The 56513-nt window shown below is 64.0% G+C and carries 55 protein-coding genes (1 of these 55 only partly in view); 29 read left to right on the forward strand and 26 right to left on the reverse strand.

Annotated features, from left to right (window positions below):
• From D1409_RS16480 to D1409_RS16490, 3 genes are all read right to left on the reverse strand, one after another.
• Positions 1–465, reverse strand: partial view of a GDSL-type esterase/lipase family protein gene (locus D1409_RS16480; protein WP_123538084.1) — the start only. It extends 549 nt beyond the left edge of the window; 465 of the gene's 1014 nt are visible here — the first part of the coding sequence; the start codon lies at positions 463–465; its stop codon lies off the left edge, out of view.
• Positions 466–525: 60 nt separating this feature from the next.
• A complete protein-coding gene (locus tag D1409_RS16485; RefSeq protein ID WP_123538085.1) occupies positions 526–1908 on the reverse strand; it encodes a tRNA pseudouridine(54/55) synthase Pus10 in 1383 nt (460 codons plus the stop codon).
• 90 nt (positions 1909–1998) lie between these two features.
• Positions 1999–3108 (reverse strand): mechanosensitive ion channel family protein, encoded by a 1110-nt coding sequence (locus D1409_RS16490; protein WP_123538086.1) that lies wholly within the window; start codon positions 3106–3108, stop codon positions 1999–2001.
• 162 nt (positions 3109–3270) lie between these two features.
• Here D1409_RS16490 and D1409_RS16495 point away from each other — a divergent pair, with 162 nt between their 5' ends.
• On the forward strand, positions 3271–4107 hold the full coding sequence (locus tag D1409_RS16495) for an undecaprenyl-diphosphate phosphatase (RefSeq protein ID WP_123538140.1): 837 nt from the start codon (positions 3271–3273) through the stop codon (positions 4105–4107).
• A gap of 24 nt (positions 4108–4131) precedes the next feature.
• On the opposite strand, the gene D1409_RS16500 is transcribed toward D1409_RS16495, so the two are convergent.
• The 3 genes from D1409_RS16500 to D1409_RS16510 form a co-directional block, all read right to left on the reverse strand.
• Entirely contained in the window at positions 4132–4539 is a 408-nt protein-coding gene (locus tag D1409_RS16500; protein ID WP_123538087.1) for a PIN domain-containing protein, read from the reverse strand.
• A 1-nt stretch (position 4540) separates the two neighbouring features.
• Positions 4541–4801 carry an AbrB/MazE/SpoVT family DNA-binding domain-containing protein gene (locus D1409_RS16505; RefSeq protein WP_123538088.1) on the reverse strand — a complete coding sequence of 87 codons (261 nt, stop codon included), beginning with the start codon at positions 4799–4801 and terminating at the stop codon, positions 4541–4543.
• A gap of 148 nt (positions 4802–4949) precedes the next feature.
• Positions 4950–5201: a hypothetical protein gene (locus D1409_RS16510; protein WP_123538089.1), complete on the reverse strand. Its 252-nt coding sequence runs from the start codon at positions 5199–5201 to the stop codon at positions 4950–4952.
• 206 nt (positions 5202–5407) lie between these two features.
• Between D1409_RS16510 and D1409_RS16515 the strand changes: the two genes are divergently transcribed.
• Entirely contained in the window at positions 5408–6277 is an 870-nt protein-coding gene (locus D1409_RS16515) for a CheF family chemotaxis protein (protein WP_123538090.1), read from the forward strand.
• A 20-nt stretch (positions 6278–6297) separates the two neighbouring features.
• Positions 6298–6483: a hypothetical protein gene (locus tag D1409_RS16520; RefSeq protein WP_164471730.1), complete on the forward strand. Its 186-nt coding sequence runs from the start codon at positions 6298–6300 to the stop codon at positions 6481–6483.
• 20 nt (positions 6484–6503) lie between these two features.
• Here the strand turns inward: D1409_RS16520 and D1409_RS16525 are convergent, their stop codons facing one another.
• The 3 genes from D1409_RS16525 to D1409_RS16535 all read right to left on the reverse strand — a co-directional run bounded on the left by D1409_RS16525 (position 6504) and on the right by D1409_RS16535 (position 8156).
• Entirely contained in the window at positions 6504–6797 is a 294-nt protein-coding gene (locus D1409_RS16525) for a type II toxin-antitoxin system RelE family toxin (protein WP_123538092.1), read from the reverse strand.
• Positions 6790–6984: a hypothetical protein gene (locus D1409_RS16530; protein WP_123538093.1), complete on the reverse strand. Its 195-nt coding sequence runs from the start codon at positions 6982–6984 to the stop codon at positions 6790–6792. The genes D1409_RS16525 and D1409_RS16530 overlap by 8 nt, the downstream gene beginning before the upstream one ends.
• Before the next feature lie 86 nt (positions 6985–7070).
• The gene (locus tag D1409_RS16535) at positions 7071–8156 is read right to left on the reverse strand and encodes a Gfo/Idh/MocA family protein (RefSeq protein ID WP_123538141.1); all 1086 of its coding nucleotides are present in this window, start codon (positions 8154–8156) and stop codon (positions 7071–7073) included.
• 148 nt (positions 8157–8304) lie between these two features.
• Between D1409_RS16535 and D1409_RS16540 the strand changes: the two genes are divergently transcribed.
• Genes D1409_RS16540 through D1409_RS16550 form a run of 3 tightly spaced genes read left to right on the forward strand, consistent with a single transcriptional unit; the run spans position 8305 to position 9768 of the window.
• Positions 8305–9165 (forward strand): CheF family chemotaxis protein, encoded by an 861-nt coding sequence (locus D1409_RS16540; protein WP_123538094.1) that lies wholly within the window; start codon positions 8305–8307, stop codon positions 9163–9165.
• Positions 9166–9218: 53 nt separating this feature from the next.
• Positions 9219–9494, forward strand: coding sequence for a ribbon-helix-helix domain-containing protein (locus tag D1409_RS16545; RefSeq protein ID WP_123538095.1), 276 nt, complete (start codon positions 9219–9221; stop codon positions 9492–9494).
• Entirely contained in the window at positions 9475–9768 is a 294-nt protein-coding gene (locus D1409_RS16550; RefSeq protein ID WP_123538096.1) for a type II toxin-antitoxin system RelE family toxin, read from the forward strand. The genes D1409_RS16545 and D1409_RS16550 overlap by 20 nt, the downstream gene beginning before the upstream one ends.
• A gap of 127 nt (positions 9769–9895) precedes the next feature.
• Here D1409_RS16550 and D1409_RS16555 read toward each other — a convergent pair whose 3' ends face one another.
• The gene (locus D1409_RS16555; RefSeq protein WP_123538097.1) at positions 9896–10378 is read right to left on the reverse strand and encodes a hypothetical protein; all 483 of its coding nucleotides are present in this window, start codon (positions 10376–10378) and stop codon (positions 9896–9898) included.
• A complete protein-coding gene (locus D1409_RS16560; RefSeq protein WP_206425097.1) occupies positions 10375–10974 on the reverse strand; it encodes a winged helix-turn-helix domain-containing protein in 600 nt (199 codons plus the stop codon). Before D1409_RS16560 ends, D1409_RS16555 begins: the two co-directional genes overlap by 4 nt.
• A 386-nt stretch (positions 10975–11360) precedes the next feature.
• Here D1409_RS16560 and glmU point away from each other — a divergent pair, with 386 nt between their 5' ends.
• The 9 genes from glmU to D1409_RS16605 all read left to right on the forward strand — a co-directional run bounded on the left by glmU (position 11361) and on the right by D1409_RS16605 (position 22125).
• A complete protein-coding gene (gene glmU / locus D1409_RS16565) occupies positions 11361–12551 on the forward strand; it encodes a bifunctional sugar-1-phosphate nucleotidylyltransferase/acetyltransferase (RefSeq protein WP_123538098.1) in 1191 nt (396 codons plus the stop codon).
• Between the two features lie 64 nt (positions 12552–12615).
• Positions 12616–14406 (forward strand): glutamine--fructose-6-phosphate transaminase (isomerizing), encoded by a 1791-nt coding sequence (glmS, locus tag D1409_RS16570; RefSeq protein WP_123538099.1) that lies wholly within the window; start codon positions 12616–12618, stop codon positions 14404–14406.
• A gap of 131 nt (positions 14407–14537) precedes the next feature.
• Positions 14538–16325 carry an ABC transporter ATP-binding protein gene (locus tag D1409_RS16575; RefSeq protein ID WP_123538100.1) on the forward strand — a complete coding sequence of 596 codons (1788 nt, stop codon included), beginning with the start codon at positions 14538–14540 and terminating at the stop codon, positions 16323–16325.
• A 91-nt stretch (positions 16326–16416) separates the two neighbouring features.
• The gene (locus tag D1409_RS16580; protein WP_123538101.1) at positions 16417–17406 is read left to right on the forward strand and encodes a hypothetical protein; all 990 of its coding nucleotides are present in this window, start codon (positions 16417–16419) and stop codon (positions 17404–17406) included.
• Positions 17397–18476: a hypothetical protein gene (locus D1409_RS16585; RefSeq protein WP_123538102.1), complete on the forward strand. Its 1080-nt coding sequence runs from the start codon at positions 17397–17399 to the stop codon at positions 18474–18476. Before D1409_RS16580 ends, D1409_RS16585 begins: the two co-directional genes overlap by 10 nt.
• Entirely contained in the window at positions 18473–19174 is a 702-nt protein-coding gene (locus tag D1409_RS16590; protein ID WP_123538103.1) for a cytidylyltransferase domain-containing protein, read from the forward strand. Before D1409_RS16585 ends, D1409_RS16590 begins: the two co-directional genes overlap by 4 nt.
• A 2-nt stretch (positions 19175–19176) precedes the next feature.
• Complete coding sequence (locus tag D1409_RS16595; protein WP_123538104.1) at positions 19177–20202, forward strand: N-acetylneuraminate synthase family protein; 1026 nt, start codon at positions 19177–19179, stop codon at positions 20200–20202.
• Positions 20203–20207: 5 nt separating this feature from the next.
• Positions 20208–21254 carry a hypothetical protein gene (locus D1409_RS24665; protein WP_164471732.1) on the forward strand — a complete coding sequence of 349 codons (1047 nt, stop codon included), beginning with the start codon at positions 20208–20210 and terminating at the stop codon, positions 21252–21254.
• A 346-nt stretch (positions 21255–21600) separates the two neighbouring features.
• Positions 21601–22125, forward strand: coding sequence for a CatB-related O-acetyltransferase (locus tag D1409_RS16605; protein ID WP_164471733.1), 525 nt, complete (start codon positions 21601–21603; stop codon positions 22123–22125).
• Positions 22126–22129: 4 nt separating this feature from the next.
• On the opposite strand, the gene D1409_RS16610 is transcribed toward D1409_RS16605, so the two are convergent.
• Complete coding sequence (locus D1409_RS16610; RefSeq protein WP_123538106.1) at positions 22130–23728, reverse strand: capsular polysaccharide export protein, LipB/KpsS family; 1599 nt, start codon at positions 23726–23728, stop codon at positions 22130–22132.
• 407 nt (positions 23729–24135) lie between these two features.
• On the opposite strand from D1409_RS16610, the gene D1409_RS24670 reads away from it, so the two are divergent.
• Complete coding sequence (locus tag D1409_RS24670; protein WP_164471734.1) at positions 24136–24780, forward strand: FkbM family methyltransferase; 645 nt, start codon at positions 24136–24138, stop codon at positions 24778–24780.
• A gap of 81 nt (positions 24781–24861) precedes the next feature.
• Here D1409_RS24670 and D1409_RS16620 read toward each other — a convergent pair whose 3' ends face one another.
• The 5 genes from D1409_RS16620 to D1409_RS16640 form a co-directional block, all read right to left on the reverse strand.
• Entirely contained in the window at positions 24862–26172 is a 1311-nt protein-coding gene (locus tag D1409_RS16620) for a sulfatase-like hydrolase/transferase (protein ID WP_164471735.1), read from the reverse strand.
• Between the two features lie 96 nt (positions 26173–26268).
• Positions 26269–27234 (reverse strand): glycosyltransferase, encoded by a 966-nt coding sequence (locus D1409_RS16625; RefSeq protein ID WP_164471736.1) that lies wholly within the window; start codon positions 27232–27234, stop codon positions 26269–26271.
• 148 nt (positions 27235–27382) lie between these two features.
• Positions 27383–28324: an NAD-dependent epimerase/dehydratase family protein gene (locus D1409_RS16630; RefSeq protein WP_123538109.1), complete on the reverse strand. Its 942-nt coding sequence runs from the start codon at positions 28322–28324 to the stop codon at positions 27383–27385.
• Between the two features lie 23 nt (positions 28325–28347).
• Positions 28348–29541 carry a glycosyltransferase family 4 protein gene (locus D1409_RS16635; RefSeq protein WP_123538110.1) on the reverse strand — a complete coding sequence of 398 codons (1194 nt, stop codon included), beginning with the start codon at positions 29539–29541 and terminating at the stop codon, positions 28348–28350.
• On the reverse strand, positions 29538–30461 hold the full coding sequence (locus D1409_RS16640; RefSeq protein WP_123538111.1) for a type 2 periplasmic-binding domain-containing protein: 924 nt from the start codon (positions 30459–30461) through the stop codon (positions 29538–29540). Before D1409_RS16640 ends, D1409_RS16635 begins: the two co-directional genes overlap by 4 nt.
• A gap of 59 nt (positions 30462–30520) precedes the next feature.
• On the opposite strand from D1409_RS16640, the gene D1409_RS16645 reads away from it, so the two are divergent.
• The 3 genes from D1409_RS16645 (at position 30521) to D1409_RS16655 (ending at position 34477) form a co-directional block, all read left to right on the forward strand.
• Positions 30521–31630, forward strand: coding sequence for a glycosyltransferase (locus D1409_RS16645; protein ID WP_235853591.1), 1110 nt, complete (start codon positions 30521–30523; stop codon positions 31628–31630).
• A gap of 76 nt (positions 31631–31706) precedes the next feature.
• Positions 31707–32849, forward strand: coding sequence for a glycosyltransferase family 39 protein (locus D1409_RS16650; RefSeq protein ID WP_123538112.1), 1143 nt, complete (start codon positions 31707–31709; stop codon positions 32847–32849).
• 167 nt (positions 32850–33016) lie between these two features.
• A complete protein-coding gene (locus D1409_RS16655) occupies positions 33017–34477 on the forward strand; it encodes a sulfatase (protein WP_268895828.1) in 1461 nt (486 codons plus the stop codon).
• Between the two features lie 2 nt (positions 34478–34479).
• On the opposite strand, the gene D1409_RS16660 is transcribed toward D1409_RS16655, so the two are convergent.
• Positions 34480–35613 (reverse strand): glycosyltransferase family 4 protein, encoded by a 1134-nt coding sequence (locus D1409_RS16660; protein WP_123538113.1) that lies wholly within the window; start codon positions 35611–35613, stop codon positions 34480–34482.
• Between the two features lie 105 nt (positions 35614–35718).
• Between D1409_RS16660 and D1409_RS16665 the strand changes: the two genes are divergently transcribed.
• Genes D1409_RS16665 through D1409_RS16675 form a run of 3 tightly spaced genes read left to right on the forward strand, consistent with a single transcriptional unit; the run spans position 35719 to position 38821 of the window.
• Positions 35719–36903 (forward strand): NAD-dependent epimerase/dehydratase family protein, encoded by a 1185-nt coding sequence (locus D1409_RS16665; RefSeq protein ID WP_123538114.1) that lies wholly within the window; start codon positions 35719–35721, stop codon positions 36901–36903.
• A gap of 3 nt (positions 36904–36906) precedes the next feature.
• On the forward strand, positions 36907–37836 hold the full coding sequence (locus tag D1409_RS16670; RefSeq protein WP_123538115.1) for an NAD-dependent epimerase/dehydratase family protein: 930 nt from the start codon (positions 36907–36909) through the stop codon (positions 37834–37836).
• A complete protein-coding gene (locus D1409_RS16675; protein WP_123538116.1) occupies positions 37829–38821 on the forward strand; it encodes an NAD-dependent epimerase/dehydratase family protein in 993 nt (330 codons plus the stop codon). Before D1409_RS16670 ends, D1409_RS16675 begins: the two co-directional genes overlap by 8 nt.
• Before the next feature lie 42 nt (positions 38822–38863).
• Here D1409_RS16675 and D1409_RS16680 read toward each other — a convergent pair whose 3' ends face one another.
• From D1409_RS16680 to D1409_RS16700, 5 genes are all read right to left on the reverse strand, one after another.
• Entirely contained in the window at positions 38864–39286 is a 423-nt protein-coding gene (locus D1409_RS16680; protein WP_123538117.1) for a winged helix-turn-helix domain-containing protein, read from the reverse strand.
• Positions 39287–39666: 380 nt separating this feature from the next.
• The gene (locus tag D1409_RS16685; protein WP_123538118.1) at positions 39667–41112 is read right to left on the reverse strand and encodes a sugar transferase; all 1446 of its coding nucleotides are present in this window, start codon (positions 41110–41112) and stop codon (positions 39667–39669) included.
• Between the two features lie 122 nt (positions 41113–41234).
• Positions 41235–42245: an AAA family ATPase gene (locus D1409_RS16690; protein WP_123538146.1), complete on the reverse strand. Its 1011-nt coding sequence runs from the start codon at positions 42243–42245 to the stop codon at positions 41235–41237.
• Positions 42238–43329, reverse strand: a complete 1092-nt coding sequence (locus D1409_RS16695; protein WP_123538119.1) for a DUF4350 domain-containing protein — start codon at positions 43327–43329, stop codon at positions 42238–42240. Before D1409_RS16695 ends, D1409_RS16690 begins: the two co-directional genes overlap by 8 nt.
• Before the next feature lie 3 nt (positions 43330–43332).
• The gene (locus D1409_RS16700) at positions 43333–45513 is read right to left on the reverse strand and encodes a hypothetical protein (RefSeq protein WP_123538120.1); all 2181 of its coding nucleotides are present in this window, start codon (positions 45511–45513) and stop codon (positions 43333–43335) included.
• Between the two features lie 126 nt (positions 45514–45639).
• Here D1409_RS16700 and D1409_RS16705 point away from each other — a divergent pair, with 126 nt between their 5' ends.
• The 7 genes from D1409_RS16705 (at position 45640) to wecB (ending at position 52434) form a co-directional block, all read left to right on the forward strand.
• Entirely contained in the window at positions 45640–47061 is a 1422-nt protein-coding gene (locus D1409_RS16705) for a DUF58 domain-containing protein (RefSeq protein WP_123538121.1), read from the forward strand.
• Between the two features lie 46 nt (positions 47062–47107).
• A complete protein-coding gene (locus D1409_RS16710) occupies positions 47108–47512 on the forward strand; it encodes a hypothetical protein (protein ID WP_164471737.1) in 405 nt (134 codons plus the stop codon).
• A complete protein-coding gene (locus D1409_RS16715) occupies positions 47499–48404 on the forward strand; it encodes a hypothetical protein (RefSeq protein WP_123538123.1) in 906 nt (301 codons plus the stop codon). Before D1409_RS16710 ends, D1409_RS16715 begins: the two co-directional genes overlap by 14 nt.
• Positions 48405–48501: 97 nt before the next feature.
• A complete protein-coding gene (locus D1409_RS16720; RefSeq protein ID WP_123538124.1) occupies positions 48502–48777 on the forward strand; it encodes a hypothetical protein in 276 nt (91 codons plus the stop codon).
• 113 nt (positions 48778–48890) lie between these two features.
• On the forward strand, positions 48891–49934 hold the full coding sequence (locus D1409_RS16725; RefSeq protein ID WP_123538125.1) for a DUF1616 domain-containing protein: 1044 nt from the start codon (positions 48891–48893) through the stop codon (positions 49932–49934).
• Between the two features lie 88 nt (positions 49935–50022).
• A complete protein-coding gene (locus D1409_RS16730; protein WP_235853593.1) occupies positions 50023–51309 on the forward strand; it encodes a glycosyltransferase family 2 protein in 1287 nt (428 codons plus the stop codon).
• Positions 51310–51336: 27 nt separating this feature from the next.
• Positions 51337–52434 carry a non-hydrolyzing UDP-N-acetylglucosamine 2-epimerase gene (gene wecB, locus D1409_RS16735; protein WP_123538127.1) on the forward strand — a complete coding sequence of 366 codons (1098 nt, stop codon included), beginning with the start codon at positions 51337–51339 and terminating at the stop codon, positions 52432–52434.
• Between the two features lie 40 nt (positions 52435–52474).
• Here the strand turns inward: wecB and D1409_RS16740 are convergent, their stop codons facing one another.
• From D1409_RS16740 to D1409_RS16750, 3 genes are read right to left on the reverse strand one after another with little or no spacing between them, the layout of a single operon-like run.
• On the reverse strand, positions 52475–53395 hold the full coding sequence (locus D1409_RS16740; protein ID WP_123538128.1) for an NAD-dependent epimerase/dehydratase family protein: 921 nt from the start codon (positions 53393–53395) through the stop codon (positions 52475–52477).
• Between the two features lie 38 nt (positions 53396–53433).
• Positions 53434–54663: a glycosyltransferase gene (locus D1409_RS16745; RefSeq protein WP_123538129.1), complete on the reverse strand. Its 1230-nt coding sequence runs from the start codon at positions 54661–54663 to the stop codon at positions 53434–53436.
• The gene (locus tag D1409_RS16750; protein ID WP_123538130.1) at positions 54660–55682 is read right to left on the reverse strand and encodes an NAD-dependent epimerase/dehydratase family protein; all 1023 of its coding nucleotides are present in this window, start codon (positions 55680–55682) and stop codon (positions 54660–54662) included. Before D1409_RS16750 ends, D1409_RS16745 begins: the two co-directional genes overlap by 4 nt.
• Positions 55683–56513 lie beyond the last annotated feature (831 nt).

Consider the following 56513-nt stretch of genomic DNA (forward strand, 5'->3'; position numbering starts at 1 on the left):
GGTGTCGGGCAGTTCCTCGTCGGTCGGTGGCCGGCAGTCACCGGTCACGTCGTGGACGGCGACCGCGGGGACGCGCTCGAAGCAGATCCGACAGACGCGCGGGTCGAAACGACCCTCGACCTCCGTGTCGAGCTTCCGCAGTCGCTCGGGCAGCGAGAGCGTGAGTGTCGTCGGCTCCGGCCCGATGTCCGTCGGCTTCCAGGGCTGGAACCCGCCCCAGAACACGTGGAGCTCGCCCGGTTCGTCGGCCGAGAGCGTGACCTCGATCTCGGCGTCGTCGGTCTCCGGCACGAACCGGAGTTCGCTCCCCGTGGGGTGGCGCACGCGGTCGTCCGCCATCTCGTTCAGCTGCGAGGCCACGTCGGCGGGGAGTCGATGGAGCCGGTCGCCGTCGTCCGTCCAGTCGGCGGGCACCGTCTCCGCGACGTTGTGCAGCGAGACCGAAGGGTACTCGTCTAGCTTCATTCGCCCGTATTACTCGAACCATCCCCCTTGGGTTCGTCGGTGTCGGCGGCTCCGGCCGCTTCACTCGGCGTCGCCGTCGGTTGCGGTCGAGTCGCCGTCGCCGTCTGCTTCCTCTTGCCCGTCTCCGTCGGCTGAATCGTCCGGACTGTCTCGGAAGAACGCCTCGTCCGCGAACGGTTCGTCCTCGCCCTGCACGTCGAGCACGTCCAGCGCCGTCACTTCGGCGCCGACGCCGAGCAGACCGGCCAGACTCGGCTCGGTGCGCCCCTCGTCGCTGGAGACGAGTTCCTTCACGTAGAGGCCGCCCTCGCCGTGGAGTTCGACGGTCGCGTGGCGCTCGTCTTCGAGGTCGCCCTCGATGTCGTACACGTCGCGGGTCCGCTCGATGTCCGCGCGCCGGTGGTCGACGCGCTGGGGCGTCCGCTGTTCGACGGTCGTCCCCTGCAGTTCGTCGAGCGCGTCGGCGAAGGCGTCCTCCTCGACCGCCTCCGCGAACTCGACGTCCATGCGGTAGGTCTTGCTCGCGTCGAGTTCCTTGACGCGCTCGACCATCTCGTAGGTGGCCTGGCGCAGGTCGAGCACCTCGACCTTGCCGTCGGCGTACTCGTTGACCTCGGGCTGGAGCGCCCCGGCGTCGACGGTTCGCTGGCGTGGCTCGTCGATCTCGATGACGAACGGGCGCCCGCCCTCCAGCATGAGGGCGTCCACGTCCTCGCGGCCGGCGCCGTGGAAGGTCGCCGACTCCCCGTCCATCGCGTCCTCGACGACGGGCGCGGTGAGTTGCTCGACGCTCTCGTCGTAGCGATACCCCGACCCGTCACAGCCGTCGCAGATCTCCCCGCGGTTCAGGCCGGTGCCGTTGCAGTCCGAGCAGGGCCACTTCGTCTGGGGGATGTCGCGTTCGAGCTTCCGGTAGCGGCCGTAGACGAACGCGGAGTTGACCTGCGCGTCGATGGTGTCGTCCGCGAGATTGAGCGTGACCTGCACGTCCGGGCGCTGGAAGTCGACCTCCGAATCGGTCTCGCGGCCGAACCGCTTCCCCACTTCTCGGTTGAGTTCGGTCTTGAGCGCCTCGCCGGCGTCGTCGTCGAGGTCCAGGTCCTCGCGCAGGAGCCTGTCGTTCTCCTCGAACAGCGGCGGGACGCGCGTCCCGACCTGGAAGGTCTCGAAGTCGTACTCCCGGACGGCGTAGGCGGCCCGCTCGGCCCACTCCTGAGTGCGCTCCTCGGTCGATTCGCCCTCGCAGACCCAGCAGGATTCCTCTGACTGGAGGTCGGCGACGGGGCGGTCGTCGGCGAGCGCGACGGCGACCCGGAGGCTCCGGCCGCGCTCGCGGTTGGTGAGGCCGAAACTCCGGTCGGCGACGAGGCGGCCCAGACAGGGGTCACAGAGCGGCCCCGTCTCGACGGCCCGTCGGGCCAGATCGAGAACGTCGTCGGTCATTGGGCGTGAGTGGACGGCGAACGCGTAATTCCCTTTCGACACGCCGCGGGCGGTACGCGAGACGGAGCGGACGTGGTCGTCACCGCGGGATCAGTCGACAGACCCGGGGACGTCTCCGCCCGAGGCGTGCGTGCCGAGTTCCGCGCCGCTCGCGCCCGCTCCGTTCATCGTCACGACGCGCTGGGGGAACGGGATCTCGACCCCTTCCTCGACGAACGCCTTGTAGACGGCCTTGTTCAGGCGATGGGTCGCCCGGCCGCGCAGGACGGGCGCGGGGATCCAGCAGAGCAGGTCCACGTCGAGGGCGGAGTCGCCGAACCCCCGGAAGCGAACGCGCGGTTCGGGTTCCTCCAGCACCACGTCCTCGGCCTCGGCGACCGCGAGCAGGGTCTCCTCGACGTGGTCGACGTCGCTGCCGTAGGCGACGCCGACGCTGACCTCGACGCGGCGCTCTCGCTCGGGCGAGGACTCGTTCGTGATCGTCGCGGTGTTGAGCACGGAGTTGGGGACAGTGACGAGGAGGTCGTCGCGCGTCCGCAGGACCGTCGAGCGGATCGAGATGTCCTCGACGCGGCCACGCTGGCCCGACTCGAGGACGACGAAGTCGCCGACGGCGTAGGTCCCGTCGACGTACAGCGCGACCGACCCGAAGAAGTTCGCGATGGTGTCTCGTGCCGCCAGCCCGATGACGATGCCGAGGACCCCGGCCGACGCGAGCAGCGGGGTGACGTTGACCTCCCAGAACGAGAGCACGAGAAAGGCCGAGGCGCCCAGCAGGAACGCGGACCAGACGTTCTGGAAGATAGGAGCCATCTGGTTGCCGACCGTGTCGTCGCTGGTCAACTCGTCGGAGACGCCGCGACCCATCCGCGCCAGCTGGACGGCCCAGAGGACGGTCACGAGCGTCAGCGTCGCCGCGTGCGAGGGCTCGATCCACGCCGGCACGTCGACGAGGAGCCGGATCCCGAGATACGCCCCGACGAGGACGACCGTCACGTACAGCGCCGGGTGGACGCTCCGGAAGATGACCGCGTCGACGTCGCCGGGGATCCGCCGAGTGAGCCTGCGTATCGCGACGTCGCCGACGACCTGGATCAGCCACGCCGTGACCAGGGACGCGCCGACGACCAGGAGGACGCCCTGCCAGCGCGGGAGCGCCTGCAGCCCCTCCCAGAGGTCGATCGCGAGTTGCGTTTGCATGCGGATACTACCCGGTCAGTAGCGATAACCTTGCCGTCACTCCCGTTCGCACGGTGGGTCGGCCGCGACGGCGCGGACGGGGGCGCCGCGGGCGGTCGGCTTCGCCGGTGCGTTTCGGACCCGAACGCCTTTACCCGCGAAGCACACGCTCCCGCTATGGATCTGCAGGCGGTAGTGCTGGCGTTGCTGGTCGGACTCGTCCAGGGGGTACTGGAGTGGCTCCCCGTCTCTAGCGAGGGCGGCGTCGCGCTCGTCGTCGCGCTCGCTGCCGACGAATCGGCCTTCGACGCCACGCGCTTCGCGCTCTTTCTCCACGCCGGGACCGCCGTCGCCGCACTCGCCTTCTATCGCGCCGAGGCGGTCGCGCTCGCCGCCGACGTGCCCGCCTGGCGGCCCCGCGACGCGTTCGGCGTCGACCGCGCGGACCTCACCTTCTACGGCGTCGCGTCGCTCGTCTCGGGCGTCGTCGGGCTCTCCCTCTACGCGGCGCTCTCGGAGGCGGCCTCGGAACTCGCAGGGGGCGCGTTCGTCGCCGCCGTCGGCGTCCTGCTCGTCGGAACTGGACTGATCCAGCGCGCCGCCGACCGCTGGGGGCTGGGCGCGCGCTCGACGCCTGACGCCCCGGACGCGGTGCTGGTCGGCGTCTGCCAGGGACTCGCGCTCCTCCCCGGGGTTTCCCGGTCGGGGACGACCGTCAGCGCGCTCCTCCTGCGCGGCCACGAGGGCGAGCGCGCGCTGCAACTGTCCTTCCTCCTCTCCATCCCGGCGTCGCTGGGCGCGGGGCTACTCGTCGTCCTCGACGACGGCGTGCCGACGATTCCCCTCGCCGAGGCGCTCCTCGCGCTCGCGGTCAGCGCCGTCGTTGGGTACGTCACCGTCGGCGCGCTGGTCGCGCTCGTCCGCCGGGTCGCATTCTGGGGCGTCTGCGTCGGCTTCGGCGCGCTGGCGATTTTCGGGGGCGGGCTGCTCGTCGTCGTGGAGCAGGGGCTGGTCGGGTAGGGAGTACCGCGTAGCCCAGTCGTCTCAGTCCCAGAGGGTGTCGAAGTCCGTCCCTCGGATCACACCGTCGGATGTGAGGATCGCTTCGCTCTCCGAGGAACAGTGACTCGCGACGACCAGCGCGTCGTGAATACTGAACTCGGCGATCAAGTCCGCGTATTCGGCCAGCTCCTCGTCGCCGATGGGCGCGACCGAAACAGGCCCGTCTGTCAAGAGCGCCTGTTTCGCGTCTGCCGGCGTCCCGGTCAGCGTGACTCCGCGGACGTTTTTGTCCCGAGACACAGCGTAGAGCACTTCTGCTAGCGCAGTACTGGGCGCCTCTATGGTTGTTTCTCCGGCTTCTGCCTCCGCGAACACGCGGTCCGCATCCTCTGGAAGCGCGTCGACGAGATACGATAGGAGAGCGACCGCGTCAGCAGTGTACGGCGTCACGCTACTGCTCCTCGTAGTTCCGTTCACGACGGTCGCGAACGCGCCGACCGAGTTCGGCCGCGACCTCCTCACGCTTCTCGTCCGACACGTCGTCGGGAACGAGCATCCCACGACCGCCGGTACGGGTCCGCTTTTTGACGACGATTCCCTCGTCCGTGTCGATCCAGACGACTTCGTCACCGGGTTCGAGACCGTACTTCTCTCGCAGGTCTTTCGGTATCGTTGCCTGCCCTTTCTCCGTGACACGCGTAGACTCGCTCATGGTGGGTAATACTCGCTGTAATACTATAGTGATTACGCGGTTGTTCGAGGACGGACTCCTGCACATCTGGCCGCTGCAAAGCGTGGGGAGTCCGGGCAACGTCACCCGGACGGAGAGCCGAATCGGGGGACCGTTTCGTTCGCTCGCGTCACTCGACAGCGGGTCGTCGCTCGACGGTCAGCCGTCGGTGGGCACGCACGACCGGAACCGTGACGACGCGGCGCGCTCGAACGGCCAGCGCGACGACCGCGACGGCGACAAGCAGCGCGGGCTGAGCGACGACCGCGACCAGACCGACCGTCACCAGCACCGCGACCAGCGCCGCGACGACGACCTGACCGAGCGTGTAGGACGCGAGGGGAGCCGATACCGCAGCCGAACCGCGCGAATACTCTCTCATCTCTATCTGATCGTAGGAGCGGTTCCACCATAAGTATAATCTGAAATACATTTCTGTAACTCGGAATACTGAAACGCAGTCCGGTAACTGGGTTGTCAGGATCGGGCGGGATCCGCCGAACCCATTCGGTGACGAGGTCGGTGCCGCGCGTTCGGCCCCAGTGGAAGTTATATACCGCGGAGGCACAATTCCCCGACAGTACGGACATGAGCGGGGACGAAGCGAAACTCGTGGACGCGTCCGGGGACTACGCGTTCGTCGTCAGGGACGGCGAGCCGGTCGCCGAGCCGCGCTGGCGCTCCTCGCGGCTGGTGCTCACCAGCGAGCGCCTCGTCCTCGCGGACACGGACGGGAACAAGTCCTTCCCCCACAGCGCGCTCGAACTCGTTGACGACACCGAGAGCGTCGTCCCAGAAGGGTTCCCCGCGGAGGGGGCGACGGCACTCCGCGCGGGGAACCACGTCCTCCTCGTCGACGCGCCCGAGGTGGACGCCTTCGACCGGGAGTACTGCCGCGCCGCGCTCGACGCGGAGGTCATCCTCGTCAAACACCCGGCCGTCGTCGGCGGCGTGGTCCAGGACACCGAGTGGTCGAAGGCGCGCTTCCGATTCGCCGAGGACACGGTCAAACTCGCGCTCCCCGGCGGCCGGACGACCTCCTTCGCCGTCGCCGACGTCGGTACCGTCGAGACGGGCACCCAGGGCGTCATGGGGACCGAGCGCCGCGTCGTCCAGCTCGAACACACCGACGAGGACGGCCGCAGCGTCGAGACCCACTTCTCTGGGACGGAGTCGCACTGCCGCGCGCTCTCACACCTGTTCGAGGCCGTCGTCTCCGACCGCCAGAGCGAGGAGTACGAGCTCACCGACGTCGAGAACCAGGTGCTGATGGCGCTGTACTCGGGCGTCTCGCCGTTCGAGATGGCCGAATTCGTCGGCATCGACGTCGACGAGGTCGAGGAGATTTACCAGAAGCTGCTGGAGATGGACGCCGTCGACGAGGTCCGCGTGCGCACCGAGGTGTCGCTCAACGCGCACGGACGGAATCTGGCGAGCGAAGCGATGAGCGAGCAGTGAGAACGATCGCGACGGACGACATGGCTGCACGCGATCTCGCGAGAACGCAACGTATCCCCGTTACCGGATCGATCGGGGTGCTGGTCGTCGGTGTCGAACGCGGAGAAATCGAACCGAGCACGGCAAACGAGTGGCTCGCGGTCTGGCAAGCGGAGAGAGGGTACTTTGCGCCCGTGGACCGGATCGAAGACGTGCTCGACGGGTAGGTCCTGGGTGAACAGGTAGTTCAGAATCCGTATCGCTTGTGCGCCTCGTCGATCGGGATGATCTCGAGAACGCGAACCTCTGCGTCGTCTTCTAACACCGTATAAATCGCCGTGTACGTCCGCGAGATATGCAGCCGAAATCTATCGCGGTTGGCGTCGATCGGGAGTTTCTCCTTGTCTCCGCGGCCTCGTCCGGGATACGGATTCTCGGCCAGATAGCCGAGTTTCTCTCTGCAGACGCGCGTCGTCTTCTCGTCGGCGACCTCGAGGAATTCGCGGGCTTCGTCGCCGAGAAGGACCTTGTATTCAGACATCCTCGAGGGGCGTCAGCTCGTCACGATCCGCTTCTTCGAGGTCCTGAAAACGCTGCTCTAGCTCCTCTCGCCGTCGTTGCTGTGCGAGCTCCTGCAGGAGGTCGTCGTACGTCTGTCCCGGCTCTTTCAGCTCGTGGAGCTCCTTTCGCGTCTCCTCCGTCACTGGGATCCGCTTGTCAGCCGACATGGCTATACACGCCCGTACAGTGCTGTCAGTCTTAACAGTTTCTCCGCGAACGCCGTGTCGGCTGTCCGAGAGTCGAAACGCCGTTCTCACTCCTCGTCGACGCTCACGCACGTCCCGGCCTCGGCCGACCGGTAGATCCCGTCCATGACGCGCTGGACGGTCAGCGCTCGCTCGACCGTGTTGCCCGCGGGCGGTTCGCCGCTCCCGACCGCGTCGAGGAACCGCCTGTCGCTCCCCTTCCAGCCCGTTTCGTCGAGCGACCCATCCGTGAGTTCGGCCTCCATGACGTGGTCGGTGCCCTGCCGACCGGACTCGATCAGCGACAGTTCCTCGCCGCCCAGGTCGAGGCGCGCGCCGGCGTCGGTCCCGCGGACGACGAACTCCTGTGTCTCCGTCTGATTGGCCGCCCACGCGACTTCGAGCGATATCGTCCGATCGTCCGCACAGCGGATCATCGCCGTCGCGGAGTCCTCCACGTCGAAGACGGCTTCGTCCATTTCGTCGTACCAGTCGCCGGGGTCGGCGTAGTCCTCGCGGTTCCCGAACTCCGTCCGGGTCACCGCAAACACCTCCTCGACGGGCGGGAAGTCCATGAGGTAGAGCGCGAAGTCGATGGCGTGGACGCCGATGTCGACCACACAGCCCCCGCCCGAGAGCTCCTCGTTCGTGAACCACGAGCCCACGCCGGGAATCCCCCGGGAACGGACGTAGTTTGCCTGGACGTGGGTCACGTCGCCGAAGCGTCCCTCCTCGCGGTAGCCCGTGAACACCTCCGCGGCCGTCGAGATCCGGTTGTGGAAGTTCACCGCGCAGAACCCTTCGGAATCACGGGCGGCCGCCGCGATGCGTTCGGCGGCCGCGAGGCTGTCGGCGAGCGGTTTCTCACAGAGGACGTCGTAGCCGCGTTCGAGCGCGCCGACGACCGCGTCCTCGTGGAAGGCGTTGGGCGTCGACACGACGACCGCGTCGAGGGCCTCGGTGTCGTACATTTCGTCGAACGCCTCGTAGGTCGTCGCGCCGTACGAGCGTGCGAACTCGTCGCGACTGTCGGCGACGACGTCGGTGCCCGCGACCACGTCGTGGCCGAGCTCCACCGCGTTCGTCGCGTGCGTCTGTCCCATGAATCCGAGTCCGACGACGCCGAGGCGTACCGGTTCGTGTCCGTTCGACATGGTCCGTGTTCGCTCCTCCGGCGGGTGAGTCTTGGGGAACGGGCGCATCGTTCCGGTGGAGTCGGCCGATTTCCGCAACCGATAATCGGCCCGCAAGCCCTATTGTGGCCCGCTGGGTAGCCCCGACAGCACGGTCGATCCCCGAGCAATGAGCAACTCTGAGAAGAAGATAACCGACGTACAGGGCCGGTACATGCAGGCCGTGGCGTCGGGCCACCACCGCGACGACGCGACCTGGGAGTCGTGTCGGATCGTCCTCACCACGGAGCGACTGGTGCTCGTCTCGGAGGAGAAGCTCACGATCCCGCTCGGGGAGATCGACGAGGTCGGCGGCCGCTACGACGTCAACCAGCGCGCCGCGAGCGTCGCCAGCTACATCGGGCTCTCGGTCGGCGACGACGCCGTCCTCGTCTCGGCGGCCGAACACGACGAGTTCGAGACGGACTTCTACCACGCCTGTCTCAACGGCGAGGTCGTCTACGCCGACCACCCCGCCGTCGAGGGGGGCGTCGTCCAGGGCACCGACTGGACGAAGGCCCGCATCCGGATCACCGACGAGGAGATCCGACTGGCGCTGGCCAACGGCGAGCAGGTCGTCATCGAGCGCGACGACATCGGCGAGGTCGAGGAGGACGAACGCCAGGCCGCGGGGGAGGAACGCCCCGTCATCGAGGTCGAGCACAGCCAGGGCGAGATCAGCGTCGAGACCCACCTCACCGGCGACGAGTACGACCTCTCGGTCCTCCGGCAGGTGCTCGAGGAAGGCGTCGAGCGCAACCGGGCGGACCTCGATCTCGGCCCCGTCGAGAAACAGGTCGTTATGGCGCTGCACTCGGGCGTCTCGCCGTTCGAGATCCCGGACTTCGTCGACAGCGAGGTGGCCGAGATCGAGGCGATCTACGACCGACTGATCGAACTCGACGTGATCGAGGTGGTCCGCGAACGTACCGAGGTCGAGATGACTGCCCGCGGCCGCTCGGTCGCCGGCGACACGATGGGCGAGCAGTAAGACTCCGAGAGTGGCAGTACTGTTTTGTGTGTGCGTGGCCGACGTACACGCGTATGTCGAAAGCCGGTTCGGACGAGAACGATCCCGAGATCGACCGGATTAATCTCCGGATCTCTCGGGCGTTTCTCGATGTGGTCGACGAGACGTGGCGCGAGCGTGGATTCAATAGCCGAAGCGAATTCATCAGATACGCACTGCGTGATTCAGTGAACCACCCCGAAGGCGCAGGTGTCTGGAAAGATCTGGCGATCAGTGAAGCGCAGTTCGAGGATAGCGAGGGGATTTCGAGCGACGAGATGCGGGAGAAGTATGGGACAGACGCCGAGTGACGATGTGTGGGACTGGAAGTTCTCCCCGCGCGGAGAATCGCAGTTCGCACAGCTAGATCCAGATACGCAGGATAGGATCATGGAGAAACTCGACGAGGTTGTCGCGTCCGAGTGGCGCGAACCGAGCGACTTTCTCGAACCACTGACGGGCTCACCGTACCAGAAACTTCGTGTCGGTGGCTATCGAATCGGATGTCGTCTTCACCAAGAATCGAAGACACTCCGTGTCGAGAGCGTCCGAAAACGGGAGGGTGCGTACAAAGGCGACGACTGAATGGGTCTCACTGAACGACTTTTCAGGTTGCCGCAGGATCCGGTCGTTCGTCATCGATACCGAGGTCGAGATGACCGCCCGCGGCCGCTCGGTCGCCGGCGACACGATGGGGGAGCAGTGACGAGTTTCAGGGCGGATTCTCGGCGTCGTTGATCCCGTCGAACGTCCCGCTCTCGTAGGCGTCACGCCATCGCTGGAGTACTGCCCGGGTGACGAGCGGCGCTTCGGTGACAGTGATACACGACGGCTCGACGGCGTGACTCGGCGCGTCCGGTGGTGGATGGAAGTGTCGGGTCGGCGCGTCGGGTTTGGGGTGGCAGTCGAACCGAAAATCACGGTCGAGGTTGTCTGTGTAGTGGACGGCGTAGTTTCCCGACAGGCTCCACCGGATATCGAACCGAGCGGTCGGCGCATCCCCGATCCCGTCAGCGAACTCGACCGAGAGCGTCTGCGGGTTCAGCGGGTTGTCGAGCGACGCGGTCTCGACGAGTGGTTCCAACTCGACGAACAGGTCCCTGATCTCCCGCAACGCACCCGGATCGATGGGACCGAACGCCTCGAAGTCGGTCTCGGCGTTCTCCCGACGTGACGAATTCCCGCCGTCGGTCATACAGTGAGAGAGCTACCGTCGTCGCCGTCTCGGTCCGTGCCGGTGAGGTGCCCGCTCCGACTCGCTTCGGCGATCGCGAGTGCCGCCTGTGCGAGCGCGACGTTCCGTCGAGTCGTCTGCCACTCCCGCAGGAGTGCGCTGTGTTCGTCGTCTGCGTCGACGACGTTCAGTTCGCGGGCGAACTCCTCTGGCGACTCGACGCCGTATTCCTCGCGCCACTCCTGCATCGTCGCCTTCATGTCCGCGATCCCGGTCGCGATTTCCTCGGGCGTCCGCTCCGCCAGGAGTGACTGGGCGTGTTCGGTGACGATGGCCGTCTCCGACCGCCGATAGCGCGTCGTCCGCCCCTCCTGTGTCGTCGTGACTTCGCCGGCGTCGGCGAGTGTTCGGAGATGTTTTCTCGCCGTCGTCGGTGAGACGCGGGCGCGGTCGGCCACCTCGTCCGCGGGCTCGGCCTCGTACGTCCGCTTGACCACGTCGTGTACTCGTTCGAACGGTGTCGTCTCCTCGATCCACTCCGCTTCCACTGCCTCGTTCACATCCCGAGGCTCGGTGCCGCCGTCCGCTCGACTCGGTGAGATGGGCTCTTCGGTCATACACTGTGCCGTAGTTTTGCTAAGTATAATAATCTCTGTATCAGTATAATGATCTGGACTCGAACGAAGCTCACTCTATCCGGGACGAACGTGCAATCGGGCGTCTCGAACTCACTCGGACCTGTCGTACAGGACTTCGTCGACGCTCTCCGATACCGCCGACTCTCCGGACGCGCCCGGCTGGACCGTCCAGATCAGGTCGTCTGGGTCTACCTACAGAGACGGTGGTACTGTTCCAGTAAAGATCTTCTCTGTGGCGTGCCGGACGCGGGATCGACACAGCCGAACGAACCTCGTTCCATTTCGGACGAAAGCCGACGGTTCGTTCGGCGCGCGTCAGATCCGCCGCCCAGAAAGTTGAAAGTGGCTCGCCGTGTCCATCTATTATGAGCATCGACACTGCGGTGGTCCTCGCGGCCGGTGAGGGGACGCGGCTGCGTCCGCTGACCCGCAACCGGCCCAAGCCGATGTTGCCGGCGGCCAACCGGCCCATCATGGAGTACGTCTTCGACGCGCTCGTCGCGGCCGACGTGCGACGGATCGTGGTCGTCGTCGGCTACAAGCGCGACCGCGTCCAGGACCACTTCGGTCCGACCTACGACGGCGTCGACCTGAAGTACGTCACCCAGCACAAGCAACTCGGCAGCGGCCACGCCCTCCTCCAGGCCCGTCACGCCGTCGACGGGCCGGCGCTCGTCGTCAACGGCGACCGCGTCATCGACGCCAACATCGTCCGCGACGTCTGTGACGAGTTCGAGCGCAGCGGCGAACCCACGATGGCCGTCCTCGAACGGCCCGAGACGAGCCAGTACGGCGCCGTCGTCCTCCACGAGGGCGACGTGTCCCAGCTCGTCGAGAAACCCGACACCGACGAGTACCGACTGATCAACGCCGGCGTCTACGCCTTCGAGCCCTCTATCTTCGCCGCGATCGACGACACCGAGCGCGCCGACGGGGAACTCGCGCTCACCGACACCATCGGCGACCTGATGGACGCGGGGCGGGTGCGAGGGGTTCGGACCGAGGGGATGTGGGTCGACGCGACCTACCCCTGGGACCTGCTGACCGTGGCCGACGAGGTGCTCGCCCGCGGCCACGTCGACGAACCCCAGCGCGAGGGCCAGGTCTGGGTCGACCCCGCCGCGAACGTCCACGAGACGGCAATCTTACAGGGCCCGGTCGTCGTCGGCCCCGACTGCGAGGTCGGGCCCGGTGCGGTCGTCGGCGCGAACACGGCGCTCGGCCAGAACGTCACCGTCGGCGCGAACGCGACGGTGCGGAACTCGGTGCTCGACACCGACACGCGAGTCGAGTCCGGGTCGACGCTCATCGACGCCGTCACCGGGCAGGACGTGACCCTCGGCGCGGGGACGGTCGTTCCGGGTGGTCCGGCCGACGTGCGCATCGGCCAGACAGTGTTCGAGGACCGACGCCTCGGCGCGGTCGTCGCCGACCGCGTCGTCGCCGAGGGCGACGCGAGTTTCTCGCCCGGGACGCTCGTCGGCCCCGGCGCCCACATCGGGACGAGCGTCCGCGCGAGCGGCACCGTCGTCGGCGGCGCGGAGGTGGTTCGATGAACGAATCGAGCAGCGGTTCGACGGACGGATTCGGAGCGAGCGACCGAAGCGAGGTGACTCACTGATGTGTGGAATCATCGGCTGTGTGGGTCGTGACGGCGAGACGCTCGACGTGCTCGTCCACGGCCTCTCGAAACTGGAGTATCGCGGCTACGACTCGGCCGGCGTCGCTCTCTCGGGCGACCGCGTCGAGATCTGCAAGCAATCCGGCAAGATCGAGGAGTTGCGCGACGCGCTCGAATCGCGCACCCTCGGTGGCGCGGCCGGCATCGGTCACACTCGCTGGAGCACGCACGGCCCGCCCACCGACGAGAACGCCCATCCGCACCTCGACTGCACGGGCGGCGTGGCCGTCGTCCACAACGGCATCATCGAGAACTACCAGGCGCTCCGCGACGAACTCGTCTCCGCGGGCCACACGTTCAAGAGCGACACCGACACCGAAGTCGTCCCGCACCTGATCGAGGACGCACTCGCCGACGGCGCGGACAACGAGGCCGCCGTCCGCGAGGCCATCGCGCGACTGGAGGGGAGCTACGCCGTCGCCGTCGTCCTCTCGGGCGACGACACCATCTACGCCGCGCGCAACGACTCGCCGCTGGTGCTGGGGTTAGATGACGACGCCTACTACCTCGCCAGCGACGTCCCCGCCTTCCGCGATTTCACCGATCAGGTGATCTACCTCGCGGACGGCGAGTTCGCGACGCTCCGCGCCGACGGCTGGACCGTCTCCGACGTGGACGGCGAGGTCGTCGACAAGGACGTCGACACCGTCGACTGGGACCCCGAGGACACCGGGAAAAGTGGGTACGACCACTTCATGCTCAAGGAGATCCACGAGCAACCCCGTGCCATCCGCCAGTGTCTCCGCGGCCGCGTCGACGAGATGAGCGCGCAGGTCGACATCGGCGACCTCGGGGGTCTTTCGCCGACCGGCGTCCAGTTCGTCGCCTGCGGGACGAGCTATCACGCGGCGCTGTACGGCGCACAACTCCTGCGTAATGCGGGGATCCCCGCCCAGACGTTTTTGGGCAGCGAGTACGCCACCTCGCCGCCGCCGATCGGCGACGCGCTCGTCGTCGGGGTCACCCAGAGCGGCGAGACGGCCGACACCCTCTCGGCGCTCCGGGAGGCCCGCAAGCGCGGTGCGCGGACGCTGGCCGTGACCAACACTGTGGGATCGACTGCTGCTCGGGAGTGCGACCACGCGCTGTACATCCGCGCGGGGCCGGAGATCGGCGTCGCCGCCTCGAAGACCTTCGCCTCCCAGCTGGCCGCGCTCAACCTCTTCGCGCTCGGGACGACCCGCGTCGATGGCAAGCGAGACATCATCAGCGCGCTCCGCGACTTGCCGAGTAACATTCAGGCGATCCTCGACGAGTCGAAGGCGGAGGCGGTCGCCGAGGAGTACGTCGACAGCGATGCCTACTTCTTCATCGGCCGCGGCCACCAGTACCCCGTCGCGCTCGAGGGCGCGCTGAAGATGAAGGAGATCACCTACAAGCACGCCGAAGGGTTCGCGGCCGGCGAGTTGAAACACGGACCGCTCGCGCTGGTGACCCAGGACACGCCCGTCTTCGCCGTGGTCACCGGCGACGGCGAGATGGCGCGCAAGACCATCGGGAACGTCAAAGAGGTTGAGGCCCGCGACGCACCCGTCGTGGCCGTTACGGACGGCCAGAGCGACGTCGAACGGTACGCCGATGCGGTGCTGGAGGTGCCCGAGACGCACCCGCAGGCCGCGGCCGTGCTGGCGAACGTGCAGTTGCAGTTGGTGTCCTACCACGTCGCCGACAAGCTGGGACGGTCTATCGACAAGCCGCGGAACCTCGCGAAGAGCGTGACTGTGGAGTAGCGAGCAGGTGACCGCGGAGTAGACCGTCGGTTTTAGCGGCGATAATTCGACCGGACTCGTTTTATATCGGCGTCTTCGATAGCGGGACAGGAGCCGCGCAGCGCGCGCAGGCCGACCGAACTGGTCCATCGATGAGCGAGGAGATCACCACCGAAGAGAAAGTCCGAGCGCTCTACGGCGTCGCTCGATACCGACCGCTGTTTACTGTCGGCGTCGTCGGGCTGAGCATCTTCGCCGCGATGCTCGAGGGCATCGGGCTCAGCTTTCTACTGCCGATCATCGAGCTCGCCCGCGGCGATATCGATCCCGCGACTGCCGACGGAGCGCTCGGGCTGTTCGTGACTGCCTACGAGTTCCTCGGGATCAGCTTCACGCTCGAGGCCGTCGTCGTCGGCGTTACAGTCGTTATGACGGCCCGATACACGTCGAGCTTCCTCGTCGCGTGGCTCAGGGCCGCACTGAAGACGACGTACGTCCGTCACCTCCAGGTCGAGGCGTTCGACCACGCGCTCGACGCGCGGGTCGAGTACTTCGACGCGGAAGGATCGGACGACATTCTCAACGCCATCGTCACACAGGCGACGCTGGCCGGGCGCGTCATCGAACGGGTCGTCCAGTTCATCGAACAGGCGTTTCTGACCGCGATGTACGGCGCAGTCGCGCTGTACTTCGCCCCGCGACTGACACTCGGGTCGGTGCTGCTCCTCGGGATATTCGCACTGCTGTCGCGGACTGTCCTCGAGTCCGGTTACTCCGTCGGTGACCGCGTTGCCGACGCCAACGAGGAGATCCAGACCGCAGCGCAAGCGGGTACACAGGGGATCAGGGACGTCAAACTGTTCGGACTCGGCGAGGAACTGTTCGAGCGGTTTCGGACGGCTGCCGACCAGTACACGAACGCACAGATCAGACTCAGCCGAAACGAGGCGGCGCTGAGCAACTTCTACGAACTTGGTGCGGCGGTCATCGTCTTCCTGTTGCTGTACGTCGCGCTGGCACTGCTGGAGTTGCCCCTCGCCAGTCTCGGCGTCTTCCTGTTCGCGATGTTCCGCCTCGCCCCGCGGGCGAGCACGCTGAACAACTACCTCTACAAGATCGAGAGCGACCTTCCACATCTGGTTCGGACACAGCACTTCGTCGAGGAACTTGCCGCACGGGCCGAACCGGACGGGGCTACCGAACCGGTCCCGGACCCGATAGAACGGATCGCGTTCGAGGACGTCTCGTTTAGCTACGAGAGCGACGACCACACGATTCGGGATCTGACGCTTTCGGTCGACAGCGGTGAGTTCGTCGCCTTCGTCGGTCCCTCCGGCGCCGGCAAGTCGACGATCGTCTCGCTGCTCGCCGGGCTGTACGAACCCGACGACGGGGAGATCACGGCGGACGGGACGCCGATCACCGCGTTCGACCTCCGTGAGTGGCGTGAGAACGTCGCCGTCGTCCGCCAGCAGCCGTTCGTCTTCAACGACACGCTCCGGTACAACGTCACCGTCGGTAACCGGGAGGCGAGTCAGGCGGAGATCGAACGTGCGTGTGAGACCGCACAGGTGACCGAATTCCTCGACGGCCTCCCGAACGGTTACGACACGGTACTCGGCGACGACGGCGTTCGACTGTCCGGCGGACAGCGCCAGCGCATCGCCATCGCGCGAGCGCTGTTGAAAGACGCCGACGTACTCGTCCTTGACGAGGCCACTAGCGACCTCGATACGTCCCTGGAGGAAGCGGTTCACGCCGGCATCGAGTCGATGGAGCGCGACTGTTCCATGTTCGTGGTCGCTCATCGGCTCTCGACAGTTCGCAACGCCGACCGGATCTACGCGATGGAGGACGGGTCGGTCGTCGAATCCGGGTTCCACACCGCCCTGTTGGAAGCGGACGGCGTCTACGCGAAACTGTACGGGGCACAGCAATGACCGCTCGACTCCCTCGGAGCACGGTGGCCGCTCACCATTCCAGTCGCGGCAGAGCGGGAGCGATCGTAGATGAATCCAACCAACCACACAGATGAAAGACAACGAACTTCACCTGAACGTACACGGTCTCGACGTCCGTTTTCGAACAACTTTGAGCGATTTTCGAGCATTCATCGACGAGAACTACGCCCTTTTCGGGTCGTACCGGACAGGGGAAGTCGACGTTTCCGTTCAGTTCGACCCGCAATCGGGAGCGGACGCACGGGACCGGGCTAAGTCCTTTCGGCAGGTCGGCGACGGGATCCGGTATGGCGATTCCGCGGTTTATTGGGAGAACAACTTCGGTTTCAATATCCTCGTAGAGCGGACGACAGACGCGCTACGGGTCCGTGCGTTCCACCGGGAGCTTGCCGAGGACCAGTCGGCTGAGGAGCGGTACAAGAATTTCCAGCGGTCGATGCGATGGGTCGTTCACTTCCCGGTGTTCACCCTGTTGCAGTACCGGCGGGAATGGAGACTGGTGCACGGCGCCGCGGTAACGGACGGCGATCGTACGTTCGCGTTCTGTGGGCTGAACAAGATCGGAAAATCGACGCTGGCAACTTACCTCTGTCGGGAGGAGGGGTATTCACTCATCACGGACAACTACCTCCTGGTCGGCTCGGAGCGAGTCTACGCGTTCCCGGAGGTCGTCCGATTGGATCCGGCGTCGGCGGATCGGTTCGGTCTGGAGGGGATCTGGTCGCATCTTGTGTATGGAAAAGAGCACGTTTCCCCGACAGCTATCGGAACGGCCTCGGAGGCTGTCCCGGACGCGTTCTTCCTACTGTCCCGAGGGGGCGAAGTCTCATCGGCTGAAATCGAACCGCAAACTGCTTGGCAGTCAATGCAAAACCTGCATGCAATGCTCGGAGAGTTCCCACAACACGGCTTCATGTCGGTCTGGCCCGTCGCCACTGGGGAGACGAGACCGGTTTCTAGCGCGGAGACGATACTATTCGATACGCCGTGGTACTCGCTGAGCTACGACCCCAACTGGGAGTTTCGAGCGGTCACGGAGGAGGTACACGGATGTATTTAGACATCTTCGGAGACGTGGTACTGCGGTTCCATGGGAAGAACACGGACACCGTCCAGCACGTCAGGAAGGACTACCAGCCGTTTGAAGTGGACGGGGAGTCGGTCGACCACATCGACATCGACGTCCAGTTCGTCGAGGAGACCTCCAGCGAGGAGGAGAGCGTCCACATCCGGGACCCGGTCGCCTACGACGGCCAGGGCGTTTTCTTCCATCCCAGCGGGTCGTGGAGCGTCATGCGGATCGATTTCGACGCTATCGGGAACGGGACGTGCCGAGTCACCTGCGACGTCAACTTCAACCGGTACCTGATGGCGAAACTGGTCGACCACCTCATCCACCTGTCCCTCCTCAAGGAGGGCGCTGCCTTCTGTCACAGTGCCGCGTTCGAACACGAGGGCGATGTCGTCGTCTGTCCGGCGTGGCGCGACGTTGGGAAGACGAACCTGTTGCTGTCGGTACTGGACGACGGCGCCGATTACATCGCCGACGACCTGTGTATCGTCCGCCGGGACGGAACCGTCCACTCGCTGCCGAAGCGGCTGAACCTCCTCCACTACAACTTCAAAGAATACCCGCACCTGCTGAACGAGACCTCACAGGAGTTTCAGGGGCTCTGGGACTTCGTCGAGCGCGCACGGTCGGGGGAGTTCGGACTCGACGACGATGAGATCGCCACGCTGACGAGTCAGGCCAGGATGCGCGTCTCCCCCTACGAGGCGTTCGATCTCGAACCGAACGTCGAACCCCGTCCGATCGACAGGCTCTGCCTCCTGCGCCGGGTGAACCCCGACGACTGCCCGGTGACCCACGCGCCTGTCGATGGGCAGGAACTGGCCCACCGGATGTACGCCACGATGGAGTTCGAGATGTCGTACTTGCTGCTCGGGTACAGGGCACACAAAGCGCAGGTCGGATCCGTGAATGAGTATCTCGAGCGGGCGAAGCAGCGCCACCTTGAGGTGTACGAGGAGGCGATCGATTCCGTGTCCGACCTCCTCAAATTGAACGTTCCGTCGCAGAACCACGCGAAGGACGTCCAGCGCGAGATCGAGACGCTGATCCGGACATGACGGTCGTCGCTCTCATCCCCGCTCGGTTGGACTCGACGCGGTTGCCGCGCAAACAGCTCAGGGAGATCGCGGGACGACCGATGATCGACTACCTCGCGGCGCGCATGGCGGCGGTCCCCGCGGTCGACGAGGTCGCCGTCGCGACGACGGACCGCCCGATAGACGACGAGTTGGCCTCCTGGGCCGACCGTATGGACGTCGGGTGCTACCGGGGCGACCTGGCAGACGTGCTCGGCCGGCTGACCGCCGCCGCAGACGCGTTCGACGCCGACGTCGTCGTCCGCGCGAACGGGGACAACCCCCTCTTGGCGCCGGAGGTGACTGCGGCGGGACTGGGAGCGTTGAAACGAGCCGGGGACGAGTACGTGACTGGCAAGAACATGTTTACCGGGATCCCGGTCGGGCTCGGGCCGGGAATCATCGAGACGGACACGCTCGTGCGACTCAGCGAAGTCGCGACCGCCCCGTACCACCGGGAGCACGTGACGACGTACGTGTTTGAGAACCCAGACGAGTTCGACTGGTCGCCGATCCCGGTCGAGAGCGGCTGGATCGCACGGGAGCTCAGTCTGACGGTCGATACCGCCGAACAGTTCGAGTACGCCGCGGAAACCGTCGATCGGCTCCCCGGCGGCCAGTCGGGCGAGTGGTCGGTGAAAGATATAATTGCGGCCGCCGAAGAAGTGGATGGTACGTGACCATGCGAGACCACTTCTCCATCGGGGGGCGGACGATCGGCCCCGACCAGCCGCCATTCGTTGTTGCAGAGGTCGGAATGAACCACAACGGCGATCTAGACCTGGCGCGGGACCACGTCGAAGCGGCGGCCGACGCGGGCGCGGACGCCGTCAAGTTCCAGACGTACGAAACTGACGCCTATTTCTCCGACGAGTACGGGGACCTGGACACCCGCCGGGAGTACGAACTGCGACCGGAGTGGCACCGGGAGCTCAAAACGCTGGCGGCGGAGCACAGTCTCGCGTTCCTCTCGACCCCGTTCGACCGCCGGAGCGTCGAACTCCTCGACGACCTGGAGGTCCCCTGTTACAAGATCGCGTCGTTCGACGTCACGAACCACCAGCTGATCAGGCAGATCGCGGAGAAAGGCGAACCGATCATCCTCTCCACGGGGTACTCGACCCACAGTGAAATCGCCGAGGCCGTCGAGGTCGTACTGTCGACCGGAAACGACCGACTCGCACTGCTACACTGCATCTCGTCGTACCCGACGCCCCTCGAATGGATGAACGTCAGTGCCGTTGAGACGCTCGCCGACGCGTTCGGGACCCCGGTCGGGCTCTCGGACCACACGCACGGTTCCCACACGGCGGCGGTACTGGCCACGGCGATGGGCGCAAGCGTGATAGAGAAACACTTCACCATCGACAACGACCTGCCCGGCTACGACCACGCGATGAGCGAGACCCCCGAGACATTCTCCAAGCTGACGACGGAGGTCAGAAACGCACACGAAGCGCTCGGGGACGGCGACCTCTCGCCACTGCCGGAAGAGACCGACAGCCTCCCGGAGGCGCGACGGACGCTCCACTGGCGGGGCTCCTACGAGGCCGGGACGGAGATCGCCCCGGAGATGTTCCTACCGCTCCGACCGGGCGGGGGACTGCCGGTCAAGCGGATTGACGAACTCGCTGGCCGCCGGCTCGGGAAGTCGGTCGAGGGGCGAGAACGGGTTCAACTAGGCCAGATCGACTGGGACGAGGACTGACAGAGATGCGGTGGCTCTTCCGGTGTAACGTCGCGAGCGAGCGCTTCGCCGACGACGACGCGGATGTACAGGGGATCGGCCACGCGATGCGTTGTCTCTCAGTGGCCAGGGCGGCGGAGGCAGCGGGCGACGTGGCGATGTTCACCATCGAGGGCGCGGACGACATCGTCCCGTTCCTTGAGAAGACCGGTCTCGACTTCCGTCTGAACCGGGACCATTTCGACGTCGCGCAGAGGTACGACCCCGACGTCGTGGTCACCGACGTCAACTACTGCGATAGGCGGGCGGTCGAGCGGTTCCGGGACATCGCGCCAGTCGTCAACTTGGCGCCCCGCGGCGAAGTGAAGTATTACGCCGACCTCACGTTCACGAGCGAGGCGATCCGGGACGTTCCGGAGCCGGACGACGCGATGTTCGATCGCTGGTACAGCGGCCCTGAATACACAATTATCAGCGACGATTTCGTCAGACGACGGGCGGTGATGGACGGGGCGGATCCGCCGGTCGAACGCGGAAAAGTCGTGATCAACATGGGCGGGGTCGACGAGTCCGACCGGACGGGCAAGGTCCTGGAGCTGCTCTCAGCGGACCTCGTCGAGCGGCTCGACCTTACGATCACCGCCGGTCCGTTCAATCCGAACGCGGACGCGCTCCGGGCCCGCTGCGACGAACTCGGCGGTGCCGTCGAGTTCCTCCACGCACCGGACGACCTCGCCGCGGTTCTGTCCGGTTCGGAGTTCGCCGTCCTCGGGGCCGGCATCTCGACATACGAGGCGCTCGCGATCGGCGTACCGAGTCTGAACGTCGGTCTCTCGTCGTTCCACGACGAGCGGGGGGCCGTACTCGAATCCGAGGACCTCGGTGTGTACCTCGGGAACGTCGAGGACCTGACAGCCGACAGGGTCAACGATACGATCGGGTCGCTACTCGGCGGCGACGACCGCCTCGACCGGATCCGGTCGAAGGGGTTCCACGCCGTCGACGGGTCGGCGAGCGAACAGATCCTCTCGCGCGTCCGCACGTACCTGAACGACGGGTCGTCGCGCGAATGAGGACCGCCCACTACCGACCGACAACGGTCCCACGCGCCGTCCACTCGGATCGCGGCCCCGTACCCACAGACAACTACAATACGCTGGCCGACATCCTCACCGAGAACTTCGAATGTACGGGACGATCAAGGGCACGATAGCGACGGTCGCTTCTGCGACCCGGTATCCGGGCGTCCTCTGTTGGGCGATAAACCGGAGCCCCGTCGCGACGACGATCCGCCGCGGATCCGGCGTTTCGATCGGGCGAAGCTGTACCATTCGGGGGACCGTGTCACTGGGGAACCGTTCCAGGGTCGGCCACGACTGCACGCTCCGGGGCAAAATCGAGACGGGGCCGCACGTCACCGTGGGCGACGACGCGCTACTCAGAGGGGACGTGACCGTCGGACGGCGTTCAAACCTCGTCGAGAACAACGACTTGGTCGGCGAGATCTCGATCGGGAACTTCTGTGCCATCGCTCCCGACGTTCGCTGCCAGGCCAAAGACCACGTCACGAACAAGGCCGGACTGCAAACGGACTTCTATCGCGACCTTCTAGATGCCGAACTCGGCTACACCGCCGACGGCCCCATCCGGATCGGCAACGACGTGTGGATCGGCGCTCGGTCGATCGTTTTATCGGGGGTCACGATCGGCGACGGTGCCATCGTGGCCGGTGGATCGGTCGTTACGAATGACGTGGAGCCGTACTCCTTGGTCGCAGGTGTCCCGGCGGAACACAAGCGCTGGCGGTTCCCGGAGCGGATCCGCGAGGAACTCCTTGACATCGAGTGGTGGACGTGGAGCGACGAGCGGATCCGGGCCAACGAGGAGTTCTTCGTGAGTGAGCTTGACGACCGGGAGTCTGTCCGCGAACTGATCGTGGAGTGACCGTTCACTCCGGAGTGTGGACTGGTCCGTCGGCGAGGACCCCCTCCACGGCGGTGTCGAAGTTGACGTTTCCAGGCTCGATATCGTCGTGCGATACCGGCAGCCAACGCGTCTGGTTGTCGACCGTCTCGTAGAAGGGGAAGTCGACGTGCGTGCGAACCATGAACATGTAGGCGTAGCGCTTGGCGGTCCTGCGCATCTCCTCGGTCAGTTCGAGTTCGTCAAGTCGTGAGAGCGTGTCCTCGTACTCCGACTTCGTCTCAGGGTCGTAGGTGAACCCGGCCCCGCGGTAATGGGTCTCGCCGCCGACGACGACCGGGTCGCCGAAGTACGGCATCTCCATGCCGACGGTCGAGTTGTACACGATCCCGACGTCGAGCTGGTCGATGAGTCGGTAGGTGTCGACCTCGGTCTCGGGGGGGAGGAGGACGACGTTGCCGGGCAGTGATCCGTACTGATCAGTTATCCACTCCGATACCCGCTCGTTCGTCCGTTTCATCGCCTCGACGGGGTGGGTCTTGATGACCAACTGCACGTCCCCGTGGTCCGCGATCGTCTCGATGGTCGCCGAGATCCACTCGAAGGGATCATGGAACGCGCCGCCGGTCGCCGTGAGCGAGGCGTCCCAGATGAGGTTAGTGAACATCCCGGCCGTCACCTCGTAGTCGGCGCTCGAATCCAGCGCCTCGTCGGCCTCGCCGACCACGTCGAACCGGGTCGTCTCCCCCTCACGACGCCCCTCCATGATCTCGTCGATCCGCGCCTCCTGCGAACCACTCAGCGGCTCGGAGACCGCCGCTTCGATCGTCGCTTCGTCGGAGAACTGGTGCATCGGCGAACGGTTCTTAGCGTTGCCGAACATCACCGTCCGGTCGCGGTAGCCGCTCGCGTACGTCATCGAGGCGATCCCCGCTTCCGCGGCGACGGCCGCGAAGAGCCCGCCGTAGACGTACGGGGCGTGGTTGACTAAGGTCGCGTCGACATCGTACTCCGCTATTGCTGCGTATCCGGCGTCAACGATGTCCATCGCGGTGTCGAGGAACCTGAGGTACGTCTCCCGGTCCCCGGAGTCGTCGAGATCGAAGTGGTACCGTCGCAGGAACCGACGGGCCGACGCTTCCGCGTAGTCGGAGACGCGGATCCCGCGGTACTCAAGGGAACGAGGGTCTGACAGCGCATACGGGTCAGGCCTCGACTCCCCACCTGCGAGGGCCGAGAGCGGGACGGGATCCAGGCCGAACGCACTGAACAGGTTCTCCCCGTGGTGGTGACAGAGGGCGCACGCACTCAGATCGTCGTGCTGTTCCCGGGCGTGACAGATAGCCACGTCGTTGTCACATAGCGTCACTATCGGCTCGTACCCGCGGCACCGAAACGCATGAGCCATGATACAGTACTTGAAGACCCCCGATGCGTCCCGACCCTGGACGACCGGCAGGAGGACACGCCCATCCACCTCCGAATCGGGCAGTTCGTACGAGCGGATGCGTTCGTCGACGGCGAAGTCGTATCTGTCGCTGTTCGCAAAGTACGCGTCGAGAAGGTGATCCTCGACGTTCAGTCGATACCCGAGTCGGAGGATCTCCCGCTTCAGACCGGACATGCGATTCAGTACCGGCGCTGACGCGTTTATATCTTCGCCCACCTGGCCGTGCGGGTCACGCCGATCCGAGGTGTGCGACGAGCGTTCGGCTCGCGATCCGGTGGCGGTACCGACCAGTTCGGCAGTATCGAACTGTCTCAGTCATAGAGCGACCCGGTATAATCGCCGCCGCGCCACGGCCCCCTTCTGTTGCGAGGCTGACTCCGGGCGGATCAACCTTTATGTACCGGGATAAATTACGGGAGCCAATGCCGCTCCCACCGAGACTGAAAGTGGCGGTCGACCGCACAATGATCTCGATGAGGTCCGTGTTCGGTGGATCGATCGTCAGCGATATACCCGGGGTAAAGGCAGTGTACCGGCGATTCAGAAATTCGTACGACGGGCAGTACATCGACGGGCATCTCATGCTCACGGCAGAGACCGAACTCGGGGACATCTCCTACAACGAGAACTACGAGCGGGGTCCACGGTCGGTGTTCACGTCCCTGATCGCCTCGGGAGACACCGTCGCAGACGTCGGAGCCAGCACCGGCCTGTATACGCTCCCCGCGGCCTCGGCCGCCGGGCCGGAGGGGGAGGTGGTCGCGTTCGAGCCGTCGGACCGAGTTGAGACGCTCGCGCGGAACCTCGAAGTGAACGGCTATGAGGATGTGCGGATCGAGAATTGCGCCGTCTCCGATTCCGCCGGTGAGACGGAGTTCATCGAACGGAAAGAGCCTCGACAGCGAAGTCGGTCGGTATCGCTTGACGAGTACTTCGAGCGACCTCCCGATGTCGTGAAGATAGACGTCGAGGGTCACGAGGTGAGTATCCTCCACGGAATGAGAGAGACCCTCGCACAGCGAATTACGGACGTCCTCTGTGAGACCCACCCCGAGAAGTGCGCCGTGTTCGGGGACGACCTCACCGACATCGACGACATACTGTCCGAGTTCGGGTACGAGGTGTACGCCGTCTCGGACGACGGAGAGCTGACGCCGACGACCGCCAGCGGTGACAAACAGCGCTGTCTGTTCACTCCCGCGTCGGACACGGGACCGCCCGAGTAACCACGCGCATCTTCCGACATCTTCACGGGATTGGGCCGACCGGGTGGTCTGTCCGGAGGGACGCGACGCAGGCTCCTCGGGTCACATGTATCCCAGGTCTTCGAGGTGTGACTCGGCGCCCGAAGGGACGCGGTCTCCCTCTCCGCCCGCCCGTGGCAGCCCCTCTCTGTGTCGATCGATCCGTTCCGTGAGGTTCTCGACCGTCGTCGAGCCTTGCTCCTCGAAGCCGTCGACCGTGTCGTATCCATAGTAGTCCGGGGGAGCTGCGCCACCGCACAGCGGCTCGCCGATATCGGTCGTCCGTTCTCGTGCCCCCAGACGCTCCAACCGGTCCCGAGCGATCCCGTGACACTCCGTGAACGCAGGCTCGTCCCGCGACCGGGAGCGGAGGTCGCGGCCGGCGGTCTCCGTCGAGACACCGGCCATCTCGGCGACCGTCGCGTGGATGTCGATCAGACTGACGGTGTCGGCTCTCGACTCCGTTCCCCGCTCCCCGGACCAGACGACCAGGGGGACGTTCGTCAACTCGGGATCGAGGCCGTAGAAGTGTCCCCACAGTCCGCGCTCGGCGAAGAGCTCGCCGTGGTCCGCGCAGGTGATGACGTGGTCGAACTTCGTCCGCAGCTCCGCGAAGATGGACCGGTACACGTCGGAGAGATACGCGACGCAGTCGTCGTAGCACGATCGGATCCGCTCCGGGTCGAACGATTCAGCGGTGAACGACGCCTCGACGGTCGACGGGAACTCCCCCAGATCCACCGACCGGTACTCCGACGGCGCGACGTACGGTTCGTGCGCCTCCATGAGATTGACGAAGAGGAACCGGTCATCCCCGTCGTCGAGGCTGCGGACCAACGACAACGCCTCGCTGGCACCGTCCCCTCCCGAGCTCGATGTCACGCGGCCGTCGAGCCACATGTCGAGGCCGACCCTGAGCGACTCCAGCGACCGGGAGTCGCTCCGGAGACAAGCGGCGACCGCTCGCAGGTACTTCGAGACGCCGCCGGCGTCGGCCCGTTCGGCGAACTCTCCCCAGTCGAAGATCTCGTCGCGGAGCGTCGCCAGTTCCGAAGGGAGGTGAAACCGGTCGAACCCTCTGTCGTAGCCGAACGACGGTGAGATGTAGGGGTTCGCGCTGAACCCGACCGTCTCGTACCCCGCGGCCCCGAGCGCCTCAGCGATGGTCTCTCCGTCCGTATCGAGGGCGTCGCTGTCGCTGTACACGCCGATCGAGCTCGGGTAGTCACCACAGAACAGCGAGGCGTGAACAGGCGGCGTCCGGTGGCTCGGCGACCAGGCCCGCTGGAAGTGGACGCCCGGAAGCCAGTCGAAGTGCTCGTCGAACGCGTCCTTCCTGACAGTGTCGAGTACGACGACCGCAATCCGGGCCATAGGCCACGTTGCGGACTCGCTCATATAAACCCTTCAGCGACACTCCCGCCACCGCGACCGCCGGAGACGGCCCGTCGTCCGGTCGGAGACGGGCACTCACACCTGGGTCACGACGTCGTACAGTTCGGCGGTCTGTTCGGCGACGGCGGTCCAAGAGAGCGATTCCGCTCGCCGCCGGTTGGCTGCACCGACCGCGTTGAGGTCATCCGATTCGAGGCCGTCACGGAGCGCGTCTTCGAGCCCATCGGGGCCGTCCGGGTCGTACAGCAACCCATCGTGTCCCCGGACGACCGCCGGGACACAGCCCATCGTGGGGGCGACGACCGGCCGACCGAACGAGGCGGCCAGCAACGCCGACCCGGAGGTGAGGATGTCGCGGTACGGCAGCGCCACGATGTCGGCCGCGTTCATATACAGCTGTACCTCGTCGTTCGGGACGAACCGCAGGTCGGTCGTGACGTCTGGCTCCGTCTCCGTCCGTCGGAGCACGTCGCGCCGGATCTCCTCGTTCAGCGGCGACCCCGCGATCAGGAGGTGGCTGTCCGACGTCCGGACCGTCCTGTACGCGTCCACGAGCCGCGCAACTCCCTTGTAGGGGCGTATCCGGCCGAAGTTGACTACGACTGTCGCGTCGCTCGGAAGCCCGAGTCGCTCGCGCGCTTCTGCTCGGGACACGTCGTTCGGATACGCGTCGATGTAGTTCCCCTCCGGGATAACCGTGACCTTCGTCTCCGCTACGTCGAAGGAGTCACAAACGATGGATCTTGCTCGTTCGCATTCGACCGTCAGGGCGTCACAAGCCGCCGCGAACTGTCTGTTCACGGCGAGGTTGATCGCCAGATGCTCCCTCTCGTGGTTGTGCTCGTTGTGAACCGTCCAGACCAGTCGGACCCCGAGCCCCCGGAGCGCGTACGCATTGAGAACCAGTATCGCCCCTCTGACGACGGAGAGAATCTTGTTCAGCGTCCCCCACCGAGTGTACCCCGCTTGCAGAAACAGGGGCGCCGTCCAGACAACGTGGACGACATCAACGTCGAACTCGGAGTCGAAGATGAATCTCACGAGCGGAAGAAACAACCCGAGAATTGCTTCTCGCGATGAGAAACCCGCACGAGTACTGCCTTCGTGCGCTCGAACTCCGTGGTCTGCCAGCGAATCCGTTAGAAGGTTGTGGTACTCGTTCTGGTCGCTGTACGGGACGAACACTACATCACGCATGTCTCAACTGTTCGTACTCAGTTTCGATTAGTTGCTGGAGACCCGCTCGGAGGTCGTACGACGGAGTCCAGTCCAGTTCACTCTCGATCTGTTCGATGTCGGCACAGAGGTACGGGCGGTCGGAATCCCTGATACGTTCATCGTCTTGGTCGACCACGAATTCGGTCGTCACGAGTTCTCGAATGGTCTCTACTAGTTCGGCGACCGAGTTCGCAGAGCCGGTTCCGACGTTGTACCGGCGGGCCGACATCTCAGAACCATTCAGGGGAAGCAGTAGAGCATCGACGACGTCCGCCACGTGGACGAAATCACGTTCCGGCCGTAGATTCCCGAGAGATATCGAGTCTGTTTCCTCTTCGATCTGGTCTAAGATAGCGGGGATGACGTGCGGATTCGTCTCGCTGGGGCCGTAGACATTGAACAGGCGGAATACGACTGGATCGAACGCGGCATCGGTCGCAAACTTCTCTACTAGGTCTTCGCCGACGAGTTTCGTTCGTCCGTAGATATCGGTCGGCCGGGGCTGCTCCGATTCCACGTGTGGTTTCGTGTCCGGCCCATACACCGCGGCGGACGATGCGAAAACGACTGTCTCGACGTCCGCACGGGTAGCACCCTCCAAGACGCGTCTCGTACCTATGACGTTCACATCGAACGCGTCCTCCGGATTCTCGTTGCAGTCCGGAATATAATGTCGCGCAGCGAGATGATAGACGACGTCTGGATCGAAATCTGCGACGATATCAGTGATTGCCGGGTCACGAATGTCCTGCCGGATCAACGATACGCCGTCCGGTCGAGCGTCGCTCCGACCAGCGGAGAAATTGTCGACGATCAATACTTCGTGACCGCGTTCGGACAGCGCCGCTGTGAGGTGAGACCCGATAAATCCCGCACCGCCAGTCACGGCGATCTTCAGTTCCGAATGACTCATCAACAGAAGGAGAAGGAGAGGGCCTAAGAAGGTTTCTCCCCACTTTCGAGTCGATCGGAGTGTGGCTGCGCAGTGTCGGTTGAAGCGAGGATCCGCTCGGCGACTCGTATCCAGGTGTGGTTTCGCTTGACGTACGCTCGGCCACGATGTCCCATTTGCTGTCGGTCCTCAGTGTCCGCTTCACGTAACGTCGTGATAGCGGCCGCGATGGTCGACGGTTCCACAGACTTGAGAAGGACGCCCGCGCCAACCTCATCGACGAACGTTAGTTCAGGTGACCGACTCGTGATGACCGGGATCTCACAGGCGAGATACTCGTAACACTTGATCGGGTTTGACGTTTTATTAGGGCTGACCGGTCCGTAGCCGATGTCGAAGGCGTTTACGTAGTCTGGAACACGCTTGTGGTCGACCGCTCCGGCGAAATGCACTCGATTCGTGATGTCGAGGTCCGCGGCTAGCTGTTCAAGGTCACCGCGTATTGGTCCATCGCCGACTATCAACGCCCGAAATCTCTCGTCTTCAGCGGTTGCACGCACCAGCTCCGGGAGCATGTGTCTCTCGGCGAGCGCCCCGACGAACCCGATGACAAACACATCTTCGTCGATTCCAAGACGGTCTCGTACGGTTTGACCGTCGCCCGGTGCGAACAGTTCGGGGTCGACTGCGTTCGGGAGGACAGTCACTGGCGACTGCGATGGGGTGCGGTACTTGCATACCCATTCTCGGAGCGCCTCGAACGCGACAAAGACTTCATCAGAGAGTCGCACGTTTGCCTGAACGATCCGCTCAACTAACGAATGAAATTTCGTGCGGTCGTCTCCGAAGTCCCGATTCACCCACCCTCGGACGAGGAGTACGTGTGTTGGTCCGCTCAGCCGACACAGCGGCGCCGGGAACAGCGTCGATGGCGTGAGGCGTGTAATAACCGTGGAGGGTCGTTCGGTCAGAATCAGCTTACCAAGCCGGTAGAGGACGGCCACTTCTTCCCGCAGGTGCCATTTCGGGTCACCCGGGCTGGTCACGGGCGGCAAGATTTCGAACCTGTCGACGCTCGCTTCAAGCCGTTCCGGGAGTGGTCTCCGCGGTTCTGGACAGATTACTGATAGTGAATCTGCCGACACTTCTCCCAATGAGATGATAAGTTCTCGCGTCGCGATACTGCTCCCGTTCCGTCCGGAGAGGTCCTCGACGGTGACGAATACGATCGAGTTCACGTGTATCCTAGGTCTTCGAGTCGTCGTTCGACTACGTCCGAGGCGACGTGATCTGTTTCCTGCTTCGGTTCATCGGCGGCCGTCGACTTCCGGTTCCCGCTCTCGTGTATGAGCCACGGGACTTTTACGAGTTTTTCAGTGTAGATTCCCCGCGGGTGGCCCCACTCCCGGATCGGGAACGGCCACGCGCGTTCACCGACCATGTTCCCGTGGTCGGACGTGACGACCGTCCTTCCCTCAATGTCATTGAGCAGGCGCTCGACGTGCGGAAGCGCCCGATCGAGATTGTCCCGGTACGCTCGCCAGATGTCGGCCGTCGACGGAGAGAGGTCCCCTGTCATCACGTGGTACCAACTCGCGGGCTCGTTGGGGTTGCCGAGCGGTTGGCTGTCGTCGAACGGGAGCGTCTCGTCCGTAATGAACGGGTAATGGGGCTGTAGATAGTGGACGAGCAAACGCTTGTCTGGGTATCGCTTGGCCGCGTCGAGCGCCGCTTCGGTCGTAGTCTCGGGTAACACCGTCTGGCGTGTTTCGTCCCATCCCTCTTCCATCCACACGTGCTCGACGGCGTGGAGGGATGCGCCCAACCAGTCGCGGTGACGGTACAGTTGCGGATTTGCGGTCACGTAGACTGTGTCGTGGAGTTCCCGGTTCTGGAAGTTTCCCTTGAGGAACTCCCGTGTACTGGACCCTCGCGATGTCCGATGCTCCAGGCGCCCCTCTAGCGTCGACTGCTCGGTGAACATATCGTAGCGGCAGGCGTCGAGGAGGAGGAGGTTGTCCCAATCCTCGGTGAAGATGTCGACGCCGTCAGTGTTGTACCCTTGTTGGTTCAGGCGCCGATGATAGAGCCGGTTGGCCTCTCGGAAGAAGAGCGACGGAGTCGAGAGCCCGCGCCGGAGTTGAGAGAGAGAATACATGGGCCCACAATGACTCTGATAGGTTTATATCCTTTCGATGGCCGAATAAAGATATTCGGATGGAGATCTGCTATCTCATCAACCAGCTGGCGCCCGGCGGTGCGCCGACGCTCCTTCTCGACATCGTGAGGCGGACCGAAGACCCCACTATCTCCTATACGGTTTGTTTCGTCGAGGGTGACGAGACACTCGCCGACGACCTCGAGGCGGCCGGCGCCGAAGTAGTCGACTTCGGTGCTGCCGTCAAGTTCGATCCACGGGCGCTCTGGCGGATGTTCCGGTTCTTTCGCCAGCGGACGTTCGACGTTCTCCACGCCCATCTCCCGTACTCGCAGACACTCGGTCGGATCTGTGCGCAATTCAGTGACGTCGACGCAGTCTTGAGTACTCAACACAACGTTCCAGAGAACTACCATCCTGTCACGCGCCGTCTGGAACGCTGGACGCGCCCGCTCGACGATGCGACTGTCGCGGTCTCCGAGGGCGTCGAGCGAGCGTTTCGCGGCGACTCACACCGATTCGACGGTGTGCTTGACGACGGCTGGTGTACGATCTACAACGGTATCGACGTAGACGCGTTTGCCGAGTCCGTGGCGAGTGCCGATCTCGCGTCCATCGACAGAGACGCCACTGCCGGGCCAGTGTACCTCAACGTCTCCCGGTACGTATCCGCGAAGGCACAGATTGACCTGATCGACGCGATGGCCACCGTGGTCGAACGCGAACCCACCGCACACCTATACATCGTCGGCTGGGGGCCACACGAGGAGCGTCTCCGCGAGCGGGTCCGGAACAGAAATCTAACAGATTCGGTCACTGTCACCGGTCGGGTGCTGTCGGTCCACGAGTACTACGCGGTCGCCGACGCCTTCGTCTCGTCGTCGGTGTTCGAGGGGATGCCGATCGCACATCTGGAGGCGATGGCTGCGGAACTTCCGGTCGTGGCAACGGACATCCCGGGAGTCGACGAAGTCGTCGTCAGCGGGGAGACGGGTCTTCTCGTCCCATCCCGAGACCCGACGGCTCTCTCCAACGCGATGGTAGAAGTCGCCGGCGAGGACTACGGAACGACGCTCGGTCGTGCCGGGGGCAAACGCGTCCGGGCAGAGTTCGATGTCGAAGCGACGGTCAGTTCACACCTCCGTCTCTACCGATCACTCATCCCATAGCCGCGTTGAGATCCGAATCGAACCGCGGTCTATTCGATCAGATCACTTTACCGGATGCATTCCAGTTAGGGTGACGATGAGTGATGCCCGGACGGGTCTCATCGGCATTGTCGTCTTCTTCACCGCCTTCGGCACGCGACTCGTAGGTATCGCGGTCACTTCGCTTACGACTCTCAATCCGTACGCACAGGCCGACGCAGAACGCTTCGCTGCGAGCGCAGCCGAAACCGCGGCGACGATCGCCGCCGGACAACTCCCCCAGATTCCGATGGATCCGAACCGGATCGTCACTCTGTGGGGCCTCTTCCTCTCACCGCTCTGGCTGTTGCCGGGTCCGAACCGACTGTACGGCCGCATGTTTTCTGCGGTTTTAGGCGCGTTCGCTGTCTACCTGCTCTATCGGCTCGGACGATCGCTCTACTCGGCCGAGGCTGGTGTGATTGCCGCGCTTCCGCTCGTGACCTTTCCGAGCTACGTGTTCGTCCACAGCTCGATACTCCGGGAAGCGTTCGTCCTCATAGGGGTCGTTGGAATACCGACGTTGCTGCTCACTCGCGAATGGACGCCACGGCGACAGGTGTTCCGATATTTGCTAGCTGCGGCCGCACTCGGGCTGATCACGGCTGTCCGGTGGGAGAACATGCCACTCTACCTATTGACGCTCATAACCGCTATCGCAGTACACCACTGTCGTGCGCTACCGCGAGCCCGCCTCGCGGCTGTAGTAGTCGGCCTCACATCCCTCGTCACGGCCGTACTCGCACATTCTGCAGTACGATCGGGGCTGGACTTCTTCATCGTCAAACGCCAGCGACGGAATCACGGTCGGACGGTGTATCTCCCGGAGTTTCTGCCGAATACGATACCGAAAGCGATGGCGTTCACACCGGTTGGAGCCATATACTTCCTGTTCACACCGTTCCCGTGGATGGTCGAGACGATGGCCGATGTGGTGGTCTTCCTCGAAGCGCTCCTCAATTTGGTCGCCTTCGGACTCGCACTTGTCGGTGTTCCCGTCCTGTGGCACCGGTCGAAGGCGGTGACTGCGGCGCTCGTTACTGGCTTCCTCGCCGGCGTCGTACTGTACGGACTCGTCAACGCGAACGTCGGGACGAGCGTCCGCCAGCGGCAGATGTTCCTGTGGGTCGTCTTCCTGTTCGCCGGCGCGGCGGTCGCCGAGCGGTGCGACGTTGGGCGATATCTGCGGCGGTCCCGATGAACCGCCGTGTCTCGACGCTGTAACGCGACCCCCCGACCGGTAGGGTTACGGTCGTCTGGGCCCGTGTCGGTGACGATGGCGAAGCGACCGTCCCGGTGCAGTCCGTCTTCGGTTCACTTCTGCAGCGGGATGGTCGTCCGTCCCCCAGCGCGACGAGGTGGTGCCCCGTGAAACAGAACGTCGTCGTCGTGGTGATGGACACAGCCCGATACGCCGACGTATTTCCCGACGACGAGACAGTCGCCCCGACGCTCCAATCCATCGCGGCCGAGGGGACGAGATTCGGCCACACATTCGCACCGGCGCCCTGGACGCTCCCCTCGCATGCGTCGCTGTTCACCGGCACCTACCCCTCGAAGCACGGCGCCAACGCCGACCACAAACGCTTGAACGACGCACTCCCGACGCTCCCCGAGGCGTTCGCCGACGCCGGATACGAGACGGTCGCCGTCTCGAACAACACGTGGATCAGCGAGGAGTTCGGCTTCGCGCGCGGCTTCGAGACATTCGTCAAGACGTGGCAGTACGTCCAGTCGGACACTGACCTCGGGCGCGTCGCCCGAACGACCGAGGGTACGGAGATGTTTCGGGGCCTCGCTAGAGCGCTCTTCGACGGTAACCCGCTCACGAACGCGGCGAACGCGGTGTACGGACAGTTCTTCCGCAAGCGTGAGGACAGCGGCGCGCGACGTACAAACGAGTGGATCCGCGAGTGGCTGGGCGAGCGCGACGACGACCGGCCGTTCTTCCTCTTCGCGAACTACCTCGAACCCCATCTCGAATACCGGCCGCCCGCCGACGTCGCCGAGCGGTTCCTCCCCGACGGCGTCTCCTACGAAGAGGCGATGGACATCTCGCAGGACGCCTGGTCGTACGTCGCGGGCGACCTCGACCTCGACGAGCGCGAACTCGACGCCCTGCGCGGCCTCTACCGCGGCGAGATCGCCTACCTCGACGAACGGATCGGAGAGTTGCGGGAGATGCTCGCTGACAACGACGCGTGGGAGGACACCGTCTTCGTCGTCACGAGCGACCACGGCGAGAACATCGGCGACCACGGGCTCATGGACCACCAGTACTGCCTCTACGACACGCTCCTCCACGTCCCGCTGGTCATCCACGGAGGGCCGTTCACCGACGGATCCAACGACGACACGCTCGTCTCGCTGACGGATCTCGCGCCAACACTGCTCGACGCGGCTGGCATCGAAGCGTCAGCGCTCACCGAGCAGACCCAGGGTTGCTCACTGCTCTCTGCTTCCATCTCTGAGCGCGAGCAAATCTTCGCTGAGTATCTCGCACCCCAGCCCTCGATGGCCGCGCTCTCCGAGCGCGTGGGCCCCCTCTCGGATGACGTGCGTCGCTTCGACCGCTCCCTTCGAGCCGTGCGAACACCGGGGTGGAAGCTGATCCGCGGGTCGGACGACTCGAAGGAGCGCTACGACGTCGCCAGCGACCCGGACGAGAGTAACGATCTGACGACCGCCGAACCGGAGCGCGTCGCGGACCTCGAAACCAGACTCGACGAGTGGCTCGACTCGTTCTCCCACGCCGACGGAGGGGGTGAGGCGTCCATGTCCGACGCGACACGCCAGCGCCTCGACGACCTCGGATATCTTCAGGAGTGACCTCACTCACTGCGTGATGACGTGCTCTCCGCGAGCGCCACGAGACGGTCGGTGGTCTCGGTGACGGTGTCGGTCCAATCGTACTGGTCCGCGACGAACTGGTGATACGATCGACCGTCCGGTGACTCGTCTCTTCCTTCGATACCGAGAGATTCGATCGCCGACGCGATAGCCGGGGCGTCTCCGAGTGGGACGGTCTCGACGCCATGGTCCCGAAGCGGGAGTAACTGGTCGAGAGCTGTCGCGACGACCGGCGTTCCCGACGCGAGCGCTTCCAGCACGGTTCGCGGAAACCCCTCCGACTCGCTCGGCAGGACCAGTACGTCCGCCGCTCGGTACACGGAGGGCATGTCGTCGTAGGAGACGTGTCCGAGGAACCGCACTGCGCCGTCGAGACCGCATTCGTCGACCTCCCGTTCGAGCTGGTCGCGGAGCGGCCCGTCGCCGCAGAACGTCAGTCTGGCGGCCGGGTGTCTCTCGTAGACTCGCTCGAAGGCCCGGAGCGCGTCCGTCGGTCGTTTCCCGTCGACGAGGCGGCCGACGAATAGGATAGTTGGGTCGCCCGCTACTCCGTCGAACGAGGGACCGTCCGGGGTGAACCGTCCCGTGTCGATACCGTTCGGGACGATCGCGATATCGGCGCTCACTCCGAATTCGCGGACTCGCCGCTCGTCAGTCTCGGTGTAACAGAACATCACATCGGCGCTGTCGAACGTCGCGCGACCAAGCGTCCGAAGATACAGGTCGAACAACCACCGAGGCGCGGACTGCGAGTAGAGTCCGTGGTTCGTGATCGCGAGCGGTGTCTCTCCGACCCGTCGTTTCAGCGCGGCCACGTTCGTCGCGAAGTACAGGTGGGAGTGTGCGTGGACGACGTCGAACCCTTTCGCGCCCCAGAGTTCTCGCACCAGTCCCGCGGAGATTTCGTTGCCGATGACGTTCAGAGTCGGGTCCCGACGAACTACCGTATACCCGTCTCGTTCCTCCCGACGCGGCGCGTCCGGGCTCCGCCGGAGCGTCAGCACCGTCACGTCGTGGCCCATCGCGGCCTGGTCGCGACTCATCGCGTGGACGTGGTACGCGCCACCGCCGGTCACGTCCGGGTAGTACGTCTGTGCCACGCGGAGGATCCGCATTCGCTCCCTGTCGTCCCGCGCTCGGCATAACCGTGGCGCTCGAATTCTCACTTGCGAGGGAAAGATACTTATTCCAGCGGAGTTACTCACAATCTGAGTAACTCAATGACGATCCTCGTCACCGGCGCCGATGGCTACATCGGCTGGCCGACCGCCCTACGTATCGCGAACCGAACAGACGACCGTGTGCTGCTCGTCGACAACTTCGCCCGCCGCGAGTGGGTCGAGGAGGTCGGCTCCAAGAGCGCGACACCCGTCGCCGGCATCGACCAGCGCATCGAGGCCGCCGAAGACGTGTACGGGCTGGGCAACCTCTCGTTCGTCGAGGGGGACCTCGTCGAGAAGTCCTTCGTCGACGAACTGCTGGCCGTCCACGAACCCGACGTCGTGGTCCACGCGGCCGCCCAGCCCTCCGCGCCGTACTCGCAGATCAACGGCGAGCGGGCCAACTACACCCAGCACAACAACATGCAGGCGACGCGGAACCTGCTCTGGGGCCTCGACGAGCACGACCTGAACGACACGCACTTCATCGAGACCACCACCACCGGCGTCTACGGCGCCCCCGAGTTCCCGATCCCCGAGGGCGGTGCGGTCATGGAGAACGAGGGCGAGCGCGACGAGGTGCCGTTCCCGGCGATGGCGGGCTCGTGGTACCACCTCACCAAGAGCCACGACGCCGCGAACATGCGACTGGCTCACCAGCAGTTCGACATCCCCATCTCGGACGTGCGCACGGCCATCACGTACGGCACCGAGACCGCGGAGACCCGCGAGGACGACCGCCTGAAGACCCGATTCGACTTCGACTACTACTTCGGGACGGTCGCACACCGCTTCGCCGCGCAGGCCGTCGCGGGCTACCCCGTCACCGTCTACGGCAAGGGCGAACAGCGCAAGCCGTTCATCTCCCTCGAAGACGCCGTCGAAGGGCTCGCCAACCTCGCGCTGCAGGACCACGAGGAGCGTCCGGACGACCTCACCGTCTACAACCAGGTCACCCGCGCCATCTCCATCGTCGAGATCGCCGAAACCATCGCGGACGTGGGGAGCGACTTCGACCTCGACGTGGCCGTCGAGCACTTCGAGAACCCGCGCGACGAGGACGAGACCCACAAGATGGAGATCGAGGACGACAACTACGCCGCGCTCATCGGCGAGCAGGCCCAGGACTTCGAGAGCGGCGTCGCGGACATCTTCGAGACGCTGACGCGCTACGCCGACACCATCGAGGCCCACGAGGACCGCTTCCTCCCGGGCGTGCTCGAGGACTGGGACGCCGAGGAGTAAGCAGTGGACGTCCTCGTCACCGGCGGGTGTGGCTACATCGGCAGCCACCTCGTCCCGCAACTGCAGGCCGACGACGACGTCGACCGCGTCGTCGTCCTCGACAGCCTCGTCTCCGGGTCGCCCCGCGCGCTGTTCGGCTGTTTCGACGACGCGCTGGACTTCCGCCGCGGCGACGTCCGCGAGTACGGCGACGTCGAGAGCGCGATGCGCGACGTCGATCGAGTAGTGCACCTCGCCGCCATTACGGGCGCCGCGAGCACGCACGACCGCCGCGACGAGACCTTCGCCGTCAACTACGACGGCACGGAGAACGTCCTCACCGCCGCGGGGAAGCTCGGCGTCGACCACGTCGTCTTCGCCTCCTCGTGTAACATCTACGGTCGCGCGACGAGCACGGACATCGACGAGTCGACCGACCCGGACCCGATCAACCCCTACGCCGAGACGAAGTACGAGTCCGAGGGGATGCTCGCCGACTACTGCGAGGAGTACGATATGACCGGCACGGCCCTGCGGATGGCCACCAACTTCGGCTACTCGCCGGCGGTCCGCTTCAATCTTGTTGTGAATCACTTCGTCTTCCGCGCCGTCACGGGCCGCCCGCTGACGGTGTACGGCGATGGGTCGAACTGGCGCCCGTTCGTCCACGTCGACGACGCCGCACGCGCCTACAGGTCGGCCGTCTGCGACCCCGACGCGTGGGACGACCTCGTCTACAACGTCGGATCCAACGACGGCAACTACCGCATCGAGGAGATCGCCGAAGTCGTCCGCGACGAAGTGGGTCCCGTGGATATCACGTATCTCGAGGACGAGCATCCCGGCCCGTCGTACCACGTCAACTTCGACCGCCTCGATAGTACCGGCTTCGAGACCGAACACACGCTTCGCGAGGGCGTTCGCGACCTCGCACGGAAATTCAGAGATGAGTGAGACACAGACACCGACCGACTTCGACCCCGAATCGCCCCGCATCGCCGTCACCGGCGCAGCGGGATTCATCGGCAGTCGAGTTGTCACAGAACTACAGCAGGCGTATCCCGACTGGGAGATCACCGCTCTCGACAACTTCTACCTCGGCGACGTGCGCGAGATCGGCGACGTGACCGTCGAGCACGTCGACATCCGAAATCGAGATAGGCTGGAAGAGGTGCTCTCCGGCGCGGACATCGTGATGCATCTCGCCGCAGTCTCGGGCGTCGACGACTGCGAGGAGAACAAGGACCTGGCTTTCGAGGCGAACGTCCAGGGCACGAACAACGTCGCCTGGTTCTGTCGGAAGACCGGCGCGGCGCTGATCTTCCCGTATTCGATGGCCGTCCTCGGCGATCCGGTCGACTTCCCGATCACCGCGGACCACCCGCGCGACCCGATGAACTGGTACGGCCGGACGAAACTCCTCAGCGAACACGCCATCGAGGACTTCGCCGAGGGCGCGTTCCCGGCCCACCTGTTCCTCAAGTCGAATCTGTATGGGGAGCACGAGATCAACGGCCGGACCGTCTCCAAAGGCACGGTCATCAATTTCTTCGTCGGCCGCGCGAAGGCCGGCGAGAACCTGACCGTCTACGAACCCGGCGACCAGGCGCGCAACTACATCCACGTGAAAGACGTGGCCCGCGCGTACGTCCGGAGCGCCGAACGGCTGGTCGACCAGCTCGACACGGGCGAGACGGGTGTCGAGAAGTACGAGATCGCCAGTCAGGAGGACCCCGGCATCACGACCGTCGCCGAGATGGTCCGCGACATCGCCGCCGAGGAGATCGACTTCGAACCCGACATCGAACTGCTGGAGAACCCCCGCGACGAGACGCTCGTCAGCGAGTTCGCCGTCGACACGACCCGCGCCCAGGAGGAACTGGGCTGGTCCGTCGAGCACTCCGTCGAGGACAGCATCCGCGAGTTGTTGCGCCGGTAAACTCGTGTTCGAATCCGCTCCCGTGTGTGGAACTCTCGCCGTTCACCGCGGGGAGTCGCCGGTAGAACTGTCGTACATCCGTTCGAACGCTTGCTCGCCACGAATCAACTCGTCGACGCCGTCGGTAAGCGTCACTTCGCCGAATACGGTCGCCCGATAATACGTGTACAGTCCGTCCTGTCCGCGCTCGGTACGCTGGCGTTTTTCGACGAGGGCGACGTCGACGAGCTCGTTGAGGTGGTAGTGAAGGGTGCTGTCGTCGATATCGAGTGCGTTCTCGAGTTCCTTCGGACTCATCTCGCCGCTGTGGACGAGTCGATAGAGGATCTCGTAGCGGGTGCGATGGCCGACGGCGGCGTGCATCGCGAGATACTCGTCGAGCTCGAGCACGCTCTCCTCGGGTAGCAGGTCTTCCGGATCGTCCGGGGCGTTACCGTCGACTGTCCGCGTTTGATCCGTCGCCATCGTAGGTCACAGTATGAGCTGAATTCGCTTAGCCGTTGTCGAGCCGAGATTTCCTGAAAACGGGCTTTTTTATTAACAACGTTGACCACACAGACCTGTGGATGGGGCGACATCATCCACCGAGAACGACGTGGAGAGTTCGAGCGGCTAGATTGACCCGTCGCTACCGGTGAGCGGCCGGTCGTCTAGTTCGACAAACTTGTCACCATCTCCCGTTCGATCCGGACGCCGACGAGACGGCAACCGCTAACCTTGAGTGCCGTCATCCCGCCCGACTACGACTGCTTCGACTAGTTCGTGTGATCCACTCTCACCTTACGATACCCTCCTGTTGTGATCACAGCCGGCGGACACCTGAACAGACCGACAACTGACTCCCCTCAAGCGTCACGCTCGTCCCCTGGCCGGACCGTCTCCACCACGTCGCCGCCGACCTGCCACAGCTGTCGGATCACGATCTTCAGGTCGAACCAGAACGACTGCCGGCGGATGTACTCCACGTCGTAGCGCAACTTCTCCTCGGGGTCGTAGCCGGTCGCGTCGTTGATCTGCGCCAGCCCAGTCAACCCGGGACGAACGAACCAGCGCCGCCGCCAGGTGTCGGCGCTCGTCTCCATCTCCGTGTCGAGTTCGGGCCGCTCGGGCCGCGGGCCGACGACGCTCATGTCGCCGACGAGTATCGACCACAGCTGGGGAATCTCGTCCAGATGCGTCCGACGAAGAAACCGACCTACCCGAGTCACGCGCGGGTCGACGCCGCCGTCGTCCTCGTCGCTCAGCCGCGCGCCCGAGTCGGCCTCGGCGTCGACGACCATGCTCCGGAACTTGTACACGGCGAAGCGGTCGCCGAACTCCGCAGTGCGGTCCTGACTGTACAGCACCGGCCCCGGACTGTCGAGTTTCACCGCGACGGCGATGGCTGCGATGACCGGCGAGAATACGATCAGTCCCGTGAGCGCGAAGGCCACGTCGAAGGCGCGCTTGACGACGTAGTCCTGCGTGTCCCACGGTTCGAGGTCGATATCGACGAGGTCGCTCTCGGGGACGCCGCTGGTCAGCACGTTGTCGGCGTGGTCGCGGTGGACCTTCGCGACGATGCCGTGGTCGTAACAGACGTCGAGCGCGCCGAAGAACTCCAGCCGGTCCGTGTCGCCAAAGGCCAGCACCGCGGTGTCGATGTCGTGGGTGAGCAGCACCTCCTCGAGTCGCGACAGGCCGCCGAGACACTCCAGCTCGGCCAGCGGGTCGCGTCCGACGACGACGCCGCCGTCTGTGTAGCCTGCCCCGGAAGCGGTCCCGTCTTCGCGCCCGGCGAGCGGCGAGACGTACCCCACGATATCCAGATCTGTGGTGGCGAGCACGTCGGCCATCGCGTCGGCGTCGTCGCCGACGATGATCGCGCGTTCGGCCCCCGGCGGTCGCCGTCGGATGGCGACCATCGCGACGGGGAGCGCGACGAACAACAGTCCAGTGACGATCATCAGCGTCGACCGGGGAAGTCGGTAGGAGTAGTTGTAGTAGCCGAGCGCGGCCAGAGCGACCATCGCCAGCAGGACGCGCTTCTGCGTGAGGAGGATCGTATCGAGGATCCGCCGGGGACGAGGTTTGAACACGGGCCACATCGCCGCAACCGCGACGCCGAGCGTCGTCAACGCGGCGACTGTGAACTGCTCACCGTCGAGGACGGCGGGCGCCGGTCGCCCGAAGTATGGAACGAGCGCGAAGAGCGCCTGCACGAACGAGAGGTTCGCGATGACCAGCGTGACGAGCGTCAGGGCCAGCGTGACCCCGACACTCGCCACCCGATACTGCCACCGCGAATTCATTGGCCCGTATTTTCGTACGACCTGATATAAACGCTGTGTCGTAATTATCGGCGGTGAAAGCGGTTTCGGCGGCGATCGGTCGAGGTGTCGAGCGGCGTCTGCGCCCGCCTGTCGACGTCGCGTTAGTTCGGAGACCGATCCTCGGGCTGGTCGCCGCCGTCGCTGACGGCCGGGGCCTGGCGGACCGCCTCACGGCTCGGTGGCTCGACGCGCTCGACGATGTCGGCGACCACGTCCTCGGGGGTCACGTCGCTCAGGTCGGCCTCCGTGCTGAGGACGAGTCGGTGCTGGAGGATCGGGCCGACGAGCGACTTCACGTCGTCGGGGATGACGTAGTCGCGGCCGTGGATCGCAGCGCGGGCCTTCGATGTGTTGAGGAAGGCCAGCGACGCCCGCGGCGAGGCGCCGTGGGCGGTGTCCGGTGACTCCCGGGACGCGGCCACGAGGTCGAGGATGTACTCGTGGACGCTGTCGTCGATGTACACGTCGCTGACGACCTCTCGTGCGGCGAGGATGTCCTCACGGTCGGCGACCTGTTCGATGGAGCCGGGCCCCATCTCCGGGTCGGCGTCGAAGCGGCCGAGCAGTTCGGCCTCGTCGTCGCGCTCGGGGAGGCCGACGGTGAGCTTCAGGTCGAAGCGGTCGCGCTGGGCCTCCGGGAGTTCGAAGGTCCCCTCCATCTCGATGGGGTTCTGCGTGGCGATGACGATGAACGGTTCTTCGAGGTCGAGCGTCTCGCCTTCGATGCTCACCTGTCGCTCCTGCATCGCTTCGAGGAGGGCGGACTGGGTCTTCGGGGTCGCGCGGTTGATCTCGTCGGCGACGACGACGTTGGCGAACACCGGCCCCTCGCGGAGTTCGAACTCGCCGATGTTCTCGCGGTAGATCTTCGTGCCGGTGATGTCCGCGGGGAGGATGTCCGGCGTCATCTGGACGCGGTTGTAGTCGAGCCCGGTCGCTTCGGCGAAGATGTTGGCGATGGTCGTCTTCGCGACGCCGGGCACGCCCTCGAGGAGGACGTGTCCGCGGGTGAGTATCGCGACCGTCAGCCCTTCCACGACGTCTTCGTTGCCGATGAGAACGGAGCCGGCCTCCGCCTCGATGGCCTCGTAGAGGGCGGCGGGGTCAGTCATCGTCTCCCCGTCCGCCACGCTGCCGTATAATCGCTTCCGTTACGCGCTCGGCGTAGGACTCCTCCCAGTCGGGGTGTCTGTCGGCCAGCAACGCCTTCACCGCCGATTCGTCGAGTTCTATCTCACCGAGGTCGGACGCCTCGCGCTCCCAGCCGAACGTGGATCGCAGGGCCACCGCCACCTGGTCGCGAGTGACGTACAGCGCGAACGCGCCGAAGGCGAGCATCGCCAGAACCGCCTGGAGCGGTGCGCTGGCGCGCACCGTCAGCAGCGCGTACACGAGCGGCGGCAGCGACGCGTGCTGGGAGTAGTCGACGAGGACGTGACTCCGCCCGTCGACGAGCGCGTCGAGGAACGCGCGATTGCCCGGTTGTTCGAGCATCGCGTTCGTGAAGACGCTCGGGTCGCTCACGACGACGATTCGGCCTTCGCCCTCGGGCTCGACGGTCGCGACCCGGAGCGACCCGAACGGCTCGCCGGCGTCGTAGCTCTCGTTCTCGTCGGCGTCGACGTACGCCACGTCGGAGCTGTTGACCAGCGTCGTCACGTCGCTGGTGCCCATCCCCGCCTCGCCGCTGGCGTTGATCGTCGTCCCGTCGTTGAGCGTGAGCGACTCGACGCCTGCGGTCAGTTCGTGCTCGGTGACGTTGTCCGCGACCGGGAGCTCCGGGCTGCGGTAGTTGTTCTGGTCGTCGCGGAGCTGTCGGCCGTCGATCCGGGCGCTGGCACCGACCGCGTCGAGATACGCGTTCGTCGCGTTGGGCGCCTCGCCGGCGACGACGAGGGTCCCGCCCCGGGAGACGAACGACTGGACCCGCGCGACCGACGCGTCGGACGGCCTGTCCGGTGCGAGGACGAACGCCGTCGACTCCTGTGCAGGAATCTCACCGTAGCGCTCCGTCGTCGTCGCGAGTTCGATCTCCGCAGATTCGCTCGCCGCCGTGCGGAGCGTCTCGGCGCCGTCCCAGTCGGCGTTGTACGGGCCGTACGCCGCCGAGGAGGTGCTCATCGCGCCGATAAGCGCGAGATTCACGGCGAGGAGCACGACGACGACGGCCAGCCGCGGGTAGTCGTACGAGTCCATCGGTCAGTCACCCGGTTGATCTGTCTGTCCCGGCCCGTCCGGGAGCGATCCGTCGACGAACGATTCGATCCGGTCGAGCGTCGCCCGGGCCGCATCGGCGTCGACCGCGCCCGCGGCGTAGGCGACGCGCTCGTAGCGCTCTGTCACGTCCCGGAGGGCGTCGAGCGTCTCCGCGTCGAGGTCGGCGTCCCGGCAGTCCCGGTAGAACTCCCAGTGGGTCCGCCCGTCGCCCGGGACGGCGCCCTGTCGCTCGATGCGGTGCCGGAGCGCGGCGTAGCCGACCCGGACGGCCGTCTCGGGGTCGCTCGCGAGGCGGTCGCGAGCGGTCGAAAGGAGCGACGCCGAGTCCGCGCTTGCGCTCACGCTCCCGCCGAGGTCGCTCGCCGCGATACCGGGTTGGCCGGCGCCGGAGACACCGCGTTCCCCGCCGGTCTCCCACGGTCTGCGCCGCGCGAGGACGACACCGCCGACGAGTCCGACAACCAGCAGTGCGAGACCGCCCAGCAGCACCGGCCGCCCGGGTGCTCTGACGGTGACGTCCGTGGTGTGACCGACCGGCGCGAGGTTACTCGTCGCGTCCTCGTAGCTCGCGGTGACGAGGATCTTCTGGGACCCGCCGAGGAGGCCGCCGTCGAGCGCCTCGCTCGGGACGGCGATCGTCGTCGCGAACGACCCGTTCGCGTCGGTCTCCGTCGTCGCGACGGTAGTCCCGTCGACCGCGAGGCCGACCGTCTCGTTGTCCACGTCGTGGCCGTTCGCGCTCGATAGGTGCCCCTCGACCCGGACCGTCCGCCCCTCGACGTGCGTCGCGTTCGCCGTCAGATCCGTGGCGAGTTCGGCCACCTGGAGCGTCGCGTTCGCGCTCGCCCCGGCCAACGTCCGGTTCTCGAGCGGGACGAGCACGCGGACTCGCTGCTCGCCGTCGCCGACCGAACTCGGGAACCGTTCCGAGACGTCGTATCGACCCGCGCTGTCGGTCTCGTTGCGCGCGAATACCTGCCCGTCGACGAGGACGATGTACGGCGCGTTCGGGACGCCCACGCCGTCGACGCTCACCTGCCCGGTGACTCGGAGCCTCTCGCCGTACCTGATCTCGTCGGGTGCGACCGAGACGTCGACCGCGGGCGTCTCCTGTCTGAACTCGACCTTGAGCGTCTGTTCGGCCGGCGCGTCGGCCGAGTCGTTTGCCGGGACGTATGCCACGGTCGCGCTGGAGACGTTCGTCGAGACCAGCGCCGGCCGGTGGTCGACGTTGAACGACCCGTTCGCGTCCGTCTCCGTCTCGGCCGTCTGGTTCCCGACGGAGAGCCGGACCGTCCCGTTCGAGACGGCCGAGCCGTTCGCCGTGACCCTGCCTGCGACGGACAGTGGGTTCGAGAACGACGCCGTCCGCGAGTAGTCGTCGACCCGCAACTCCGTCGGCCTGAACGTCTCGTCGCGGACGGTCGCCTGCCTCGCCGTGACGTTCTCGACGGTCTCGTCGATGCTCGCGCGCCCCTCTGTGAAGTCCTGCCCGGAGACGTTTGAGAGCGTTCGATAGCGCTCGTCCAGCAGACCCCCGGTCTCCTCCACGTCGTCGGCGAGTCGCGAGAGTTCGTGTGCGTGTCGGTAGACCTGCCCTCGACCGCCCGGCATCGGTTTCTCACCGCCCGACTCCACCTCGCTCAGGTCTGGTCGGATCCGGGCGTCGCCGAAGTCTGTCGCCGTGTACTCGCCACTCCGCAGAGACTGGTAGCGCTGGTGGATCCGGTTGTATCGGTCCACCGTCTCGACGAACTCGCGCTGGGTCTCGAGCATCCGCCGGTAGGCGATGGTCTGGTCGGCGTTGCCCGTCTCGTTGGCGACCGAAGAGTACTGCTCGACCAGCGCCTCGTACTCGGTGCCGTTGAGCCGTTCACGCGCTTCGTCGACGTCTCCGCTGCTGACGTTGATCGCGCCGCTCCGCGCTCGATCCGCCAGCCGGTCCGCGAGCTGTCGTTCGACCGCACTCAGGTCGCCCTCGCCGCCGGCTTCCGCCGGATCGGTCTGTCTCGGCTCGCCGGCCGCGTCCGAGCCGCCGAGCCCCGACACGCCGGCCGCGGGAGCGATTGCCCCGACCACTACTCCGACGACGAGAACGGCGATCCCGACCGTGACGAGCGCCCGGGAGACCGTGTCGTCGGGAAGGAGGGCGGGGCGGTTCACACCCCGCAGTATCCAGCCAGCGGATATAATCCCTTTCTCTCCGAACGGGAGCGGTCCACACGGGACTATCCGATTGGCGCCACCGGACAACAGTAGCTTGAATGTGGTCGGTCCGCTCGCTCCGGTATGGACCCGACGGGTCGGTTCTGGGCGACGGCCGGAGCAGGCGCGCTGCTCGCGGCCCTGGGCGTCATCTTCGCCCGGCCGGAACTCGTCGTCGGCGCCGCCGCCGTCGGCGCGATACTGCTCGCCCGCCAGTACGCGTTCGTGCAGACACTTCGCGGCCTCGACGCCGACCTCGCCGTCGAACTGGTGACCGACGCCCAGTACGTCCGCCGCGACGGGACGACCGAGGTGACGCTGACCGTCGGCGTCCCGTCGGCGACGCCACTCCCGCTCGCGGTCACGGCCTCGCTCCCGGTGATCGCCGGCTCGGTCGACCGCGAGGCGCGGACGGTCGTCCTTGAACCCGGCGACGAGAGTGGGACCGCAACCTTCGAACTCAAGTGGCCCGTCGTCGGTCGGGCGACGATCCCGGCCCCGACTGTCTCGGTGACCGACGCCTTCGGGCTGTTCACCGAATCCTTCCAGCGCGGGCGCGAGGCGACGGTTCGCGTCGAACCGCGACAGCCCCAGAACGTCCACGTCGGCGAGGGCGGCGACGCGGTGTCTGCGGCGTTCGGTGGCCACCGGGCGGACCAGCGCGGGCAGGGCACCGACCCCGCCGAACTGCGACAGTACGTCCCCGGCGACTCCGTGAGCAACATCGACTGGAAGGCGACCGCGCGACTGGCATACCCGCACGTCCGCGAGTACGAGGTGGAGACCGACCGCCGGACCGTGCTGGTCGTCGATCACAGGGGACGGCTGGCCGAGGGCCCCGAGGGCGAGACGAAGTTCGACTACCTCCGCGAGGTGGCCCTCACCGTCGCGGCCGCCGCGGATTCGGCGAACGACCCGCTCGGCCTCTACGCCGTCGGCGACGACGGGCTCACGCTCGAAGAGCAGCCGTCGACGACGAGCGAACACTATCGGGAGCTGCGGACGCTCCTCCACGGTCTCGAACCGACCGAGGGCAGTGGGACGGGAGCCATCGCAACACAGGGAGCGGTCGCCGCGAGGCGCGCCGCGACGACACTGACCGACGATGACACGGCGTTCGGTCGGACGCTCCGCCCGTACTTCGACCGGACCGAGGGCTACGTCCGCCGGATGGACGACGACCCGCTGTTCGGGACGATGCGCACCTACGTCGACCGCCTCGGAAGCGACCACTGGGTGTTGCTGTTCACCGACGACGCCGACCGGCCGCGACTCCGCGAGACCATCCGCCTCGCCCTCGCCAACGGCAACCACGTCGTCTGCTTTCTCACCCCCTCCGTGCTGTTCGAGCGCGGCGGACTGGCCGACCTGGACGACGCCTACCAGCGCTACGCCGACTTCGAGTCCTTCCGGCGTGAACTCGCCGCGCTCGACCGCGTGACCGCTTACGAGGTCGGCCCCGGCGAGCGCCTGTCGGCGCTCCTCTCCGACGGTCGGCGTCGCTGAGCCTCGCTCCAGAAAGTTGAAACCCGACGGGTGTCGAGTTACGCCGATGACAGCGTCCGCCGACTCCGCGTCTGTCTCCGATATCTCTCCGTCTGCGTCGCCCACCGCAACGTGGTTGGCTCTCGCCGCTGTCGTGCTCGGCCACGTCGGGCTGCTCGTTGTCTTTCCGGACGGGACCGGCCTGGTTCCAGTCGTAGTCCTTGAGGGCGGGTTACTCGCGATAGCAGCCGGCTCGGAACTGCTGTTCGGCGGTCGTGACCGTGGAACGGTCGGTGTTCTCGGTTTCGCGTGGCTGCTGCTGGTCGGCGGCGCCGTGCTGGCGACTCGCGTCTGGGACCCGCTGATCGCCGCGTTTGCCCTCGTCTGTGTCGTCGCGCTCCTCTCGTACGCGCTTCACCGGGTGGAACTCGTCGCACTCGGACTCGTGGAGGTGGCCGATGAGCGCGAGTGATCTGGTCGACGACGTGGACGACGTGGAGGTTCCCGAGGCGGATCGGCTCCGGGGTGAACTGGAGACGCTCCGCGAGGAAAACGAGCGGCTCAGGGCGGAGTACGCGCGGGCGAAGCAGTCCCAGTATCGACGGAGCGCGGCGACGCTCGCGGCGATCGGCGTGCTGGCGTTGCTCGCCGGCGTGGTCGTCGCCGACGCGCGGACCGTGCTGTTCGCGCTGGGCGGGACTGGTGTGTTTCTGGGCGTTTTGACCTACTTCCTGACCCCGGAGCGGTTCATTTCGGCGTCTGTCGGCGAGGCGGTGTACGCCTCGTTCGCCGAGAACGAGTCGAAGGCGATCGCGGAGTTGGGGCTCGAATCGGAGTGGGTGTACGTCCCGCGAACAGATTCTGACCGTGAGACCAGTGCCAAATCGGTCACCGACGTTCGACTGTTTGTCCCCCAACACGCGGAGTACGACGTTCCAGCGGACGACGAACTATCGAATCGATTCGTCGTCGCCGACAACGGGCGTAGACGGGGAATCGCCTTGCAGCCGACGGCAGCCGACCTCTACACGGCGTTCGAACAGGCAGTTACGGGTGAACCGGACGAGGATCCAGCAGCCGTGATGGCCCAGTTGGGCGACGCGCTCGTCGAACAGTTCGAACTCGTCGGAAGCGTCGACAGCGAGGTCGATAGCGCGGCTGGACACGCCTCTGTACGTGTCGATGGAAGTGCCCTCGGTCGTCTCGACAGAGTGGACCATCCAGTCACCTCCTTGCTCGGTGTCGGACTGGCGACAGTCAGTGGGCGATCGGTTTCTGTCGAGGTGGCTCCGGCCGACGATGCCGGGACGGAGTACGTCGTCTCGTGTTCGTGGCCGGTCGAGGACGGAGGTGATGCAGTGTGAGTGGGGTGGCTCGTCTCACAAGTGATGACCGACTACCGACAGCATCGGGCATCGTGGACCGCCACGGGCGAACGTCTGGTGGGATGGTTGGTCGTTGATGACGACAGCACGGCGACAGCGGTTCTTCCTTGGACAGGCTATCTGGATGCTGGGGACGATCGTCGTATTGACACTCCTGTCGTCGCTGTCACTGGACGTGTTTTTCGTCGTCTCGCTCATCGGATTCCTTGTGGTCGTCGAGTTGACCGCACCGTTCAACGTAACGCCTCAGTGGCGACGGCGACTGAAGTGGATCGTACTGGTCGGTCTCGTGGGATTCGGGTACGTCGTGATCCGACGGATCCTATCGATTCTACCGCCTGGTATTTTCTGAATCGGTGGACCCTGACTGTAAGACGGTCAAGAAACGGGCCAATGCAGTGAGGGCATATTACCAAGGTAATAGACCGAGGGGCTTTTCAGCGACTCCATGCTACTCAGCCACCAATGGACGGACAGCGGGGCTTCGATTTCGGACTATGGTCGCTTATACCGCGACCTGTTCGACGACTTCCGGCAGACCTGTCCGCTGTGGTTCTCCTCGTTTTACTCGCGTCACTCAGTGCAGTCCTTCCCGTAGTTAGCGAAACACCGGTCCGAATCGTGTTCGGGTTGCCGTTGGTTCTGTTCATCCCAGGGTACGCGCTTGTTGCCGCGCTGTTTCCCGAAGCGAGCTCTGAGGGTAGTGTAAGTGGCGAAGGCGAGACGCTAACAGAGGGCAGGGGCACGGCTAACGATGGTGGGATCGATCTCATCGAACGTGTCGCACTCTCATTCGGGCTGAGTATCGCCGTCGTCCCCCTGATCGGACTCGGACTGAACTTCACGCCGTGGGGGATCCGACTGGGGCCTATCCTCGTCGGGTTGGGTGGATTCACCCTCGCTGCGACGGCAGTCGCAGCACGGCGACGGCGTGATTTGCCAGTAGACGAACGATTTGCCGTCCCGTATCGAACCTGGTTCAAATCCGGGTACGAAGAGCTACGGTATCCCGACTCCCGCCTAGACGGGGCGCTAAATATCGCCCTCGTCTGTAGCGTTCTTCTCGCTTCGGGATCGGTTGCCTTCGCTGTTGCTGCCCCTATGCAGGGTGAATCGTTCACCGAGTTCTATCTCCTGACCGAAGACGAGAACGGCGAACTTGTGGCGGACGACTATCCGCAGGAACTGTCTGTAGGGGAAAGTACGGAACTCACGGTCGGGATCGGAAATCAGGAGAACAGACAGGTTTCGTACACCGTGGTCGTCGCCATGCAGGAAGTCGAGACAGACGGGAACACGACCACAGTACGCCAGTCGAGGGAACTACAGCGGTTTTCGCCGACCCTCGCGGACAACGAGACTTGGCACCAGCCGCACGAGATTACGCCGACGACATCCGGAACGAACCTTCGGCTTACGTATCTATTGTACGAGGGGGACCCTGGTGAAGATAGGAGTCTGGATTCGGCATACCGTTCGAATTATATCTGGATCAACGTAACACGGTGATATCGTGCGATCGGTGCCCGCAGGCGGCGGCAACCACCCAGTATTTATTGGTGGACAGTAATACCGAGATAACGATAAGGATCGATGGATGACTGAAGCAATGGACCGAAGCGCTGACCGCCCGCTCGAGTTCGGTTCCCGCGACAGAGCAGTTGTCGCGATCCCTACAGGGGCCGGCGATCCGGGCGGGGTCACGACTACGATTCTCCGTGCGAAAGAGCGCGGCCATCATGTCTTTGTCTATTGTGAAGACCCCTCCACCGAGGCCGCCGAGTTCGCCCGGGAACTCGGTGCGACGGTAATCGAACGTCGTCCAGCCCTCGAGTTCGACGAACAAGTCCAGACTGACGCACGTGACGAGGGATTTCCGGGTGTCATCGAGTTTGAAACGCCCGAGGAACGTCTCGATTTCGAGTACAGTCTTTCGAAGTTGAGAGAAAGCACTGCGTATAGCGTCGTTGGCGGAATTAAGTACGATGCCGATTCGAATCTTCTTATCGGGATCCCGACGTACAATGAAGAAGTGGGGATTGGAAGTGTTGTCCTGTCCGCGAAGTCGGTCGCGAGAGAAGTTATCGTCGTAGATGACGGTAGCACCGATGACACAGTCGAAATCGCGAAAGAAGCCGGTGCGACGGTCGTGGAACACGAAGAGAACAGTGGAAAGGGCGCGGCCATCCAGACGTTACTGGACGAGGTCCGGACCCGAGAGTTCGATGCGTTCGTACTTCTGGACGGTGACGGCCAACACGACCCAGACGAAATTCCGGCCGTCGCTGAACCGATCGTCGAGGACGATGCGGAGTTGGTGATTGGGAGCCGATACCTGGACGACGGTACCGAAGACGAGACACCGACGTATCGGCGTCTCGGACAACGGGTTTTGGATCTTCTCACCTTCGGTCCGTCACAGACTCACGTGACGGATTCGCAGAGCGGATTCCGGGCGCTTTCTCCGCGCGCCGTCGACGAACTCGCGGTGACGACGGACAACTTCGGCGTAGAAACCGAGATGATCGACCTCGCTTCTCAAAACGACCTAGAAATCGTCGAGGAACCGATCGAAGCACGTTACGAGGGAATCGATGGACAGACACAGAATCCGCTTCGACACGGTCTCACAGTCGTCGCCTTCATACTGCAACTCGTCCGTGACAGGCATCCGCTCCTCTTTTTCGGTCTTCCGGGTCTCGCTTTACTCGTGATCGGCGCTTACTACGGGCTCGACGCCGTCGTTATCTATCGATCCACTGGCCGGTTCTACCCCGCGAAGGTTCTCGTGAGTGGTTTCTCGACGATCCTCGGTGCTATCGGGATCTTCCTCGGTCTCGTACTGAATCGTATCAGCAACATGCTAGCAGCACTCGACGAGTAGGATACCCCACATCCACCGCTTTAGTCCATGATTCACGAAGATCACCACGTCGCGATCGTCCTCGGGACCCGCCCTGAAATAATCAAACTATCCTCGGTCATCCGTGAGTGTCAGAAACGGAAAATCCAGTTCACGCTTATCCACACAGGCCAGCACTACTCCGATGAACTGGATAGCGTCTTCTTCGAGCAACTAGAGCTGCCGGCCCCTGACTATCAATTGGCGGTCGGTTCGGGGTCACACGGTGAGCAGACCGGGGAGATGCTCGCCGAAATCGAACGTGTTCTCCTCGACGTAGAGCCTGATACGGTTCTCGTTCAGGGAGACACGAACTCCGTGTTGGCGGGCGCCATCGCCGCGAGTAAACTCCCCGTCGATATCGGACACGTCGAAGCGGGGCTCAGGAGTTTCGACCGTGAAATGCCCGAGGAGACCAACCGAGTAGTCACAGACCACGTCGCGGACTACCTGTTCGCACCGACTGAGACGTCTGCAGACTACCTCCGTGACGAAGACCTCGACGAGGAACGCATCTACGTCACTGGAAACACGGTCGTCGACGCAGTTCGAGAACACCAGGCGCTCGCCGCGAAAAAAAGCACCGTACTCGAGGATTTTGGGCTGGACTCTGGTGAATTCGTGTTACTGACGGCCCACCGGGCGGAGAACGTGGACGACCGTGAGCGATTCGATGGGCTACTCACAGGTGTCGAACGTGTCGCCGTGGATCTCGATACCGAAGTTATCTACCCGATCCATCCGCGAGCGAAGAATCGACTCGACGAGTTCGAACTCGAAGTCCCAGAACGCGTCCAGTTAGTCGAACCTCAGGACTATCTCGACTTTCTGGAGCTAGAACGGGCAGCATCGCTCATTCTTACCGATTCTGGCGGCGTACAGGAGGAAGCATCCATTCTCGGCGTCCCCTGTGTGACGCTCCGGGACAACACCGAACGTCCGGAGACCATCGACGTTGGCGCGAACCGCTTGGTCGGTGTCGACCCGAACGCGATCCGAGACGGAGCCGTCGAGATGTACGAAACATCTTCTGCGTGGGAGAATCCGTTCGGTGACGGAACTGCAGCGGAACGAATCCTTGAGGCAGTCGCCGACCGCTCGGAATAATAAACGAGCCTCCTCGCTGTCCCAGAATCAGAGGGGGCACCTACAGGTCGTATTCGGATTTGAACCACTCGATAGTCTCCGGGATGCCCTCCTCTGGCGGCACCTGGGGGTCGTGGTTCAGGTGATCACGCGCTTTGGTACTGTCGATACGTTTCACGTCTGTCGTCATCTCCTCTTTTTCTTCGTACGTGACGATACCGTCGTCCTTGTCGAGGTAGTCGAGGATTAGATCCGAGAGCTCTCCGATAGAGATCTCCCAGTCTGGGTTCCCGCCGAGGTTGTACACTTCTCCCGGGTGGAAGTTGTCGACGATATTTGCGAGCGTCCGCGCCGTGTCTCCGACGTAGTCGAAGATGCGTTTGTGGCCCTCGTACACGGTGTACGGCTTGTCGTTCAAAGCGTGCCAGATGAATATCGGAACGACACCTCGATATTCACTGTAATGCTCCTGCGGGCCGTAACAGTTAACTGGACGAACCATTACTGACTCCGTGCCGAATTTCTCCATAGCATTCCTGACCTGCATCTCGTTGACTCGTTTTGACATCGCGTAGTCGTTCATCAACCGGAACGACTGCTCTTCGGTCAACTCTTCAGTCATCGTCCCGCTGTGGTCACCGTACACCTCTGCGCTCGAGAAGTCGATCAGTCGGAATCCCTCGTCTGCCTGAATCCTGAGGATGTTCTTCGTCCCGACGGCGTTCGTCTGCCAGAGGTTCTCGTAGTGGTCCTCACCGTTCCAGCGACCATACTCGGCCGCTGCGTTGTACACGTAGTCGAAGTCGTGTTCGTCGAATACATCCCGTAGCTGTCGATACTCGCCGATATCGACGCGGTAGTGGCGTTCGTCCGGTGAGAAATCGATGTCGAGCGTCCAAACGTTGTGGTCTCGTTCTCTGAGTTCGTTGACCAGATTAGCGCCGATAAATCCTGTTCCACCGGTCACGAGTATGTCTGCCATTACTTTCCGAACAGACCTGCGCCTTGCTTAAACATTCCTCACTCTGTCGAGGGAATCGCCGTCGAGTCGCGGCTTGGAGGATCAGATCCGTCGGTGACCATTTCGAGGTGGTTCTCGAACTGCTCAGCCAATCGCGTCCAGTCGTGTTTATCGGCGTATCTCAGACCTTCTCGGACACGTGCATCGTACTCGTCAGACTCCAGGAGATCGAGAATAGTATCGAACGCGTCATTCGGGCCGTCGGTGTACACGACGCCACTCTCCTCACCGAACTCCTTTTCCAACCCCGGAAGCCGCGTCGCAACGACCGGGCTCCCCGACGAAAGGTACTCGTACATCTTTATCGGGACGATGTCGTGCATCGTCTCGTTGTGTTCGGCGGGCAGGAGACAAACGTCTGCGTAGTCGAGATAGTTGGGAATCTCTTCGAACGGAACGCGTCCGGTGAGGACGAGCTGGTCTCCCAACTGGTCCTGTTTAATCTCTTTCAGTTCGTCGTACAGGTCGCCCTCTCCGACGACGACCAGTTTGAGGTCGTCGTGTTCGTCCGTCGCTGCCAGATCCTGTGCGAGTTCTCGGAGACCCGAGAACTCGTAGAGCCAGCCCATGAAGAACAGAACCGTCTCGTCGTCTCCGATATCTACCGGTAGGTCGACGGTATCACTATCGCCTTCTCTGTATCTATCGACGTCGACGCCGCCCGGAACCACACGGGTAACGGCGGGATCTGCTCCCAGATTTACCGCATACTCACGGAGCCCCTCGTTTATCGTATAGACGAAGTCAGCCCGTTTGACCGCACGAGATTCGACAATCTTTGCGACCCGCTGGAGGGCCCGATTCGAAAGGAGAGTGTGCAGGTGATCGATCAGGTAATACACGAACGGCACGTCGTTCGCACCGGCCAGACGTGCGGCGAGATACGCGTTCAAGATCCCGAACCCGACGACTACGTCCGGCTGAAACTCGTCGAACTGCCGGTTGAGCTCCCGTGAATGGGCGGGAAGGATCGACGCTTTGTCCAGCAGGGGGAACTTGAGCATGGCGGGCCTGATCAACGAGATCTCGGCGTCGTCGACGATCTGGGACTCGGGAGCGATCTCCTCTCGGCCGCGATACCGTTCCGACGAGTCGGTCTCGCGCCAGAGGAACTCGAAGTCCACGACTCGGACTTCGTGGCCCATCGTCTCCAGGCGCTCAAAGAGGTGATGCTGCTGGTGTGGGCCCCGCTCGATCCAATCAGTCTCCTGGACTACAAGTATCCTCACGCTGGATCGTGGTCTTCGAACTCCTCACTCGCTGCTGCCTCGATTCGGTCCCTGTTGTCTTCGAACCACTCGTGGACATCGTCCAGTCCGTCGGCGAACGATGTCGTTGGTTCATAGCCGAGAACGCGCTGAGACTTCTCTATCGAGCCGACGATCTGCGGCTTGTCGTCCCACTCTCGTCGCTCCCTGAACTCGATGCCTGCACTGTTCTCAACCCTGTCGTTGATCATGCGCGCCATCTCGACGACTTCCGTGTCCTGTCCAGTGGCCAGGTTGAACGATTCGCCGACAGCGTCCTCCACGACCGCCATTCGGAGCAGTCCATCCACTATGTCACCGACGTAGGTCCAGTCGCGCGTCTCCGTTCCGTCACCAGTGATAGGCAGTTCTCGGCCGTGACTGGCCCAGTAGAAGAAGTTCGGGATGACGTTACGATATTTCCCAGGTACCTCTCCTGGACCGAAGGAATTGAAGAACCGCGCGTTCGCAACCGGGAGGTCGTAGAGATTGTTGAAGTACTTCGCGTACATCTCCCCGAGCTGTTTCGTGATCTGGTACGGTGTGCCGTGGTCGATCGTAAAGTCGTCTTCTTCGAAGGGAATCTCCGCGTCACCGCCATAGATTCCACAGCCGGACGACGCATAGACGAACCGGTCAAGGTCCCGCATCTGGGCGTACTCTAGAAGTTTGAGCGTCCCCATCCCATTGATGCGGAGATCGGTTTCGGGATGATCGACGGAGTTCTTGTTCGCGAAGTGTGCTGCTAGGTGGAATACGTAGTCAAGATCACGTTTGAACACCCGCTTGAGTTTCTCTTCATTGAGGATGCTCCCTTTGATGGTGGTTATACTGCTGTCGTGGGGGATTAGCCACTCGTATCCAGAAGAGAAGTCATCTAGAATGACTATTTCAGAGGTGTTGTGTTCAGAGAGTTTCGAAATTAGATTGCTCCCGATGGCCCCTGCTCCGCCAGTAACGAGGACAGTCTTTCCATCGAACGCTGTACTGAGTGATTTCATAACAGTAGCTCTTTCGGGGCGGCTATTAATGTCTTTGACAGTGCGTGGATTGTCGATCTCATCAGTTTAGTTGTAAAGAGCCGATATGAAATATTTCACGTATTCCTTCTCCCTTTACCCAGAGTAACTGACTAAATGAGTACAACCGAATATGATCGATTGCATAATTCCTGTACTCGGAACGGTGTGCCACTTCTAATACGGAATCCTGAGGCGCCCAATTTCAGTTACAGACTTCTCTCGGCCTTTGATAAAGAAATTAGATCCCGCACTTGATCTTACCTAAACCAAAATTGAATATGCGATTCATATAGTAATATTGCATGTATGCGTAACTAGAATTGAATATGTGTGCAAAGATGGCGTTATGGAACCGGGCGGCCGGATACCAATCTTGCATTCTAAACGGCCCTCCATCGAACATCTCTAACCACGTAGTGGTTAAGACTCATCCGGTGCGGCAGCGATGAGCAGCAGAGAATTCGGAGATAATCTATAATCGCCAACACATCGAAATGCTATTGGATCGATCAGGAGTCAATATAACCTAGATCTTCGAGACTATCTCGTACTTCATCAGTTATCTCATCGGGCTCATCACCCAATCGGTTACCTGTAGATCCTATCATAGAATCACCGATGTAGGCCTGTTTGTCTTCGATTAGCTGTTCTAATTCAGATCTCACTCCTTCTTGCCGTATAGCTGGTTCCGATTCAGATCCGCCATGCGGAACATTATATAGGTCGAAGTTCTGACCATCGTCGGTAAATAGTTTCCAGTCACCTCGCCGGACTCCGATTAACCTATCTTTTACTGTGAAGAAAACTGGG

Source organism: Halosimplex salinum (assembly GCF_003730195.1).
GTDB lineage: Archaea > Halobacteriota > Halobacteria > Halobacteriales > Haloarculaceae > Halosimplex > Halosimplex salinum.

What these genes read in the sequence shown, in the direction of transcription:
- D1409_RS16620 (WP_164471735.1), bottom strand. Translation starts at nt 26,172, where the DNA reads ATGGCCCGGATTGCGGTCGTCGTACTCGACACTGTCAGGAAGGACGCG.
- D1409_RS16705 (WP_123538121.1), top strand. Translation starts at nt 45,640, where the DNA reads ATGGACCCGACGGGTCGGTTCTGGGCGACGGCCGGAGCAGGCGCGCTG.
- D1409_RS16585 (WP_123538102.1), top strand. Translation starts at nt 17,397, where the DNA reads ATGTATTTAGACATCTTCGGAGACGTGGTACTGCGGTTCCATGGGAAG.
- glmU (WP_123538098.1), top strand. Translation starts at nt 11,361, where the DNA reads ATGAGCATCGACACTGCGGTGGTCCTCGCGGCCGGTGAGGGGACGCGG.
- D1409_RS16485 (WP_123538085.1), bottom strand. Translation starts at nt 1,908, where the DNA reads ATGACCGACGACGTTCTCGATCTGGCCCGACGGGCCGTCGAGACGGGG.
- D1409_RS16535 (WP_123538141.1), bottom strand. Translation starts at nt 8,156, where the DNA reads ATGTCGAACGGACACGAACCGGTACGCCTCGGCGTCGTCGGACTCGGA.
- D1409_RS16715 (WP_123538123.1), top strand. Translation starts at nt 47,499, where the DNA reads ATGAGCGCGAGTGATCTGGTCGACGACGTGGACGACGTGGAGGTTCCC.
- D1409_RS16725 (WP_123538125.1), top strand. Translation starts at nt 48,891, where the DNA reads ATGGACGGACAGCGGGGCTTCGATTTCGGACTATGGTCGCTTATACCG.
- D1409_RS16545 (WP_123538095.1), top strand. Translation starts at nt 9,219, where the DNA reads ATGTCGAAAGCCGGTTCGGACGAGAACGATCCCGAGATCGACCGGATT.
- D1409_RS16730 (WP_235853593.1), top strand. Translation starts at nt 50,023, where the DNA reads ATGACTGAAGCAATGGACCGAAGCGCTGACCGCCCGCTCGAGTTCGGT.
- D1409_RS16690 (WP_123538146.1), bottom strand. Translation starts at nt 42,245, where the DNA reads ATGACTGACCCCGCCGCCCTCTACGAGGCCATCGAGGCGGAGGCCGGC.
- D1409_RS24670 (WP_164471734.1), top strand. Translation starts at nt 24,136, where the DNA reads ATGCTCACGGCAGAGACCGAACTCGGGGACATCTCCTACAACGAGAAC.
- D1409_RS16520 (WP_164471730.1), top strand. Translation starts at nt 6,298, where the DNA reads ATGGCTGCACGCGATCTCGCGAGAACGCAACGTATCCCCGTTACCGGA.
- D1409_RS16720 (WP_123538124.1), top strand. Translation starts at nt 48,502, where the DNA reads ATGACGACAGCACGGCGACAGCGGTTCTTCCTTGGACAGGCTATCTGG.
- D1409_RS16645 (WP_235853591.1), top strand. Translation starts at nt 30,521, where the DNA reads ATGGAGATCTGCTATCTCATCAACCAGCTGGCGCCCGGCGGTGCGCCG.
- D1409_RS16610 (WP_123538106.1), bottom strand. Translation starts at nt 23,728, where the DNA reads ATGTCCGGTCTGAAGCGGGAGATCCTCCGACTCGGGTATCGACTGAAC.
- D1409_RS16560 (WP_206425097.1), bottom strand. Translation starts at nt 10,974, where the DNA reads ATGACCGAAGAGCCCATCTCACCGAGTCGAGCGGACGGCGGCACCGAG.
- D1409_RS16505 (WP_123538088.1), bottom strand. Translation starts at nt 4,801, where the DNA reads ATGAGCGAGTCTACGCGTGTCACGGAGAAAGGGCAGGCAACGATACCG.
- D1409_RS16525 (WP_123538092.1), bottom strand. Translation starts at nt 6,797, where the DNA reads ATGTCTGAATACAAGGTCCTTCTCGGCGACGAAGCCCGCGAATTCCTC.
- D1409_RS16685 (WP_123538118.1), bottom strand. Translation starts at nt 41,112, where the DNA reads ATGAATTCGCGGTGGCAGTATCGGGTGGCGAGTGTCGGGGTCACGCTG.
- D1409_RS16710 (WP_164471737.1), top strand. Translation starts at nt 47,108, where the DNA reads ATGACAGCGTCCGCCGACTCCGCGTCTGTCTCCGATATCTCTCCGTCT.
- D1409_RS16540 (WP_123538094.1), top strand. Translation starts at nt 8,305, where the DNA reads ATGAGCAACTCTGAGAAGAAGATAACCGACGTACAGGGCCGGTACATG.
- D1409_RS16510 (WP_123538089.1), bottom strand. Translation starts at nt 5,201, where the DNA reads ATGAGAGAGTATTCGCGCGGTTCGGCTGCGGTATCGGCTCCCCTCGCG.
- D1409_RS16550 (WP_123538096.1), top strand. Translation starts at nt 9,475, where the DNA reads ATGGGACAGACGCCGAGTGACGATGTGTGGGACTGGAAGTTCTCCCCG.
- D1409_RS16580 (WP_123538101.1), top strand. Translation starts at nt 16,417, where the DNA reads ATGAAAGACAACGAACTTCACCTGAACGTACACGGTCTCGACGTCCGT.
- D1409_RS16590 (WP_123538103.1), top strand. Translation starts at nt 18,473, where the DNA reads ATGACGGTCGTCGCTCTCATCCCCGCTCGGTTGGACTCGACGCGGTTG.
- D1409_RS16530 (WP_123538093.1), bottom strand. Translation starts at nt 6,984, where the DNA reads ATGTCGGCTGACAAGCGGATCCCAGTGACGGAGGAGACGCGAAAGGAG.
- D1409_RS16660 (WP_123538113.1), bottom strand. Translation starts at nt 35,613, where the DNA reads ATGCGGATCCTCCGCGTGGCACAGACGTACTACCCGGACGTGACCGGC.
- glmS (WP_123538099.1), top strand. Translation starts at nt 12,616, where the DNA reads ATGTGTGGAATCATCGGCTGTGTGGGTCGTGACGGCGAGACGCTCGAC.
- D1409_RS16740 (WP_123538128.1), bottom strand. Translation starts at nt 53,395, where the DNA reads ATGGCAGACATACTCGTGACCGGTGGAACAGGATTTATCGGCGCTAAT.
- D1409_RS16680 (WP_123538117.1), bottom strand. Translation starts at nt 39,286, where the DNA reads ATGGCGACGGATCAAACGCGGACAGTCGACGGTAACGCCCCGGACGAT.
- D1409_RS16650 (WP_123538112.1), top strand. Translation starts at nt 31,707, where the DNA reads ATGAGTGATGCCCGGACGGGTCTCATCGGCATTGTCGTCTTCTTCACC.
- D1409_RS16665 (WP_123538114.1), top strand. Translation starts at nt 35,719, where the DNA reads ATGACGATCCTCGTCACCGGCGCCGATGGCTACATCGGCTGGCCGACC.
- D1409_RS16675 (WP_123538116.1), top strand. Translation starts at nt 37,829, where the DNA reads ATGAGTGAGACACAGACACCGACCGACTTCGACCCCGAATCGCCCCGC.
- D1409_RS16575 (WP_123538100.1), top strand. Translation starts at nt 14,538, where the DNA reads ATGAGCGAGGAGATCACCACCGAAGAGAAAGTCCGAGCGCTCTACGGC.
- wecB (WP_123538127.1), top strand. Translation starts at nt 51,337, where the DNA reads ATGATTCACGAAGATCACCACGTCGCGATCGTCCTCGGGACCCGCCCT.
- D1409_RS16515 (WP_123538090.1), top strand. Translation starts at nt 5,408, where the DNA reads ATGAGCGGGGACGAAGCGAAACTCGTGGACGCGTCCGGGGACTACGCG.
- D1409_RS16695 (WP_123538119.1), bottom strand. Translation starts at nt 43,329, where the DNA reads ATGGACTCGTACGACTACCCGCGGCTGGCCGTCGTCGTCGTGCTCCTC.
- D1409_RS24665 (WP_164471732.1), top strand. Translation starts at nt 20,208, where the DNA reads ATGCGGTGGCTCTTCCGGTGTAACGTCGCGAGCGAGCGCTTCGCCGAC.
- D1409_RS16490 (WP_123538086.1), bottom strand. Translation starts at nt 3,108, where the DNA reads ATGCAAACGCAACTCGCGATCGACCTCTGGGAGGGGCTGCAGGCGCTC.
- D1409_RS16595 (WP_123538104.1), top strand. Translation starts at nt 19,177, where the DNA reads ATGCGAGACCACTTCTCCATCGGGGGGCGGACGATCGGCCCCGACCAG.
- D1409_RS16750 (WP_123538130.1), bottom strand. Translation starts at nt 55,682, where the DNA reads ATGAAATCACTCAGTACAGCGTTCGATGGAAAGACTGTCCTCGTTACT.
- D1409_RS16555 (WP_123538097.1), bottom strand. Translation starts at nt 10,378, where the DNA reads ATGACCGACGGCGGGAATTCGTCACGTCGGGAGAACGCCGAGACCGAC.
- D1409_RS16630 (WP_123538109.1), bottom strand. Translation starts at nt 28,324, where the DNA reads ATGAGTCATTCGGAACTGAAGATCGCCGTGACTGGCGGTGCGGGATTT.
- D1409_RS16640 (WP_123538111.1), bottom strand. Translation starts at nt 30,461, where the DNA reads ATGTATTCTCTCTCTCAACTCCGGCGCGGGCTCTCGACTCCGTCGCTC.